This is a genomic window from Rhodococcus sp. MT28, assembly GCF_058792695.1.
On record NZ_JBXAFD010000001.1, the window covers coordinates 228,441 to 286,111 of the forward strand.

The following is a 57,671-nucleotide window of genomic DNA, read 5'->3' on the forward strand; positions in this document are numbered from 1 at the left end:
TCACCGGGTGGTCGGCGTCGGGGTATCCGAACGAGATCGCGCAGACAACCTTGCGAGTGTCGTCGATACCGAAATGCTCGTGAATGAACTTGGAGCTGCCCGCGAGCGCCGCCTGCGGAATGGTGGCGACCCCCAGACTCTGGGCCGCGAGCAGGAAGCTGTTCACGTACAACCCGCAGTCGACTGCGCCGTAGGTGCCCAATGCCTCGTCGGTGGTGATGATCGCGACGTGGGGAGCGCCGAAGAGCTCGAAATTCTTCATCGTCTGTGCCGCGGATCCGGCGCGGTCACCGTGCTCGATTCCGACGCTCGAATACAGCGCCATCGCGCAGTCGAACCGACGCGACTTGTAGATGCCCTGGTACGCGCGCGGGAACTCGAAGTCCGACTCCTGGGCGTTGGCCATCACGTACTCACCGAGACCGGCGCGGAATCGCTCGGTGCCCTCCCCTTCGGTGATCGCGACCTGCCACGGTTGCGTGTTGCACCACGACGGCGTCTTCTGCGCCAGCCGAAGGATCTCCTCGATCACCTCACGTGGCACCTGACGGTCCTCGTAGGCGCGGCAGCTGATCCGGGCGTCGAGCAACGCTTCCAGGCTCGTATCCACGACGATGCTCTCGGTCATGTGTTCTCTCCTCGATCAGGCTGCACTACAACACTTCGCACGATAGAACTACCGCCTCGACGCAATCGTCAGCGGGTCACCTTTGCGAAGGCCGCCACCAGCTCGCCGAACTCTGCCATCGCCGCATCCGGATCCGGATCTACTGCCGCCAGCGCAACCAGCACATCGGTGGCACCGGATTCGAGCAGCTGCTCGGCGCCGATCATCGTCGCCGGGAGGTCGATCGAACCGTCGGACCCGCGTACGACGGTCAGTCGCCCACGGACCTGCAATTCCGCTGGATCGCGTCCGAGATCCGCCATCGCTTTGCCGATGACGTCGATCCCTTCACGTAGGTCGTCGTCCGCGGCACCCATGATCGGAATCCACCCGTCACCCCAGGTTGCGACGCGTCGTACAACGGCCTTGGAGAGCGAACCGGACACCCAGATCGGGATTCCAGCGGCCGGACGGGGCGCGCAGTACACGTCGTCGAACTTCAGACGAGGGGTGTCGATGCTCGCCGGCGCCGAACTCCACAGGGCCCGGCACACTGCGAGAGCGTCGTCGAGCAGTGGTCCCCTTTTACCGAAGTCCATACCTGCCGCCTCGTATTCACGTTCCTGCCAACCTGTTCCGACGCCCAGGTCGAGTCGGCCCCCGGAGAGCAGATCGAGTGTCGCGGCCGTCTTGGCCAGTACCGCTCCCCCACGCAGCGCCGCGATGACGATTCCGGTCCCCAAGCGAATTGTCTTCGTCTGTCCGGCAACAAAAGCCAGGACGGTCAGCGGCTCGAGCCAGTTGGCGTCGGGCTCGGTGGGGAACGCCGACCACGTGTACGCCGAGTTGTCCGAGCCCATCACCACGTGATCGGTGACGAGGACCCGGTCGAAGCCGGCAGCTTCCGCGTTCTGACAGACCTGCACGAGTTTCGCGTAGGAGTCCTCCGCGAGAGTGGTGCCGAAGTTGGGAACATTCAGACTGAAAGTTGTCATGTGTCAAGCCTTTCGGGGCCGGTTGGTCCAGCCACCCTCTTCTGTGGGGAACCAGCCTCCGGCAGCGTGCGAGCCGCCGTCGACGTGGATCACGGTTCCGGTGATGTATCTCGCCAGGTCGGAAGCCAGGAACAGTGCGGGGCCGGCAATGTCGACCGGCTGGCCCGGTCCGCCCAACGGTGCCCACCCCGGCCACTTGTCCCAGTCGTCGGCGGGAACGATCGTGCGATACGGCACCTGTACCGACTCGATCAGATCCGGGGCAATGGCGTTGACGCGCACTCCGGTTCGACCGATCTCCACACCAAGGCTCCTGGTGAACTGTGTCAGCGCGGCCTTGTATGCCGAGTACATCGTGTGGCCCGGGATCGCTCGATGCGCCTCCACCGTCGTCAGGTTCACGATCGATCCACCCAAACCGCGGTCGATCAAGCCGGGAAGCAGGGCATGGGTCAGACGCACGACGTGATCGAAATTGATGCTGCCGGCCTCGGACCAGAAACCGGGATCCGTACCGGTGAACTCTGTCGGCGGGTTCAGGAAATGACCCACATTGTTCACCAGGACGTCCGGGGCGAACTCGGTCAACGCGACGGGGACTTCCCGCGTCCGCACGTCGTACTCGAGATAGTTGATCGAACCACCTGCAGCCGAGTCGAATTCGACGTCGCCAAGAGGAGCCACGTCGACAACCAGAACTGACGCGCCATGCGATGCAAATGCTCGAACAATCGCTGCGCCGATTCCCTGGGAACCGCCTGTGACCACTGCCTTCTTACCCACCAACATCGGCCCTGGGGAGTACGCCGATCCGACCACCACGAAGACACCCTTCTGCAGTTCGATGTGAAGCACTTCGGCGTACCGTCACACATCGAACGGCAAAACGGGCGCAAAGTTCTCACTCAGTGGTAGCCGCGACACCCCACCTGCTCGAACCGCCGAGTCGCCCATTCAAATAGTGCGGAATCTCGGCTGCCCGTATCGGCATTCCCTCGAGGTACCCCTGGATCACGTCACATCCGCACTCGGTCACTATCGCGCGCTGCCTCTCCGTCTCCACGCCCTCGGCGACGGTGTCCAGCCCCAGAGACTTGGCAATCGCGATGACGGCTCGCAAGACAGCGAACCTCGAATTCGAGGGATCCGCGTCCAGCGGTGCGACGAACGCCCGATCGATCTTCAACCGATCGAGCGGCAGCCGGGCCAAGCTGGCAACCGAGGAGAACCCTGTGCCGAAGTCGTCCATCGCAATGGCGATGCCGAGCGCCGAGAGCTGTACCAACACATCTCGGTCGGCGTCGTCGATGACCAACGATTCGGTCACCTCGATCTCGAGTCGGCTGGGGTGGAGGTTCACCTCGATCAGTGTCCGGCGTACCGAGTCGACGTATCGACTCGAACGCAGTTGCACCTGAGAAACGTTGACGGCAACCCGAATGTCCTCCGGCCACGTTGTCGCCGCCGTGCAGGCAGCCCTCAGAACACCTGCACCGATCGGCACGATCAAGCCGGTTTCCTCGGCGACCGAAATGAAGTCTCCCGGCGAGACGAGACCTGAAGTCGGATGGTTCCACCGCAGCAGAGCCTCGAACCCGACAACAACTCCCGTCGCGGCCGAGACCTGTGGCTGATAAACCAACTCGAACTCTTCGTCGATCAACGCACGACGAAGATCCAACAGTGCCCTGGCCCTACCCGTCGCACGATCCCGCAAAGTCGCATCGAAGGCGCGAATCTGGTTCCGACCGCTCTCCTTTGCGTGGTAAAGCGCGAGGTCCGCGACAATCACCAGGTCTTCGAGGCTGTCTGCGTCGTCGGGCATCGAGCCGTAACCCAGACTGGCACGAATGCGAATCTGGTTGCCGACCAGTGAAAATGGTCGTTCGAATGAGTCGAGAATCGTTTGGAATCTCTTCTCCACCTCATCTGCACTCCCGATGTCGTCGAAGGCTAGGTCGTCGAAGGCGATGGCGAACTCGTCACCCCCCAGTCGGCCACAGATCTCGTTCGATCGCAGAACGCTGTGCAGTCTGCCGGCAACATCGCGAAGCACGTCGTCTCCGATGTGGTGTCCCAACCGGTCGTTGATCGACTTGAAGTTGTCCAGATCCAGAATTGCCAGCCACACCCTGTGTCCGTCCCGAATCCGCGAAGACAGTTGAGCGTTGAAGCTGTACCGATTTCTGAGACCGGTCAACGAATCGATCTCTGCCAATCGCAAGATGTTCTGGCGCTGGTGATACGAGTGCGTGATATCGGATCCGACACCGCGCCACCCGTAGGTCGCCCCATCGCCACTGCCCGGGTGACCTGACATCGACCACCAGCGAGTATCGCCCCGAACGACGACCTGCATGGTGAGGTCCCGAAACGCCGTCCCGGCTTGAAAATTCGCGGCGAGGAGATCAAGGGACTTCCTGCCCACATCTGTTCGGGACGCGCCGATCCCGATCAGGATCTCGTGCATTGTGCGGCCCCGAATCTGTGCTGCCGGCAAACCGACCTGCTCGGCGAATCGATACGACACGGTACTGGCGATACCGCGCGAATCGGTCTCCCAGAGCCAATCCTGTGCTCCGTCTTCGAGATCGTTGAGCAACAACTCGACGAGATCTCGTTCGTCCTCGGCTATGAGTTCGGCGCGTAGCCGTCTCTCGAAAAGTTTGGCCAACAGCAAAGTTCCGCTGTAGAGCGAACCTACAAAGACGACCAGCACCCCGATCAGCACGAAACGCGATGTGCCCGGTTCCGTCCAGAACGCCCCGGCCAACCCGACTCCCACCAGGCTGATCCAGACCACAGTGATTCCGCGAAACATCATGGTGGGAAACACGCCGACCGCGATCCCACCGATCAAGGTCGAGCTCAGTACCAACTCGTCACGAGGATCGAGCATCGGGAAGAGAACGAGAGCCAAGCACGCCAGGAGCACTCCCCAGACAATGATTTCGACTGTGAGTACCACCAGTTCGGTGGTCTGGGACTCGGAGACGCCGAGACGCGAGCGCCGGAGCCAATACACACTGAATCCAGCGCTCGACAACAGCATGACGCTCGACCAGGCGAAGGTGAACCATCCGGCATCCACCGGCAGAAGCACCACGATCGCTGACAAGGCAACCGCCGCGGTCAGAAACGACCACGGCAGTACGCGCGCGGTGAACCGCAGTCGTCGATCGAGTAGGCGACGGCGATCGTAATCCGAGAGGTGTTGTTCCGTGCCGCTGCGACCGAGTTTGCGCACCGACGTCCCGACGCGATGCCTACGGAGTACTGCCGGGTCATCCACGTCGGCCTGCTACCGCCGCTGCGACCGCGTCGACCGACATGGCTCCGCCGGCGATGTATCCCTGAACAGTCCTCACCCTTGCAGCGGCCACGGACTTCAAGTCTTCCTCACCGTCGACTCCCGAGACGACGACCTCCATTCCCAACGCGTCGACCAGATCCACGACAGCTTCGAGGATCGACCGTCCACCAGGCACTGCACCCGAAATGGAGCGTTCTATCCGGACTCGGGTGAACGGAAGGCCGGACAGTGATGCGAGCGAGGAGAATCCGGCGCCGAACTCGTCCACGGTCAGCGCGATTCCCATGTCCGCGATGGCGTGCAACGCAAACTTGGACTCGTCGGTGATCGCCGATGATTCGTTGAGTTGGAGCTCGAGCTGATGTGCACTGACACCTGATCGTCGAAGCGAGTCCCCTATCGCGACGACAAAGGAATCCGATTCGAGCTGACGCGTCGATACCGCGACGGCTACCCGCAGGTGATCAGGAAGGCGGGACGCCGCCTCGCAGGCCAACTCGAAGACGGTAGTCCCCAGTGAGTACGCCAAACCGGTGTCGTCTGCGACGCTCATGAATTCGGCGGACGTAACGGCACCGAGGCGGGCGTTGTGCCAGATCACGCGGACTTCCACGGCCACGATCTCGCGGGAAACCACGTCGATCCTGGGCAACAGCTCGAGTTCGAGGTCCTTCTCCGCGACAGTGTTTCCCAGATCTTCGAGCAGGCGGGCCCGCCGATCGGCCACGGACTTCATCGAGTCTCGATATTCACGTACGGCCCCGCGCCCGGATTCCTTTGCCGCGAACAAAGCCAGGTCCGCAGCGCCCATCATCTCGTCGGCGGAGGACGGCAGCTCGTCGGGGAGGTAGTACCCGATGCTGCATCCGATCTCCAACCGCGTACCAGCCACTGTGATCGGCTCGCGCAGAGTTTCGATGTAGCGGCCGAGCAGAGTACGAACTTGTGAGCTGTCACCCACATCGGTGAAAAGAACCGCGAACTCGTCTCCCCCCAGACGTGCGAACAACTGTGACACCCCGCCGGCTTCGGACAGGCGATCCGCGACCTCTCGCAGAACCGCGTCGCCAACGGTGTGTCCCAGTGTGTCGTTGACCGACTTGAAGTTGTCGAGGTCGAGCATGGCCAACGCGAGACCACTTTCGCTTGTGTACGGCTCGCGCAGCAGTCGCTCGAGCTCGGTCCAGAAGCTGTGCCGGTTCGGCATACCGGTGAGTGCGTCCACACGACCCATCCGCACGATCTCGTCACTCTGCAGTTTTACTTCCGTGACGTCGGAACCGACTCCTCGCCAGACGAACTCGTCGGGTGTACGGCCGGGGCGCGGGCGTCCGGAGATCTGCCACCACCGAATTTCACCGTGAACTCGGACCGGAACGAGCACGTCGACGAATGCGGTCTTCGTGTGGCGGGCCTGCTGCAACTCCATGAGCGCATCGATCCCGCCGGGGATCCGTAGGGTGCCCAACTCCATGAACAGGTCCTGCCACGCCGTTCCCTGCAACTCGGTGGAGTCCAGCCCCGCTTCGACCGCGAGCCGCGTCGGGATTCGGTTGAACTTGCCTTTCTGGTCCGTCTCCCACACGAAGTCCCCGGCGTTGCCTTCGAAGTCTTCGAGAAGCATCTGCACGACCGATCGTTCCGACGCGGCGCTCAATTCAGCTCGATAGCGAGATTCCAGGTTGCCCGAGACCACTATCGTGCCGCCGATCAGAGCCGCGCCATAGGCGATCATTCCAATGAGAATTCGTTCGAACTCGGGTCCCAGCTGAAGCCAGAATGCCACCCCGAGGATTATCAGATTGGACAGGACCCAGGTGACCCCCACCACTCGCAACATCGCGGTGGCCACGGCTCCGGCACCGGTGATCGATGTGGTGACCGCTATCAGGATCAGATCGCCGGAATCGTCCAGGATCGGGTACAGGACCAGGGCGAGCGAGGAATACAGGATCCCGACTACAGCAAATTCGACGATGAGAAACGCGTAGGACATCCGGTACGTGGGTGTGATCAGGTTGAAATGAATGGCGAGACCCAAGCACATCCCCACCAACCCGATCACGCCGGACAGCAAGGGCCACACACGCGGCAGCGGTCCGCCGTCCGGGGGAATTACATACAACGTCAGCCCGAGTGTGACGACGAGGTGGACGGCAGCGGCCCATGGCAGCACGCCGAAGGTGACGGCTATCTGCTCACGAGTTACGTCATCACGTTGGGCGGGCGTCAGTCTTTCTCTCTGGCGGGGTTGCAGAAGCGACAGGACTGGCATCACTTACCTCCCGCTCCCACGACGCAATTGAATCGGACGTCCGACTCAGCAATTCTTCCGTAATTGGACGTTGCCGTGTCAACCAGTGCGTCCACCCTATTTCGGAGTCGCGTCTGCCCACAGACACAGTAATCAGCAAACTGCTGGTCTGCCGCAAGTTGGCGCCGCAAGTTTGATGCCCATGGGTTGAAATCAGACATGAGGGACAATGGCCGGAGATCGCCGATCACGTCGGTGGAGATTCCTCGACGGGTAACACGATCGGACTCATTCGAGTTCAGACAAGGACTATCACGATGGCAATCGACTACACCCGACGTTCCGGCGAGTCCACTCCGTCGCAAGCGCCGGTCAGCTTGAGCAAGATCACGCTCACAAAATCGGCGCCGACGGTCAACCTCGCGAAGGCGGGTGAACGACAAGGCAATATGCGCGTGAACCTCAACTGGTCACAGGGGGCACCACCGAAGAAGACCGGTTTTCTCGCCAAGCTCGCCGGCGCAGGCTCTGGTGCGGTCGACCTGGACCTCGGATGCCTCTACGAACTTGCCGACGGGTCCAAGGGAGTAGTTCAGGCCTTGGGTAACAGTTTCGGTTCACTGACTTCTCCGCCCTACATCTCCCTCGACGGCGACGACCGCAGTGGTGCGAACACCGGCGGCGAGAACATGCACGTCAATCTTGGTGACCCAAGCGCCTTCCGGCGAATCCTGATCTTCGCGATGATCTACGACGGCGCTCCCAACTGGGCGGCGGTGGACGGCGTCGTCACCTTGTATCCCACCAACGGACCGGAGGTGGAAGTGCGACTCGACTCCACCAGCAACCAGGAGCGACTGTGCGCGATCGCTCTCATCCAGAGTTCAGGTCAAGGCGTGACGGTGACGCGCGAAGTTCAGTACATCAACGGCAGTCAGTCAGATCTCGATCGGGCCTACAACTGGGGAATGAAATGGGCTGCCGGACGAAAGTAGGGGCTGCGGACGGGATCTCCCCCATCCGAATGACAATGTCCGAATCATCCACAATGTCGCAAGTTACTGGATAGTGTCGAGAAGTGGGGTCGGACATGAGGGGTCACGCTCGACACCGATAGTGGGTCGGTGACGCTATGTGCTTGGCGGCGCCGACGTTCGACCGGAAAGGCCCTCGATTTCCCCCGAGATCGAGGGCCTTTTCGTATCTTGCGTCACTGTTCGCACCCTTTCATTAGTTGATCGTTAAACTAGGCGTTCGTCCAACATGCACCGATGGAGAACGTGAATGTCCACGAATTCAGATCGACGCCCGCGCCTGCCCGTGAGAATCGCCTACCTCGCCGCAGGAGTTCTCTTTGTCGCCGCCATGCTCCTGTTGGCAAGCGTCGTCAACCCTGATCGGGACCGCGATTTCTCGATGAACCACGTCCCCGCGGGGACGTCGACGACCGCCTTCGCCGCAACGTCCGACCCCGGCTAACGAAGGTACCGGTACGTAAGTGGCGCACGTCACGAACTGTGGGTAGTTTCAACGCCGATGGTTCGCCGTAGGTCGGTATTGAGAGGGACGGCCAACCACTGCCCTGCCTGGTTGCCCCACCCAAGCAGGCAGGGCACCCCAGATCAGGCAGGCACCCCCGATAATTTAAGTCTCAAGTAACTGTTACTCGGGAAAGACTTGTATCAAACCGGGACGAATCGTACATTTCATCCGGCAGTCGGCCTTCGTCCGACGCCTTTGCCGTCAATGTCGACGGAACTTCTCTGAACACCACCACAAGTCGGCCACTTGTCGTGACCGCATTCGTCCTCGCGAAAGGCTCGCCCATGTTCGATTTCTTCGGCGCAATCTCCGGCTTCTTCGGTCTACTGTTCGGCACCGGCTCGTCGAGTGGGAGCTCGGGAGGAAGCAGCGACGCACCCGTCGCCCCGCCTACCTGATCCACAAGCCTCACCCGGCACCGATCCGCCGGGTGAGGCTCTCGCGAATCTCCTTGAAACACAACGTAACAGCACTTCAACTCCACCGACTTTTCTGCGGATCCACGCCGACGCACTCCGGCGTCCGGACAGTTTCACCACATCGCCTGCAGTAATGGGTCCTGTGTCCGCCATTCTCCGTCGAGGCACACCCGCAGACCTCCCAACCGACAAGGCATGTGTTCGCCGTGAGCCGGTGTCCGTTGGGGCAGCAGTCCGGGGATTGCTCGGTCAACCGCATCTCCACATTTTCGCACACATGTTCGACAACTTGGTACTGCACGCTGCACATTCGATTGCACCGGCCGCTTCCGGTCGGCCCGAGCGCAACTATCCCTTCCGTCACTTCGGTCTGCTTTAATACGAAGGCTTTGTCGGGGGTTTACCAATGTCCGAAGTTGTCGAGTTTCTGCGAGCACACGCAGGCGAACACGGGGTTGAACTATGGGTTTCTTCAAGAAGGCGGCTGTGACTGCTCTAGCGGTCGCTGCAGTCGGAGCATCAACAGGGATCGCATCAGCTGATCCGTCGACCGACGTGAATTACGAAGCGAAGGTCGTCGACAAGTCGATCGTCACCACCATCGACGCCGGGTTGTTCAAGGTGTCCGGCGACGGCAAGTCCGTCGTCTTGCAGGACAGCAAGGGAGCCGACCTTGTTTCCCTGCCTCTCGCATACAACCTCGGGGATCTACAGTTCCCCTTCGATCGCACGATCAGTGAAGACGGTAAGACCCTCACACTGACACCGATCACCGATTCTGCGAAGGCAACACCTCGACCCGAGAGTGCGCCTGCGGCAAAGGAATGGACGCCCGTCGCCTCGCCCGAGGAGAATGATCGGGCGATTGCGCACTTCCAGAGCCAACTCGGACTCGGCACTCAGGTCGGCAGCCTGCTCGGCACCATCGTCGGCGCCGGAATCGGTTGCGCTGTCGGCGCTCCGCTGGGCTTGACCATCGTCGGACTCCCCGTCGCCGCGGCACTGTGCCTGGGTGGCCTCGCAACAGGCGCCGGAATCGGCGGTGTCGCCGGAACGATCCTCGGCGGCGGCGGCGCGGCTGTCGTAGCCGGCATCGATCTCGTCAACACGCTGAATGCTCCTGCAGGGACGACCGTCTGGGCTCAGTAGCCACTTGGTGGTCAGTCGCTGCTCCACGGAAAGCCCCGCCCGAAGAGGACGAGCGGGGTTTTTCGATTCAATGTGCAGGAGGATCTACGTGGTGCCCCCAGTCGGACTCGAACCGACACTTGACGGATTTTAAGTCCGTTGCCTCTGCCAATTGGGCTATGGGGGCCTTGCCGCACCCGACGGGTCGGATGCGGCAGGGATCAGACTATCGGGTCGGTCTGAGCTACCGACATCGCGATGCCGTCGAGTATGTCGTGTTCGCTGACAACCAGTTCGGTGATCCCGGCTTTGGCTTCGAACGCTTGAGCCAGCACCGTGGTGATGATCGCTCCGCCGCCGATGACGTCCACCCGCCCCGGATGCATCGGGCCGAAGGCAGCACGATCAACCCGAGGCATAGCAATGAGACGCTCGCACACGTCGAACAGTTGATTGAACGGAATCCTCGACAGGTGCACCTTCTCGACGTCGTACTCCGGAAGTTCCTGAGCAATCGCGGCCAGCGTCGTCATGGTTCCAGCGACACCCACCCACGTGTGCGCCTTCTCGACAGGTACGGCCTCGAACGCCTCGGCAAGTTTCGCGGTCGCGAAAGCCGTCGCCTCGGAAACCTGCTCTGCTGTAGGCGGATCCGACGGTAAGCACCGCTCCGTGACGCGCACACAGCCGATGTCGGTGGAGTACGCAGCCTGGACGCCGGACGCGTCGCCGAGGACAACTTCGGTGGATCCGCCGCCAAGATCGACGACCACGAACGGGCCCTCGGACGGATCAAGTTCTCCCACAGCACCGCTGAACGAGAGGCGCGCCTCTTCGTCGCCGGTGATGACCTCTGCTCCGGATCCGGGAATCACCGCGCCGAGCACGTCCCGCGTCATCGTGAAGAAGTCTTCCCGATTCGCAGCGTCGCGAGTAGCCGAGGTGGCGACCATGCGAACGGCGGTTGCTCCGGCATCGGCGATCATCGACGCGTACTCGACCAGCGCGACCCGGGTGCGTTCGATGGCCTCGGGCGCGAATGTCCCTGTCGCATCAACACCTTGACCGAGTCGCACGACGCGCATCTCGCGCCGGACATCCACCAGACGACCGTCGGCGCCGACGTCGGCGATCAGCAGTCGAATGGAGTTGGTACCGCAATCGACTGCGGCGACACGGCGAGTCACCGGTCGGTGTTGTCGGCATCGTCGATGCCAGGCCAGTCCGCGGGAATTGCAGTGCCGCGCAGCTTTCCGTGACCGGCCAACGCGACGGACTCGTCACCGAGCGGATTGACGCCGGGTCCCTTGGCAAGCGAATGTGCCATCAGCACGTGCAGGCACTTGACACGATCCGGCATCCCACCGCCGGCAAAGTCGGTTCCCAGAGATTCGATCGCGTCCCGCTCGGCAAGGTACGACTCGTATGCCCGTCGGTAGGCCGCGGCAAGTTTCGGATCCTGGGTCAGGCGTTCGGTCATTTCACGCATGACGCCGGCGGATTCCTGACGGCTCGCTTCGGCAGTCAGTCGCGGGTCCGTGAGGTAGTACAACGTCGGGAACGGTGTTCCGTCCGGAAGTTTGGGGGCGGTCTTGACCACGCCCGGCTGACCGTCCGGGCTGCGGTACGCGATCTCGATCACTCCGCGTGGCTCACGGCCCAATTGAGCGGCAACGGCGTCGAGATCCGCTTGTGAAACCTGTGGGGAATTTTCGGACGTGTTGCTCACCCGGTGGGTACTCCTTGTTCTTCTGGCTCTATCGGCGCCAACGGCATCGGGGCCGGTGTCGTCGTCTCGGGAACCACTGGCGGTTCCGAAATCGTTTGCCACAGATCGCGATACCACGGACCTGTGAGCGGTGTTTCCTTTTCCTGCTTCTTCTCGGGTTCCTTGTAGTCACCGGGAAGCTGAACCTGGAACGGGGTCTCGCCCGGTTTGACGTACCGAAGGCGTTCTCGTGCAAGAGCTTCGATGTACGCAGGGTCGTCGAAGCGCGCGTTCTGCCCTTGCAGCTTTCGCAGTTCTTCCTCGAGTACCTGACGTTCCGCCGCCACCTGCGCGGCATCCGAACGCTGGCTGATGTAAGTACGGAGCGGCACTGCCAGTGTCAGCGCCAGCATGAGCACAACCATCGCGAGCACAACTGCCCGACTGGTGGACAAGCCGAAAATGGTGTTGTCCGACTTCGGAAGCCGAGACCAGAACTTGTTGGTTCCGCTCTTCCCCCGGGCCGACTTCGACCCTCGCGCCGACGCTTTCTCAGCGGAGACCCCCGGTTGCGCGGGGCCTGTCACAGCGGAATCGACTGCTTCCGGATCTACCGAAGGTTCCGACACGCGTGGGCGTCGGGCACTGTCCCGACGCGCACGCGACGGTGTGTCCCCACGACGGGAACCACGACCCCCCGGACTTCCGCCGGGGGATCGTGGCTTACCGCGCTGTGCAGACACTACTGAATCTTAGATTTCCGTCAGGCCTCGAAAGCGAAGCGCGGGAACGCAACCTCGCCGGCGTAACGTGCTGCGTCGCCGAGGTTTTCCTCGATGCGCAGCAGCTGGTTGTACTTGGCAACGCGCTCGCTGCGTGCCGGAGCACCGGTCTTGATCTGGCCGCTGCCGACGGCAACCGCGAGGTCGGCGATGGTGGTGTCCTCGGTCTCGCCGGAACGGTGGCTCATCATCGTCTTGTAGCCGTTGCGGTGAGCGAGATCGACGGCGTCGAGGGTCTCGGTCAGGGTGCCGATCTGGTTGACCTTCACCAGGAGTGCGTTGGCCGCACCCTTGACGATGCCTTCTTCGAGGCGCTCGGGGTTGGTGACGAAGAGGTCGTCGCCGACGAGCTGGATCTTGTTGCCGATCTGATCGGTGAGTGCGACCCAGCCGTCCCAGTCGTCTTCGTCGAGCGGATCCTCGATGGAAACGAGCGGGTAGGCGTCGATGAGCTCGGCGTAGAACGCCGCCATCTCGGCCGCGGTGCGGTTCTTGCCCTCGAACTTGTAGCCGGTGCCGTCGGTGTAGAACTCGGTGGCAGCGACGTCGAGAGCGAGCGCGACGTCGGTACCCAGCTTGAGGCCGGTCTTGTTCACGGCGATCGTGATGAGGTCGAGTGCTTCCTTGGTGCCTGCGACGTCGGGCGCGAATCCGCCTTCGTCGCCGAGACCGGTGGAGAGGCCCTTCTCCTTGAGAACCGACTTCAGAGAGTGGTAGACCTCGGCGCCCCAGCGCAGCGATTCCTTGAAGCTCGGTGCGCCGATGGGAGCAACCATGAACTCCTGGACGTCGACACCGGTGTCTGCGTGCGCGCCACCGTTGAGGATGTTCATCATCGGGACAGGGAGAACGTGAGCGTTGGGGCCACCGACGTAGCGGAACAGCTCGAGGCCCGAGGACTCGGCGGCGGCGCGAGCCACGGCAAGCGAGGCACCGAGCAGAGCGTTTGCGCCGAGACGCGACTTGTCCGGGGTGCCGTCCGCGTCGAGCAGCGCCTGGTCGACCGTGCGCTGCTCGGTTGCGTCGATGCCGATGATGGCAGGAGCGATCTCGCCGAGCACAGCCTCCACGGCCTTCTCGACGCCCTTTCCGCCGTAGCGTGCGCCACCGTCGCGCAGTTCGACGGCTTCGTGCTCACCCGTCGAAGCGCCGGACGGCACCGCAGCCCTGGCGAAACTTCCGTCTTCGAGCAGAACCTCGACCTCAACCGTGGGGTTACCACGGGAATCAAGGATCTCGCGAGCTCCGACCTGCTCAATACTGGCCACTGTGTGGTTCTCCTTCGAATGGGCTTCGCATTGGGGCACGCTCTGCGTGCTTGACACTTGGGCTCCGACCCCTCCGGTCGAAAGAGGACCACGATCGCGGCTGGGCCTCTGCAGTGCCAGCACCTCTGTAGTGCCAGCACACAGCCTAACCGCACGGGCCGAAGGCTTCTTTATCGACGCGCGGTCACGGGTCCGACCTGCGGATCGATCACCGTCAGTCCGGCCGTACCCCGACTGAATACGCCGACGCACGATCACGAACGAGCGCGAGATAGTCGCCCGAGAGGTTGTACGCCATCAGTGCCTGCTGCCATCCGGCAGCGGAAGTGAGGTCTCCCCCGCGTGCACACAGGTAGCGGGCGGCCGTGAGGGCAGCGTCGTCGATGTTGTCGGGGTCCACCCGGCCGTCGCCGTTGGCGTCGACTCCCCATTTGAGCCACGTCTCGGGGATGAACTGCATGGGCCCCATCGCACGGTCGTGCACTGGATCGCCGTCCATCGCCCCGCCGTCGGTGTCGGGGATCTCGGCAACTCCCGGGCCACCGTCGAGAGGGATTCCCCGAATGATCGGAGCAACCTGGCCGAACGCGTCGACCGACGAGCCGTCGTAGGTCCCGTGGCGGCTCTCGACGCTGCCGATACCGGCCAAAGTTGTCCACCCGATTCCGCAGCCGGGAAGCGTCTCGGCCATCACCGCGGCGGCGTACCCGTAGGCCTCGAGTGCCGTCGTCCCGATCCCGATGTCGTCCGACAATCCCGCTGCCCAGTCGGCGAGTTGATCAGCACTGCGGCCGGGAGCATTGATGTCGATCGGCGGCGTCGGAGAGCCGGTACCTGGGGGTATGCCCTCGGGAATAGCAACCTTCGGTTCGTTCGATCCGCAAGCCACGACGCCTGCGCCCAGCAAAGCTGTTCCGGCAGCTACTGCTGCTACGGCTCGCGAGAGACGCCGGGGACTTCTGCGGGCTGCGGGAGTTCGGTACACCCCTCCATCATCCACATGCGAGTGAACTACTCCCGGATCCATTGGTAAAGAACAGCAAAAGTACAGGTGAGAGCATGGTTCGCCGTCGATGATGGAGTATCTTCTTCTGAGTTAAGGCTGGCCTAGCCTCATGCGTTCGTCAGAAGCTGTTGCACTCACTCAGTCAGGAGTCGCCTGTGCCCGTGTCGGTACTCGCTGCCGCGAGCACACCATCAGTTGCCACCCAGCTATTCGGCAGTGGCCTGATCGGTCTGCGCGAAGGCCTCGAAGCGGGCATCGTGGTGATGATTCTCGCCGCCTACCTCGTAAAGGCGCAGCGCAAGGACGCACTGAAATGGGTGTGGCTCGGCGTCGCGATCGCCGTCGCGATGGTGGCGATCATCTTCTTCGCGATCCACTACGGAACGTCGACGGTCGACGGCCTGACCGCAGAGATCATCGCGGGCGTTGCCTCCCTGATCGCCGTCGTCATCGTCACGATCATGGTCCTGTGGATGCGCACGGCCGCCAAAAACATTTCCGGAGATCTGAAAGCGGGGATGGAGAAGGCGTTGATCGCCGGACCCGTCGCCATCTTGTCGCTGTCGTTCTTCGCGGTCGGTCGTGAAGGCGTCGAGACTGCATTGCTCATGGTCGGTTACGCCGAGAACACCGCAGGCAGCTCCTGGCCGTTGGTCGGACTGCTCCTCGGAATTCTCCTGGCCGCCGTCTTGACCGTCGCCATGTACTTCGGCGCCCTCCGTCTCAACCTGACGACGTTCTTCCGGTACACGGCGATCTTCCTCATCGTCGTAGCCGCCGGAATCCTCTCGTACGGTGTTCGCGCTCTGCAGACCGGAAACGTCCTGCCGGGCGGTTCGAATCTCGCGTTCAACCTGACACCCGGCTACGACCCGTCGACCTGGTACGGCACCGTCCTCGCCGGAATCTTCAACTTCCGCCCGGACCCGACCGTCCTGCAAGCCGTCGCATGGCTCGTCTACCTCGTAGTCGTCCTCGCGCTCTTCCTGCGTCCCCTTCCGTCGAGCCCATCGGAACCGACAACCCCGCCTGCGCACGACACACACGTTCCCGAAAAATCCTGAGAGGCATTGCCGACATGCGTAAATCCACCCTCGTACTGGCCACGGCCGCGGTACTTCCCTTCTCCCTCGCCGCATGCACCGAGAAGACGACCGCGAGCGACGGCGACATCGTCGTCACGGCCACCGACGATTCGTGTGACGTCAGTGCCACCACTGGAACCACTGGCAGTGCGACGTTCCAGGTGACGAACAACGGCTCGAAGGTCACCGAGTTCTACGTCTTCGCCGAGGGCGATCGAGCGATGGGCGAAGTCGAGAACATCGGCCCCGGCCTTACCCGGCAGCTGATCGTCTCCCTCCCCGAGGCTGCGACCTATCAACTCGCGTGCAAGCCGGGCATGGTCGGAACCGGCATCCGTCAGGACTTCGTCGTCACGGGCGATTCGCAGGCGGCCACCGACGAGAGCGGCCAACTCGCCGAAGCTGCCGACGGCTACCGGAGGTACATCCGCAGCCAGATCGTCGCGCTGCAGGACACCGCTGCTCAGTTCGTCGCCGCCGTCCAATCCGGCAACGTCGACCAGGCGAAGGCACTCTTCCCGATCGCACGTACCTACTACGAGCGCATCGAACCCGAAGCCGAGAGCTTCGGCGAACTCGATCCCAAGCTGGACCTGCGCGAAGCGGATCTGGAGCCCGGTCAGGTCTGGACGGGATTCCACCGCCTCGAGAAGGATTTGTGGGTGACCGGGCTTCAGCCGGATACCAACGCGGTCGCCGATCAACTGCTCGAAGACATTCAGTATCTTGCCGACCAGCTGAATGCCGAGGATTACACGATCGATCCAACCAAGATCGCCGGCGACGCCCAAGGACTGCTCGACGAGATCTCGACTTCCAAGATCACCGGCGAGGAAGACATCTTCTCGCACACCGACCTGTGGGATTTCCAGGCCAACGTCGACGGCTCGCAAGCGGCGATCGCGGCACTGAACCCGATTCTGCAGGAACGTAATCCCGAGCTCGCCCAGCGCATCGCTGACCGATTCGCCGACCTCGACGCTGCGCTGGCGCAGTTCCGGGTCGGCGACGGATTCGTGTACTACGACACCGTCACCGAGGCGCAGCGTCAGGAACTCTCGCGTAAAATCGATGCACTGTCCGCCGAGGTCAGCCAGGTCCAGGAAGTAGTCGCGGGACAGTAGATGACTGATTCACCAGAAGGCACACCCGCTGCGGAAAACGCAGCACCGCACGCAGTCTCACGACGCCGACTGTTCGGCGCGGTGGGGGCCGGCGCCGTCCTGGCCGGTGCCGGTGCCGTCATCGGGCGGGTGACCGCCGACGAGAGTTCCGGCGCCGATCACGCAGACGTGGTCGCCTTTCGCGGCGAGCATCAGGCAGGCATCACGACGCCGGCCCAGGATCGTATGCACTTCGTCGCTTTCGATGTGACGACGAAGTCGCGCGACGAACTGATCACGCTGCTGCAGACGTGGACGGCGATGGCCGAACGAATGACGGCGGGTCAGGAAGCAACCGAGGACGGAGCGACCGGCGACGGTCCGTATGCACCACCGAGCGACACGGGTGAGGCACTCGATCTCGCGCCGTCGCAACTCACCCTGACCATCGGATTCGGACCGTCACTTTTCGACGACCGGTTCGGTCTCGCAGACAAGAAACCTGCTGCCCTGCTCGATCTCCCCCACTTCCGTGCGGACAACCTCGATCCGAATCGCAGCGGGGGCGACATCGCCATCCAAGCGTGCGCCAACGACCCCCAGGTTGCCGTCCATGCGATCCGCAACCTCGCGCGAGTCGCGTTCGGGACCGCGTCGGTCAAATGGTCACAACTCGGGTTCGGACGAACATCCTCGACCTCGACGACGCAGGCGACACCACGAAATCTGTTCGGGTTCAAGGACGGAACAGCCAACATCAAGGCGGAAGATCCAAACGCACTCGCCCAGCACGTCTGGGTTGATCCCACTGACGATCAGGCCTGGATGGCAGGCGGATCATTCCTCGTCGCCAGACGAATCCGCATGCTGATCGAGCAGTGGGATCGCGCAGTACTCAAGGAACAGGAAGCTGTCATCGGCCGCTCCAAACGGAGCGGAGCGCCGCTCGGTGGCAAGGACGAGTTCGACGAGCTCGATCTCGATTCCAAAATGGGACACGACTTCGTCATCCCGGAGGATTCACACGTGCGCCTGGCCTCTGCCGAGGAACTCGGTGGGATTCAGATCTTGCGCCGCGGATACAACTTCACGGACGGCTCCGATGGCTTCGGCCACCTGGACGCGGGACTGTTTTTCGTTGCGTACTGCCGGAATCCGGTCGAGCAGTTTGTTCCGATGCAGCAAAACCTTTCACGACACGATGCGCTGAACGAATACATCCAGCACGTCGGTTCTGCGGTCTTCGCTTGCCCCGGCGGTCTCGCCGACGGGAGCTACTGGGGCGAAACACTGTTCAACCCCAAATAGTCGATCAATTGGTTGGATACCACACTTGCTAACAAACTTCGAGTAATTTTATATATCGAACTGATAACAATCTTGGGATCAATGGTCCCGAAGGTGATATCTCGCCCATACGATCTGCGCATGAGAATTTCAGCACTTCTTCGAATTGCCCTTCTTTCAACAACTCTGGCGACGGCAACGATTAGCTTGCCTCCTCTTATGTCGCCAGCACGCGCAGCAGATCGTTTTACGGTCTATGCATACGACGAGTTCAATGGCCCTGCAAATTCAGCCCCCAACCCAGCCATCTGGCGCTACGAAACCGGCGGAGGTTGGGGGAACAACGAAAAGCAGGTGTACACCGACTCGCGGTCCAACTCGAGACTGGATGGGCAAGGAAATCTCCTCATTCAGGCCCAAAAAGTAGGCAACACAATCACTTCCGCACGACTTGGAACTTTCGGCAAGGTCGACTTCACTTACGGACTAGTCGAGGCGCGAATAAAACTGCCAGCAGGAAAGGGCATGCATCCGGCATTCTGGACGCTCGGCACGAATCTATATACAGCCGGTTGGCCCGGCTGTGGCGAAATCGACGCGATCGAAACCATCAACGATGCGAAGACATACACGAGCGCCGTGCACGGCCCTACCAAATCAGGAACACGAGTGACCGGAGTTTGGGACCGCAGTGTCGGCGGCGCACGACCCGGCACCGACTTCACCGCATTCCACACCTACGGGATACTCAAGCGGCCCGGACGAATCGAGACCTACATCGACGGCGTTCGAATGCTGTACCTCGATCGGTCACAGGTATCCGGAGCGGAGGCATGGGTGTTCGACGCTCCCGCATACACCTTACTGAATATTGCCGTTGGTGGAACCTGGCCAGGTTTAACCGATTCCACCACACCTTGGCCATCCACGATGACTGTCGACTACGTACGTTGGTTCCACGAGAACTGATACGCGGAGTTACCGACATTCATCCAGCAGTGCGGTGGGATCGCAAGCGACCGCTCGAAGCACCCTCCTGATCATTTCGGTATCGAATACGTTGCTGTGGAAGGTAACTGAAAAGTGACGTAGCCCATCGATCTCTGCACCGAGGAACGCGATTCCTTCCGCTCCATATGGATCGGTGGCCGCCACACACAGCGGATCGCCTGTCCATCTGATTTCATCCGAATTGGGAAGACGACCTATGTCCGAGTATGAAACCAAGGCGTGAGGCTTGATGCTCACGCTCGCCTCGGCGACCGTGGCGTGGGACCTCCCGAGGACCGAAGCCACAGTCGCCTTCGCACTGATCGCTGAAAGGGTCAGCAACGGGTGACCCGAAACGAGTGCCCCCGCGATACCCCGACTGACCTCCGACAAAGTCACGGATTCACCCACCGGAACATATTGCCCCACAGCAAAATTACCATTGACCACGGTCGACGGATGCGCATATCTGCGCGCGTCCATCAACACGAGCGCATTGGACGCGGTTTCCACTCCATGACCTCGCAAGGCAGCAAGAAAAACAAACAGTGTTATCGCGCGCAGAGACGCCGACGGTGCGTGCTCGTCGCGCCAGCACACTAGTCGACGTGCAACTTGCGGATCCATCGGGAGCGAAAGACTGACCGGGTTGGGCCGCCAGGGCGTTCGGCGAGTCGCCGAAACCGCCTCAATCCGTGTTCCACGCACGTGCGAATGCCATCGAACGGCCGCTCCGAGCCGCCGAGGATCAGCTGCAAAAGACCGAATAATTGTGCGCGACAAAGGAAGTCTCGACTCCGCTGTATGCAGAGATGAGGGTAGTTGCCCTGATTGAGCGGTGCTGACAAGGGCAGCCCACAATCGCGAACCACCGATCCCGTCGGAGATGCCGTGCGAACCCAAACATGCAACATATTCCCCCGACGCAACGATTCGGATCGACGAGTGCGTCAAATCCGAATTGAATACGGCGGTCGCAAATCTCGAAATGTCCGCCGCGTCGGTGGGCGGAACTTCTTCGACTGCCGCGCCAACAGCATCCGGATCGAACAGCCAACGACGGCGAGAGGAATCCGCGCGCAATCCGAACCTCGTCTGCGGACCGATCCGAGCAATCTCGATCAGCGCGCTCCGCAGATCACTCGACGAGATGACACCAACTGGTCCGCCGATGACGAGCGCACGATCACGAACCCGCATCTGATCAACTGCAGAAATTTTGTACCTAGACATTATTCACTTTCAAGGCGTGAATCGAATCCAGTCGACGGTCAAGGTCGACACCTCCGGGGTGGTTGCATCCGTCGGCCCGGGCCATTCTCCGCCCACCGCTATGTTCATTACGACATAGAACGGCTTGTCGAATACCCATTTGGAGCCGTCCGGCGACTCGCTGCGCAAATACTCGCCCACCATTACACCGTCGATGAAGATCGAGATGGAGTCAGATCTTCTCGTCACCTCGTAGACATGGAAGGTGTCCGAGGCATCACCGCCGAGATAACCATCCGACGACATCTTCCACTTGCCTTCTGTGTGTGCAGAAGGATCGGACCACGGACCGTGGATTGCGTTGTGATACTCAGTGGCATTGTGCACCAACTCCATTACATCGATCTCGCCGCTCTCCGGATAGCCCACCGTCGCCAAATTCTCGCCGAGTAACCAGAATGCCGGATGGATTCCCTGCGCCATCGGGAACTTTATGCGGGCAGAAATCGTGCCCTCGGTGAACGAAAACTTGTCCCTTGTCACGATCCTCGCCGAAGTGAATCCCCCCAGGACCCGACGAGCTTCGAGCACGAGATTACCGTTTCCATCCAAACGCGCGTTTTCGGCGTTGTCGGTATAGATCTGCTTCTCCTGATTTCCCCAACCTCCGCCCCCGACATCGAATCCCCACATCGCCGCGTCAGGAGAATCCCCTGCAGCACCATCGAATTCGTCTGTGCCGAAATCGCTCGAGACCATTCGCATCATTGGACTCGGGGGTTCACCGGTGGTGCACGAAGTAGCCAATAGTAGTGAGGCCACCGAGAGAATCATCCCAGCCCGCACCACGACACGCGTACTCCCACTCATTTCGCAACCCTTCGATAGACGTCAATCAGTCGATCAGCTCGCGCTGAGACCGCGTGGTCCTCCAATACCGACCTGCGTGCACCGGTCACCAACCGAGCGCGAAGCTGCCTGTCATCCAGAAGGGACAGAATTCTCCCGGCCACGTCTGCGGAATCACCCGGTACGGACAGCAGTCCGTTTTCACCATCGACGACGTAATCGAGGAAACCGTCGGTCCGACTGGCCACCACCGGAGTACCAACTGACATCGCTTCGATCGCTATGAGCCCGAAGGGTTCTCGCACGGAGGGAACACACAGGATGTCAACCGACCGCAAAATGGCCGCAACATCGTTCCGTTGTCCGACAAATCTGACAGCACCAGGAGCCAATTCCGCAGCTTTTCGGCGAAGATTCTCGCCATAGCGCTCGTTCCCCGGGCTCGACCTGCCAACGATGACCAGATGTAAGTCCTTGCCGCGGGAACGGATCTGGGATACTGCCTCGATCAAGGTGTCGATTCCTTTGACAGGGTCGACCCGTCCAATGACTGCGACCAATGCAGAATCGGGGGCATCGGTGAGCTCAGCTCGCACCGTAGCTGGTCCTGGCGCAAAGACCGCCGAGTCGACGCCCTGAGGAACTACTGTCGTCTTTCTCTGAGCCGACTTCGAAAGCTGCTGCCGTGCAGCATTACTCACTGCGATCGCGGCTGAGGCCCCACGAACGGCCGAACTCAGCAGACTCCGACCTCGCCCCGGGTCGAGTATGTCGTGAATCTCGAGCACAACAGGTGTTCGCGCCAACCTGCCAGCCGCAACGCAATCCAGATGTGACAAGAGCGAATTCGAGTGGACGACATCAGCACGCCGAGCATGTACCAAAAGCTTTGAAACCCACGTCGCAGACCGCGGGATCTGCGACAACAACGTCGCCGGAGTCTGAGAAGCGCCAGAGGAATCATGCAGACCGACACGCGCCCCGTCTGGCATCGGTATGAATTCGAGTCCCATCTCGTTCCACGTCTGTTCGAGCTCACCACCAGAGGGCGCGGCCATGACAACGTTCACACCTTGCTCACCGAGACGTGGGAGCAACCGAATAACACTGTGCTCGATACCCGTGACATCGCGAGTCAGCGTCGACGCAAGAATTCGCAGCCTGCGATCAGCCATCGTTACCACTTTCATCCTTAACGGCCACTCGCTCGAAGACTACGAATCCACTACCTTCGAGGAAGACTTTCCACATCGGGTCCAACCGCATTCGTGCCTCCAGATTCGGCAATGCGTCCCGTGGGGAGAGCCCGAAGTACCAATTGTAGAAAACCATTTGATCGGAAATCGCGAAGTACGTTGTCCGGTGGTCAGCGACGAAGTATTCATTGAACTTCGCGTACTCTTCGTCAGTCGCAAAGTCTGCACCGTAGAAAAGAGTCGCGGCCTCCGGTTGCACATCGAACTTCGGATCGAGGCCGGCCAACCGCAGATAAGCCTGAGTTGGCCGATCAGGCCAGGCCGGGGACGGAACCCTCAGTACACCATAGGGATCCGCCGACTCCAACACCTCGGAAGCGCCCTTGACTACTGCAGGTTTCGTCAAGTAGGCGAACCACGCACCAAAATACGCTTCTGATGAAGACAGCGTGACACCGATGAGCAGGATGCCCGCCGCTATTAGCTTCATCCTCGAGGCTCGGCACGCGCGGAGCATCGCAGTGACCGGAAATGCAAGCAGCAGGGAACAACCCACCAAACAGTAAAGATAGACACGAAAGATCGCTTCACCACCATAGCCTTGCCCGGCCAGAATGGCGAGCGGAGAAAACGCGACAATCGCGAGAGCAAGTACCGGCATCTTCTTGCGCCACATGATAATTGCCGTGACCGCGGAGGAAACCAACAGTCCGACAGTCAAGAAACGCATCGTCTTACTTGCAAATGCCTGTCCTGCAGTCGGCGTGAGATTCGCTCCGGCGAGGTTGGACTTCGCGTTCGACGTCACGTCGAAAGAGAATTTCGCAAAGTCACCTGCACTGTCCCAGTTGTAGATGAGGAAACCAATGGCTATTGCAGCGAACACGAATGTCAACCACCACGGCCGAAGCATTCGAAAGATCATGAGCGCCAACATGATCAATCCCATCCAATACGGAGTGAGTTGGTGAGTGACTACTATCGCGCAGAAGACCACGATCATGACGACGACAAGGTTAGGTCGGTCTCGCGAGGATCCAACCAGGGTTAAGAATGCAAGAACTAGGATCAGAGCCAGCGATTGAGGGGCGAAGTAATCCTGCGCCACCCAATTGAGCACCTCGAAGAGAAACGTGGCGGAAATAGCGGTCGGGACATCCAGCCTCCACGCCCTCGCCATGCAGTAGAACAGAATCACCATGAGGAGATGCGCAGCGATCGCGAACCAGTTCGCAACGGTTATGTCCGGCACGCCGGTAACGCGAGAGAACCAAGCCGTTGCCGTGAAGAGGCCAGGCCACCCGTTGTACACATCGACACCTCGTGCCAGGAAATGGCTTCGCTGGATCAGATCCGTGACCCCGAGATGCTTGTACGTCCAGGTATACAGCGGCACATCGGACGCCATGAGTGTCGCAGTCCTCTGCACGAGCGCAACAATCACCACCGCGCCGAACGCTGCACGGTCGTTCCTTCGTGACATTGCGACTGCGAAGCCGATCACCGACAAAGTGATTGCACCGGCGAAGAACGGCGACGCCGCGAACAGCAGGCCGAAATCCGACGCCTGTGCAGTCGACAGCGAAGGGGCAGCGATCCACCAACTCACCAGTGCTGCAACGAGAATCCCCCACGAAATCCAATCGCGCCTCTTTCTGTCGGATACGACAGCAATCGTCAGCCGGTCAGTCGGAGCATCATATGACTTCGTCGACGACAGCTCGTTACGCTCCTTCAATCTCGTCATGACCGCCGGAACCCCGACAGGACAGCCCCGATACGTCGCTTGAGGTTTTCGCGACCGGAAACTTCCGGGCGATTATCGAGGGTGAGAAGTCGAACTAGAGATGCTCCGATGGTAGCGAGACTGGGAATCACGAGCTGCGAAAAGGGATAGTACTCCTCGATTGTGGTCATCAGGAATGTCATCAGCACGACGATCGAGATCCCCAGGGCCGGAACAGCTGCGACCCGTACGTAGCCAGGTTGATCAGGCATGTACGACATAATTGCCGCACCCGGGCCGACCGCGACAAAAACGATCACGGCTACACCGGTGAGAGCGCCGATCGCGCCCAGGCCGGCGCCGACCAGACCACAAACTCCACCGACCAATCCCAGAATTGCCAGTCTGTGCTCGTCGGTCGGCCACCGCGCGTCAACCATCGCAGTCGCCCGACGAATCGACCTAGCGCCGGGAAATTCGACGGCTATCGAACTGCGCACCGGGCGCGTTCCCTTCGGGAGAAGTGGTCGCCCCCGCAATCCCCCCAAACGCGAGCGCACCAACGCTGCGGGGCCTCGCAACAATGCGCGCCGCTCGATCCAAGGCAATTTGTCAAGATCGGGTGTAAGTCGAATCTGACCTTCTTCAGGTTGGGAGACGCTCCCGAAGTGCGAAAGTCCCTTGACCATACGCGTCGCCAACATCATCGCTATTCGCGGATCCATAGCGAGTTTCGTCAACCAGGCTCCCAGGCCGAGGCCGTAGTCGGCCATCTGTTTACTCAATCCCGCTGAATCGATGCGATGGCGGTGCCAGACTCGCGCAGCAGGCGCGTAGACCAGCGCACCCCCGTCGAGAATGACCCTGACGAACATGTCGATATCTTCACCGCCGCCTGACGGCGATCCCACCCCTAGCCCCTCGTCGAATCCGCCGAGTTCGAGCATCACGGATCGTCTTACCGCGAAATTGGCACCCGTCCCGAAATCGCCCACACGGAAAGGGAACAGAGCGTCGTTCTCAGGCGGAGCTGACAAGCGGTACGTCGTTCGCACAAGATTCTTCGACCAACTCACGCGACGATCGAAAAAGGCTTGAGCAGGAGTCGATACCTCACCTGTCGGCACGAGACCTGTGACGATGTGGACGTCCTCCGCGACTGCGAATCCGCCGACCAACTCACGGAGCCAGTCCTTGTCAATCACGACATCGTCATCCGTAAATGCCACGAACTCTTCAGCGGCCGCAACTAGGCCTATGTTTCGTGCCTTGGACAGGCCACGTTCCGGCGCATCAACGATCCGAACTCCGGCGAAAGCGTCCACTATCGGCGGTGTCAACCCGGACGAAGGATCGTTGTCCACGACAAGCACGTCGTAGTTTCGGTAGTCGAGATCGGCGAGTGAAGTCAAAACTTCACGGAGCATGTCCGGTCGATTCATCGTGCAAATGATCAATGTGACAGGCACTTCGGGAACCTGTGAAGTGGTTACAGGCTCGGAATCCGGCAAGTAGGCCAGTACTTCCTTCGATCTGATCATTCCGTTCGCGACTTGAACCTCGACAAAGGCAAATGATCCGTTGAGTCGGGCGACCAGCAGGCGAGCACGTCCGTACGCTGTTCCCCCGGTCAATTCGATGACACTCGATGCAAGTAGCTCCCACTCGTCCACCTGACCTATCCAAATGGCCCCTGCCCACAATTCGATTCCGGCCGTCGGCGTCATCACCGGATCGAGATTCGTGAGTCCATCACGCCGAAGGCCCTGTGCGGCTGGCTCACCGGCGTCCTGATTTCTGACATTTTCTTCAAACCTCATACTGAAACACCCGCCTTCTTATTGCATCTCGACGCCGAGCTATCCCGAAGACTGCGGCGATGCTGGCCGCCGTCTGGGCCACACCGACCGCAACCGCAGCACCCACAGCTCCCCAGAGAAAGCACGCGAAAGGCAAGACCACCATGAGAAGTCCGGCGAACAGACCGTTGATGACCACCAATGGTCCGATCTCGCGCCTCGCTCGCTGCAACGCAGACCACACCACGAACATCGTTCTCATCAACGACCCGATCGCAAGGATGATCACGACAAGTTCGGCATCCAAATCCAGATACTCGGGATCGAGTATTCCGAAGATAATCGGTGCACCCAGCGAGACCAATACCCCGCCCACAGCGACCAGAACAGAAACCCTCACAAACAAAACCAACGCCATCTTGGAACCATCTTTCGGGTTCTTCGAGGCGTGAACCACGAGGGAAGTCCCCATGGCAGAGCCGACGAATTCGAGAGTCTGTGCGATGCTCATCGAAAGAGAGAAAACTGCGCCCTGAACTGGACCGGAATAGGCGGTGACGAGAAATGGCATCAGAAGGATCACCCCGACACCCATGGCTTGGGTCGGGACAGCTTGCCCGCACATTCTCACGACCTCAGCCGACGCGTTGCCTTCAGTCCACAGGCCAGGGGGCGAGGTAGCCGATCGCCGTTCGACGATGCGGCCGATCATCAACCGCATGAACACAACCGACGCTCCGCCTACCACGACCGTCGACATGACCACCGGTTGCCAATTCGCTAACCACACCAACGCGAGAAGAACACCAATGCGACCAGCGCTGACGATCCCGTTGATCAAGGGCAACTTCCGGGACTCGTCCAAACTGGTCAAAGTGCTGTTCTGCAGAATGAACATGCCCCAGACGACAACACCCACAAACACTAGGCAGGCAACCGGAATCGAGCCCCTCACTTCCGGAATGAACCAAACCGCCGCGACCGCTGCAATGACGCCCACAGGAACCGACAACATGTAGAACACCTGCAGACCTCGCCGGTGCACGGCGCCGAGGCTTGCACCTGCTGCGGGCATCATCGAATTGAAGACATCGCCGACTCCGGTACCGATTACCATTGCCGGAGCGGTAACGAGCGCAAGCAGCGCTGTCATGACGCCCAGCTGTGCCGGCGGTAAAACTACAGCCGCGACTGCCCAAAATCCCATGCCTAGTGCGGCATTGATGACCTGGGACGACGCCATCGACGCTGCATCCGCGTAGATTCGCGGTCCCTTGTTCGTCATCACGGGCCTACAAAGTGCCGACGCCTGCACACGATAGCGGACAGGGCGCCCATACCCGCCGAAACGATTCCGGCAACTACGGCCCCTGCCCTCGACAGGGACACCCGACCCCCCAAGACGTATCGCCGAAGCCCGCTGGTGAGAACACTGCGCACGTAGTCACGCTCATCGTCGAGTTCCTCCGAGCCGTTCCGGTCGTCTCGCAGTTCGATCTTTCCCTTCCCCTCGGAATAGCAGCGGGCCAGGAAGAAGCGAAACGTGCTGCGTTCCAAAGGAATATCGTGATCGATCACCGATGTCGGCACGTACATCCAATGAAAGTCGTTGCCAAGTTCCGCCATTCGGATACACAGGTCGGTATCCTCGGGTTGCGATCGCTCGCCGCTCTTGCCGAACCCGACTCGAAATCCTCCGACCGCGCGGAAAGCCGCTGTACGAACGGCCATGCTGCCACTCCAGACGTTGCGAACACGGGAGGTCTCGATCGGCATTCCGTGAAACGATTCTCCGACGACCCACCCGAATTCGTCCGGAAACCAATTAGGCTTGGGTGATCGCCATACTGCCCTGTACCGTCCGCCCGTCCCGACGACCCGCTCGTCCGCGAACGGTTTGATCAGCTCCGACAACCAGCTGCTGTCAGCGATCTCGTCGTCATCGATGAAGGCAGTGTAGGGCGTCGACACGACAGCAACTCCAGCGTTGCGAGCGCCAGACGCACCTCGAGGCCCGTCCTCGTAGGAGATCACACAGATGCCCGGCATTTCGCGGCGCAAGGTGTGCGCGAGCGAGCGATTGTGGTCGACCGCAACGATGATCTCGGCAGGCTGCAAGGTCTGCGCTGCAATCGAATGAACAGCAGCAACTATCCCCCGCAACCGCTCCATCGAATAACAAGCCATGACGACGCTTACCGCACCGCTATTCGAATTGAGGCCATGTCGTGTGACCATGGTCACGTCTCCAATCATCGTGCCGGCCGATTTCCCGTCCCGCTCGCGTCCGGACCACCGCCTGGACACACAGACCAAAACATCTCAGTCGCCACAAAAGCCCAGATTGACAGACTATCGGTCTGTTCTTTGGCTATTTACTTGACGGTTCCCCCGCCGACTGTCGTGGACCAATGTACCCCAGTAACGTCCCAGCGATCATTTCACCGATGCGGTACAACCGAGGTTGTGACGTTTCTGAAATGGGCATGCTGGACCACCCTCGTCGTGGGCGCAGGACTGCTCGTCCTTCGATACTTGCCGCTACGCAACCCCGCACTGCTTTCACTGGTGATCGCAGTGCCATACCTACCGCTCGCAATGGTGCCTGCAACGCTGACATTGCTCGCCACTCGCGAGTGGGTCGGCTCGATCATCGGGCTGGCGATGATCATGTTTGCAATCGGCACACAGGTCGCGGTGCCCGTCACCCCGCCTCGGACAGGCGAGGCCATGCGAATCATGTCGATCAATGTCGCAAAGGGTGCGGCCGACGTGGACGCAGTCGTCGATGCAGCGAGACTTCACAACGTCGACGCTGTCGCGGTACAGGAATTGACCCCGGCCTTTGCGGCCGCACTGGAAGTTGCAGGAATGCCCGGGATCTTCCCGTTCAGCGTCATCCGGCCAGACAATGACGCACGAGGAACCGGACTGTGGAGCCGATTCCCGATCAGCGAACCCCGTCAAATGGAAGGGTTCGGGTTTGCCTGCGTCGCAGGAACAATCGAATTCAAAGGCGGAAAATACGACCTGGTGGCGACACACATCACAGCCCCGATACAAGATCAGGATTCCACGAACTGGATCAATGAACTCGCACAAATCCGCGCACTATTGGACACGAATCTCAACCCACTCGTTATCGCCGGCGACTTCAACGCAACCGTCGATCACAGACAGTTTCGAGGTTTACTGCATGGTGGAACGCAGGATGCCGCGAGGCAGGCTGGTCGGTTCTACGTGAACACCTTTCCCGCGAACTGGTCGTGGCCGCCATTCGCCGCTCTCGACCATATTCTCGTCCCGCCCGAACTGACGGCGACAACGTTCGATACCGTCGAGATCGCCGGCTCCGACCACCTCGCAATCGTGAGCACACTCGTTCAGCGCTGACGAAAGTCAACTTTCCGCAACTGTCTGGCAATTTCCAAAACAAACCTGTAGATTGTTTTGGGGCAGATCAGCTGTCGATGAGTACGTTCTCGACTGAGGACATCCTCTCAGTCCAATCGGATGTCGAAGGATTCAGATGCGGTTAGCGCGCGGTCACGTCGAACCGGCAAGCTCGACATGTCATTTCGGAGCGTCACCGAGCACTGCTGGGAACACCATCGAGATAAACAAGAGCGCATCCTCAACGCATGTGGCCACCGATGGCGGAAAGTTCACGACTTGGTTCGGCAACGAGGCTTCGCCACTGTTCGGCACACTGCACGTTCCGGCTGGGGGCACAGCACGCGGAGGGGTCGTGCTGTGCCCTCCGATCGGAAAGGAGCATGTCGATTCTTATCGCGGCCTGATGCTCCTGGCTCAAAAACTTTGCGCGCAGGGCATGTTAGTCCTTCGGTTCGACTATCTAGGCACAGGGGACTCGTCCGGTGAACAGACCCGAGAAGACGCTGTCCAGATATGGGAGTCGAGCGTCGTGGAGGCTGCTGAGTTTCTCCAGTCCTGCGGAGTTCGCGAGATCACACTGGTCGGGCTGCGAGTAGGCGCGTTGGTCGCAACTTCCGCGGCGTCGAGGATACGAGATATGACGACGCTGGTACTTTGGGACCCCGTCATCCGTGGGCGCACGTTCGTTCAGCAGCAGAAGGCATTGAATCGGCTCACAGCGGCCCCCGATGCCGACGATCCACTCATCCCGCTCGTCGGGATGTCGGTGCACCCACTTGCTGCACAACGTCTTTCGGGTATGAATCTCACTGCGCTCCCCATCGACCCTTCAATTAAGGTCCTAGTTGCGTCGCGGCCAGAGCACGCCGACACTGCACGAGTAAGACAACTCGTAGAATCACTGTCAGCTGACCACATGAACATCGACGGCCAGGCCCCCTTCATCGAGCCAGCCGACTTCGCGGTCCAAATACCCTGGCATACAGTGTCTTCTCTGGCGCAATGGATTGGCGATTCGACGCGCTCGCCACGCACAAGTGTCACCGCACATCTTCGTCATTCCACGACCTTGTTGAACTCTCAGTTCGAAATCCCGATCACCGAATACATCTCCTACGCCGGCACGAACCGTATGCTGACTATCCGCACAGCGCCGGCCTCGAGCATCCCCGGCGGCCCGACTCTAGTTCTATATGGCACCGCGTCCGAACACCGGATCGGTCCCAGTCGCCTTTGGGTTGAGTTGGCAAGAGAGTTGGCAGGCTACGGAATCACGACTATCCGCTTCGACCGCACTTCAACCGGCGAAACGACCGCTGCGCAGGATCGAGAAATCAGCACCATCTACACACCCGAGCAACGCGCTGATGGCGTAGAGGCGGCCAGAAACGCTGGCGTGTGCCCAGAAAACCTGGTAGTTGCCGGCTTGTGCTCCGGATCGTGGAGTGCCGCAATCGCTGCCGCAGAACTCGGAGCAAATCGCGCAATACTAGTCAACCCCCTTCGGTGGACTACGCGACAATTAGAGTTCACGCGAAGCCAGTCTCTCGCGCCTGCAGAATGCTCGCGAGGAACCTTCGCCCTTCGAGCACACAACTGGGCCGTCAGGTTCAAGGACAAGCTTCGTGACCGATTGCCGTATCGCGTCTGGCTCGCATTGGGTCGGATTGGTCTCGTGCAGGTCCCAGAGGTGCTTCTCGCGCCGTTGGTCCAAGCAGGCGTCGCAACGACAGTGCTTGTATCACCAACCGATGAGGAATGGTTTAACGAGAATCGCGGTCGCAGCGGAGTCCAACGCCTACGGAAAGCGTTCGGCACCATCGAGATTCGACAGCTTTCGCAGGGTGATCACGCGTTGATCGGACCAAGGATTCGCGCCTCGGTTCACAAGGAAATGAAGAATTCAATCTTGACGACGTTTGGAATCCCGAGTTCACGACTACTCTCAGTGCCGCCGGAGGCTTTGAGTGATTCGGCTCAGGAGACCACTGCTGCGGCGAAATCGAGTGCATTCACATAAGCCACAATCACTCCCCGACCGCAAGTGCCGGTGGGCGTCATTTGCATGTCCGCAGCGACACTGCAGATTCGAACCGGTGAGGCGAAATGTCGACATCCAACAATGTTGGCACATCGAGATCGTCTCGTGCGGGGATTGAACGTAGGAAGGCCCTCCCGCCGGACAGGTGGGAGGGCCTTCGCCAGTCACCGACTACTTTGCGCGAGCCGCTTCCCGTAGCGGAACCCGACGCTCACTCCGGATGGTTCGCAGTACTCGAAATCCGTCACGTACTGCGTTGAGATTGCTCTCGCCATAGATACGGTCGCGCTCGTAGCTCGGCACTTCGGATATCTTCAGTCCTGCATTGGCTACCCGAACATTGATCAAGGTTTCGATCTCGAAACCGTCGCCCCATTGCGCCTCCGCGGTACCAGTCTCCGGCAGGTTCATGACAGGTATGTGGCGACGCCAGAACGCGTTGTAGCCGTAGCATAGGTCGCTGAAAGACGCACGGAACTTGATGTTTACGATTCCATTCAGTGCTTTGTTTCCAAGTTTACGAGAAAAAGTGATGTCATCGCTCCCCCCTCCTTGCGCAAACCGTGTCCCCTTGGCAAAGTCGGCCCCCTGCACAAGCGCATCGACGAACAAAGGAATCTCCGCAGGGTCCGTCGAACCGTCAGCGTCGATCATGACGACAATGTCACTCGTTGCCGCCCGAAATCCACATGCGAGTGCGTTGCCTTTCCCTCGTCTCGTCTGCGTTACGATCGTCGCCTTCGGCCACAACCGCTTGGCAACATCCACCGAATCATCGACCGAATGGCCATCGACGAAAACGATCTCATCGATTCCGTCAGGCATCCGTTCTGCAACGTAAGGCAGATTTTTCGCCTCATTCATCGCCGGCACCACCACCGTCACAGAGGGACGCTGTGAAGCCGGTGCATGCTCCTGCTCGGATATCTGGATGCGGTCAGTTGTGTCCACGCTCATTGGTCCTCTGTCTCCCCGGTTGCGTCCCCCGCCAGATATCAAAAACGGTGAACCTTTGGCTTCAAGCAAATAGTTGGCCAACCGCCGAACGCCCCACCGTCCGACGAAGACTGGCTCGCCTCTCGCTTGACCTGTACCGAACCAACGGTTGGTACCCCCAACCCTGCACGTAGAGCGGCACGGTTTGCTTGTCTGGAGATAAACATACCTTGAGTTTGTTTATTTCGCAGCCTCGAACTCAGGTGACCTTCCACTCAGCTACAGAACGGCAATCAAATCACGGGAGCCGCCGAATTCGCCAAGCATCAGCCCACCGTGCGGTCGAACGAGCAGAAGGCTCCTCGCCCTGCACATTCACCGAATTTCTCGCCGACGACTGAATCATCGACTCCGCATCACGAAAGTGTTCAGCAAAGCGCTGAGCCTCGAGGCGAAGAGCCTCGTCGGCGTCAAGGGACCGCGCAACCGCGTCCCGCAACTCAACCGGTACCAGGTCCTCGGGGAACCCTCCACGGACAGCCCTCTTCACATACTGCTCAGCCAGCATCGCTGCGGGTTGGCTTTGTGCAATGCCGTCGAGCTCTGAGGCACGCGACTTCTCCTCCGCCTTTCGCTGATCCCATGCTCGCTCCTGCGCCGCAATGTCGACCGACTCCGACGGTTCGCCGGCCAGGTGTGGGCTCCGGTGGCAGAGTTTCGCCACCAATGCGCCGGCAATCGTGTCTATGTCGACTGGCGGTGCAGTTGGCTCGCACTCCGCTATCCGTGCATGAAACAACACCTGCAACAAAAGGTCACCGAGTTCCTCGTTCAGCGCCTCGCGGTCGCCGGCCAGAATCGCATCGAGCACCTCATACGTCTCTTCCAGGAGGTAGTTCGACAAGCTCTCGTGAGTCTGAGCAACCTCCCAGCCGCCAAAACTCCACATCCGGTCCATCAACGCACTCGCTGCGACGAGTCCGTCGCCCTTCACGCTTTCAGCGGCAATCAAACGTGCACCATCCTCGAGCCTGCTGCGCGCCGCCTCACACTCGCGGTCGGTCGTCACCAATACCCGGGCGCCGGGTACAGACTCGGCAAATCGGTCCCGAACCTGCGATGGCACATCTTCGGCAATCTCGACAGGACCGGCGAGGGCAGTCAAGGCATCAATTGGAACGGACATGGGGCGAAACGGGTCGAGCACGACCACAGTCGGCTGGTGGTCGCCATCTGATATCTCGTTCACCGTGTGCTCACGCCTCGACCAGGACGGCACCGGCGGCGCGCCCGTCAATCGCCAGGATGAAGTCCGCGATGTACTGGAGCAATTCGACGTCCCGCAGGCGATCCGAGCCGACTCCGCCGGTGCGAGGCAGCGGGAGTTGCACGAGCCCGGTCGTTGCCCGGTACTGCGCGCTCGGATAGATCCTCTTGAGCCTGATCTGTTTGGAATCGGGCAGTGACATAGGCGAGATCTTGAGCTGAGTTCCGGTGACGGCGACTTCCTCCAGTTGATACTCGCGGCAGAGCAGTCGAAGCTTGGCCACCGAGATCAGCCGTCGAACCTCTTCGGGCAGTGGGCCGTAGCGATCGACCAGTTCTTCGACTACGGCAGCGATGCCGTCGGAATCAGTTGCCGCAGCGAGCTTGCGGTACCCCTCCAACCTGAGCCTGTCACTGGTGACGTAGTCGGGCGGGATGTGCGCGTCCACCGGTAGGTCGATCCGGACTTCCTTCGTGCCCTCGTCCATTGTGATCGGTTTGCCGTCGGCTGCAGCCCGGAAGGCTTCGACCGCCTCACCGACCAGCCTGACGTACAGATCGAACCCGACCCCCGCGACGTGGCCGGACTGCTCTGCGCCCAGAACGTTTCCGGCTCCACGGATTTCGAGGTCCTTCATCGCGACGGCCATACCCGCGCCGAGGTCCGAATTCTGCGAAATCGTTGCCAGTCGGTCGTATGCCGTTTCCGTCAAAGGCTTTTCGGCCGGGTACAGGAAATAGGCGTATCCACGTTCACGACTACGCCCGACGCGTCCGCGAAGCTGATGCAACTGCGAGAGGCCCAGCGAATCCGCGCGTTCGACGATCAGTGTGTTCGCGTTCGAGATGTCCAGACCGGTTTCGATGATCGTGGTACAGACCAACACGTCGAAGTCGCGTTCCCAGAATCCTTGCACGGTCTTTTCGAGAGTGTCCTCGTTCATCTGACCGTGCGCGACGACGACGCGAGCCTCCGGGACGAGTTCGCGGATCTTCTTGGCTGCCTTGTCGATCGAGCTGACACGGTTGTGAACGTAGAAGACCTGACCGTCGCGCAGAAGTTCACGCCGGATGGCCGCGGCAACCTGCTTGTCCGCATACGCGCCGACGTACGTGAGGATAGGATGACGTTCTTCCGGCGGTGTGAGGATCGTGGACATTTCACGGATCCCGGCCATGCTCATCTCGAGAGTACGAGGAATCGGGGTAGCCGACATCGTCAGGACGTCGACGTGGGTGCGTAGCGCCTTGATGTGTTCCTTGTGCTCGACTCCGAATCGCTGTTCCTCGTCGACGATCACAAGCCCGAGGTCCTTCCAGCGAATACCGGTCTGCAGCAACCGGTGAGTACCGACGACGATGTCGATCTCACCTTCCGCCATGCCGGCGATGATTTCCTTCGAGTCCTTGGCGTCGGTGAACCGGGACAGCCCTCGCACCTTCACCGGGAACGACGACATTCGTTCGGTGAAGGTCTGAAGATGTTGCTGTGCAAGCAGAGTCGTCGGCACCAGCACCGCCACCTGCTTGCCGTCCTGCACTGCCTTGAACGCGGCGCGGACGGCGATCTCCGTCTTGCCGTACCCGACGTCACCGATGACCACCCGGTCCATCGGAACCGGCTTCTCCATGTCGGCCTTGACCTCACTGATAACGGTCAACTGGTCGATCGTCTCGGTGAACGCGAATGCGTCTTCGAGTTCCTTCTGCCACGGTGTGTCCGGGCCGAACGCATGCCCGGGAGCAGCCTGACGCGCTGCGTAGAGCTGAACCAGCTCGCCCGCGATCTCACGAACTGCCTTGCGGGCCTTACGCTTTGTGTTTGCCCAGTCGGATCCACCGAGCTTGCTCAGCGCCGGCAACTCTCCACCGACGTATCGGGAGAGTTGATCGAGCGATTCCATCGGGACGAACAGACGATCGCCCGGGTGACCGCGCTTGCTCGGCGCGTATTCGATGACCAGGTATTCACGACGCGCCCCACCGATGGTGCGTTCGACCATTTCGACGAACCGGCCGATACCGTGCTGATCATGCACGACCATGTCCCCTGCCGACAGCGCGAGGGGATCAACCTGATTGCGGCGCTTGGCCGGCAAGCGCTTTCCGTCGCCGACCGCGGCAACGCGGTTGCCGGTCAGATCGGACTCGGTGACGATCACCATCCCAGGCGTCGAGTCGTCGCCGGCGAGTACCAGTCCGTCATGCAGTGATCCGCGGAGCACCGCGACCTGTCCACGGGCGGGGGTAACGCCGGCATCGAGCATCTTGGCGGGCACTTCGGCTTCACCGAGTCGCTCCACGACGCGGCTTGCGGTTCCGGCACCTGCCACCACGATCGCCGCGCGACCGCCCGTGCTCACGTGCGCCCGAAGGCTGACGAACAGCTCGGCCAACAGGTCGTCGGAACCGCGCACCTGCGGTGCCGCATGCACCGGGAGTTCGAGTTCTTCACCGTTTCCCGACGCCAGCGGGCTGACTGTCCACCAGGGTCTGCCGGCAGCTTCGGCAGATTCGCGAACATGACGAAGCGACCGGTACGCGGAGGCACCGAGATCGACTCCTCCGCCGTTGAGGATCGACGTGTCGAGCGGTGCAGCGCCGCCGATCGACGCCGCCGTCCACGATGCTTCCAAGAATTCCTGGCCGGTGCGCACCAGGTCGGTGGCGCGGGTGCGCACCTTTTCCGGATCACACAGAAGAATGTGCGCCCCTTCAGGAAGTACATCGGAAAGTAGCTGCAGTTCACCGGGTTTGAGAACCGGGAGCAGAGCTTCCATCCCCTCGACGGGGATACCTGCCGAGATCTTGTCCAGCATCTCGACCAACGACGCGTCAGCCTGGTTCTCAGCAGCGAGTGCGGCAGCTCGATCACGAACATCAGCTGTCAAAATCAGTTCACGACACGGCGGCGCGATCACGGAATCGACGTCGACGTCCGCTAGCGAACGCTGATCGGCAACTGAGAAGTAGCGAAGCTCCGATACCTCGTCACCCCAGAATTCGATACGGACCGGATGATCCGCCGTCGGCGAGAACAGGTCGAGAATGCCACCACGGACCGCGAACTCACCACGCTTTCCCACCATGTCGACGCGGCTGTACGCCATCTCCACCAGACGAACCAGAACGGAATCGAAATCGATCTCGGTGCCGACGCGCAACGTGATCGGTTCTATCTCGCCCAGGCCTGGTGCCATCGGCTGAACGAGAGAGCGCACCGTGGTGACGATCACCCGAAGAGGCGATCCGTACGAGGCGTCGTCTGGTCTGGCGAGTCTGCGCAGTACCTCCACCCGTCGCCCAACGGTATCCGCGCTCGGCGACAGTCGCTCGTGCGGCAATGTTTCCCACGACGGAAACTGCGCCACGCCTCCACCGAGCATCTCGGTGAGTTCCGAAGTCAGATCGTCGGCTTCACGACCGGTGGCCGTCACCAGCAGCACCGGCGTGCGAGCGGCGAGTGCAGCGGCGATGAACGGCCGAGCCGGCTTCGGAGCCACGATGTCCAAGGCGGCCGAGCCGATGGATTCGATCACCGGAGTGAACGCGGCATCTGCGAGGGCGACCTCGGCGAGTCCAGCGAGCGCAGTCTGGGCAGAGGACAAGGAAGTCAACGAACGCGCTCCTGAACAGTAATGACGGGTTGCGGACGCACAGCCCGAGCGCAATATCCCCACCGAGGCAGAGTTGTGCGCCGGTTCGATTCTATCGGTGTGCGATCTCGCAGCGCAGTCCGATCCGTTCAGTTTCCCGTAGCACTCGTCTTCTTCGACGTCCGCTTGGACGGCGAGGATTGTGTGACCGGAGTGATCGGCGGCGCCACGGCCACACTCACGTGCGAGTTGAGCGCCCGAACGCGACCGATCACTTTCGTCGCCTGACCGGTTCTCCGTAGGCGTACAGTCCTGCGACCGTTCGGCGCGAGGTGGAACCAGGAGTCTTCGGGCTCGAAGCCCTGCAGTTCGAGGGCAACGTATTGGGCTGAAGCATCCGTCGAGACGTCGACTACCCACTCCGAGTCACCGACGTTGCGCGCTGTGGCAACAAGTCCGACCGATCGCTCGCGAGGCCGCGCCGAGCCACCCAGGAGGTGGACCACTTCGTCCACCATCTCGCCGTCTTCGTCCTCGAGTGTGACGGTGACGGCGTCGTATGTCCGCGCCCCGAACCGAAAGACGTGAGTGAGGTCGGTGAAACGGCCGACAAGGCTGTCCACGGACCAGGTCAGACTTGAATGCGCTTCCACCTTGACCGGTAGCGCGACGTCGACCGGGACGACACCTGACCGACTGTGCGCTCGAAACCTGATCTCGCCGACGACAGGTTCGGCGGTCTCGTTGATCGCGTCGAGCCTCAATCCGTCCATACCGTCGTCCGTGACGAGGAGCGCAATCGGTTTGGCGCTCCTACGGAGCACGAACCACGGAGCTTTGGGGCTGCCGCTCCAATCGAGGACCCCCCATCCCGGTCCGGGCTCCAGGTCTCGCAGTGCGAGTGTCAAGGCGCCGTCGCACCGAGAGTCCGGGCGACGCCAGTATCCGAGCGTCGATGCGAACGCCTCACATACAGCTGCTCGCCCCAGGTCGAGATAGCGTTCCGGGTCGGACCACCGGACTTCACGAGCGTCTTCACCGAAAAGCGCGTAGACGTAGTGGTCCCGAACATCTTCGAAATCCCACGACGATCCGTTGTCCCTAGGCACCGCGGCTTTCCATGCCGGGTGGTGCCCCGCGACGGCGAGTGAACCGAATTCGTTCTCGATCACGGCATTCGACGGTGGAATCGAAAATGCCAATGATTCGGTCGCAAAACGTACTCGCGCGCTGAGCACGTCGGCCAGTGGACGACGATAGGCACCCACCCCGAAGTAGTGAGCGACCCCGCTTCCGACATGCGTTGCCAATTGCTCGCCCCCGCGAGGCGCCGAGGGGGACGACGTCACGTACTCGAGTTCGGGTGCCACCGTCGAGATCAACTCCGGCAGTCTCGAATGAATGAGCGGGATGTGTTGATCGACCAAGCCCAGCATGGTCGGCTGCTGTTCGGTCTCGCTGCCGCCGCAGAAGACTGCCAAAGCGGGATTTCCGCGCACTCTGTACAAGAACTCGGTGACCTCGGAGGCAACGAGTTCGAAGAATTCGTCGGTGTCGGGCGGATCGAGCGTCGCCAACATCATGTCCTGCCACACGAGAATGCCCAGTCGCGCGCATTCCTCCCAGAAGTGGTCGCTCTCGTAGACCATCGTCCCCGGGATTCGAATCATGTTCAGGCCGGCCTCTGCCAGGCGTTCCAAGACGCGAGTGGTGCCGGCGTCGCCTTGAAGCGAGATCGGGTCGGTCGGCACCCACACCGAACCACGGCAGTACACCCGGATGCCGTTGACATACAAACGGAATCCACCATCGGATCTGTCGACCTCCACCGTCCGGAAGCCAACTGAACCGAGATGCTCGGAGACTCCGACCGCTTCCATCGTCACCGGATAAGTGCGCGGGGTGCCATGAGTGTGCGGCCACCACAACTTCGCTTCCGGCACTTCGACGACGCCGGACACCTCGAGAAATCCATCCGGTCCGGCGGATACAGCCAATTGCCGCGAGTGTTCGCCGACACGCACGGTCACGTACTCCAGCGAGGCCGGCAATCCGGTGAGCCGAGCACTGACGGCAACGCGACCGGTTGTGCCGTCAACACTCGCATGCTTGACAGCAGAGACTACGGCGACAATCCCCTTGTCCAACAAGCGGATACCCCGCCACGGACCCACCGGTACCGGCACACCACTGAACACGGGAGCCATACCGAGCATCGTGGTTCGGATCCACCGAAGGCCCTGCTCACGGACCATCGACGAGCGCCAACGTCCTCGAGGACGCCTCGATCTCAAAATCGCGGAGAGAGAATGAAAATGAACAGCCACCTGGACACGTTTACCAGCGCCGACTCCGGCCGGAATGCTCACTTCCCCAGGTGCGAACATGGATTCAGTGGACGCGACACGGACACCGCCGATCCAGACATCCGCAAACGCCGTCATACCGTCGAACTGGAGCAGCCACGACCCCTCACCAGTCGTGGCCACGGTAGTCACGAACCACCAGTCCGACGATGAAACGGATGATTCTGAAACAGACGACGAAACGGACTTTGTGCGTCCGGCGTCCGTTTGCGCCGCACGTAACGCACCGACGACTGTTCCAGGCACGGACGCTGCGACCCACTCGGTCACGGCTTCGAGGGCATCCGGGTCAGATATGGATCCGGGTTCGGTTGCAGCGCATCGCCATATCGCGCCGGCCAGCAGGTCTGCTGACGAACGTGGCACTGTCAGACCAACCTCAGGTGTCGATGCGAGTCGACGCCGACTGTGTCGGCAACGATTTCCATCGCCCTCTTCCACGACACGGCCATCTCGTCGAGTTGCTCACGCGGGTCCACCGCGCGGCCCCTGGAGGCACGCGCCATCTGAAACTGCACGCTCTTGGCACCGGATGCCACTTTGCGGAAATCTGGCGCAGCTTCGCCTGTCCCGGAGAAACCTGCAGTGTCCAAGAACTCGCTGGCGTCGGCGGCCAGCTCCGCGCTGGCCCCGCACTGACGAAGTAGCCCGAAGGACCAGAGGTGAAAGGCATCCATACCCGCCCCCTGCACCCATTCGAGGTCGTCGATCACCTTGCGTCCCAGCTCTCGCACGGGATTACCCACCGCTCGAACCGCTACATTCCGCCGAGCCACTTCGGCGATGTTTCCGGCGTTGGTCGCGTGAACCGGATTCAACCTGATCTGTTCGACGTAGGGCACGAACGAAGGAAGTGAGGAACGATCGAGATCGAAGACGCCGGAGAAATCGTCGCCTCGCAGCAAGTAGTACCCGCTGTTGTGAAAGTACTCGAGCTCGCCGGCAACGCGATCGATCCGATTGGGCACGATCGTGGTCTTGGTGTGCCCCTCGTGATAACTCGTTCCAAGAGTGTCGGGAAGCCAGTATCCGTCCACTTCAACCGTCGACAGCATCCCAACCGCGAGGTTGTCCTCGACGTGGATCAGCGGTGCCCGCCAGACGTTCATCTCGGCGACTTCGATTCCGTACAGCGCGTAGATGTCCTCGGCCTTGAGCTTGAGGAACGTCCACTGAGTCCCGTCGAACCGCGATGAGAAGGCACATGCCAATGCCGGGACGGGGTCCAATCCCAGCGAATGCAACACTTCGATCCACAGATCCGTGTAGCAGTTGGTCTGCGCCCACACGCGGTCGTCCTGGTGCAACGAATGGGGCCGGTAGCGATCAGGTGAAATGTCGATCAGCCGTGACATCAGATGCCCATTCGTTCACGAACGGAGGTTGGCCATGCAGCCACGTCAAGACCATGAGTCCGCAACAAGGACAACGCGATTCGCTCCATCCCGAAGCCGACGCACGAGCTGTGTGCCACCTCCCCCTCCGCCGTTCGGATGTCGAAGTTGACACCGAAATGGTCGAGATGGTTGTTCGAGGACACGATCGCCGTGCCCTCGTCGAGATCTCCGTAGAGCCGAACTGTCAGTTCCGTCTTGAGATTCTCTTCACGCTGGTTGGCTGCAAGCATCTTTCCGGCGCGCCCGAAGAAAGGATCATTGGCGATCACCGGGGTAGCGTCGAGTTCGAGCCGGCCGAGCACCTCGAGCCCCCGCTCGATCCAATGCTCGCGATGCGCTCGCGCTGCCGCGGCGTCACCGATCGTCACGAACTCGTGCATCCGAAACGCTTGCATGCGAGCCGGATCGATCGCCGGTTCGTGCCGGAAGCAAAAACCGTAGATGTCCAGCAGCACTCCGCCTTCGGGGAGAACTCCGGTATACCGCGCATAGGCAGGATGGCACGCTGCGGACACGAGCATGGTCTCGGTCGGCTCGAGGTGGCGGTCCCACGATTGTCCGTCGGCGCGATCGGCCAGCAGTCGCGCGTGATCGCGATTGGAACCAGCGAAGGTGTTGATGGCGCCGGTGAGGTTGGGAAACGAAGCGATGTAGTCGGTGCGCTCGAAACTGCTCCGCGGGAACACCGGCGGGAACCGCAGCCGAGTCGCGGCGTCGCCTGGCCCCGCTGCAATCACCACTCGGTCGATACCGTCGACGATGTCCTCGAACACGCCGGAACGCCCGTAGAGTCCCGGCACCTCCGTCTCGACGAGAAGTCCTTCGACGAGCAGTTCACGTTGAAATGCAGCCCGGGCCCGATCCAGATCGGTCTCGCCTGTCACAGTCTCGGTCGTCACAGTCTCGTTCGTCATAGCGTTCCCCGGTATCCGATGGCCATGTGCGCTGAACCTGCCATGATTCGATCGTTGTTCACCATCACCGCTGCGCCGTGCGCGTCACGAAGGTGCCGACCGAGCGAAAATTCGGTGTCCTCGCGATATCCCGAGATTCCACAGATCAACATTGTCTGCCCCACGATTTCCACCACCGCTGTCGACGCTGTGACTTTCAGGTTGTTCATCGCGAGCGAAAATCCCACCGCTCCCGTCGCCTCGAAATCGGCAACGCCTTCCTCCGCATGGACTGCGCGGTCGTACCTGCGCGCAGAGGCGCCGACGAGATCGGCGAATTGTTGTGCCGAAGCGGCAACTTCGGCGAGCCGCAGCGCTCCGGGGGAAGTGACCCCGGGCTGCTTGCGGGCGGCGGCACGCACGTACTTGCGCGCCTTCTCGACTGCAGCGTCGGCAATTCCCAACCACACCGAACTCCAGACGACGTGCGAGACCGGAAGCATGGTGTGGGTGGAGATATCGGAATACGGTACGCCGGCGACCATCTCCGGCGTCGAGGTGGCCCGAAGGATGTAACCGAGACTGCAAGTACCCCTCAGCCCCAGCGTGTTCCACTCGGTGGTGCGTTCGAGCGTCAGGTCTGGGGTACGACACACCACGAGAACCTGATCGTTCGGCTGACTCTCCGGTGTTCGCCGAGCCGTCACGACTATCGCGTCGGAGTGTTCACCGTACGAAATGACAGGCGCGTTCTTGATCAACAGCAGGTGACCGCCCAAGTCTTCCACCGCGCAGTAACTCCGGCTGACGTCACCACCGATTCCCAGCTCAGTGGTTGCCGATGCCAACAGCAATTGCTTGTCGACCGTTTCTTCGACAAACTCGCGTAGTGCTTCGGTGTTGCCGTGCTTGACCAACGAGTATATCTGCGTCTGATGCATCGCGAAAATCATTCCGCTTGCTGCACAGCGCGTTCCGATCACACGGGCGATCTGCGACACTTCCTGCAGCGAGAGCCCTTCGCCGCCTAGTTCCCTCGGCACAGCTACGGACAGCAGCCGTTCGCTTCGCATGGCGTCGACAGCTTCACGCGGAAACCTTGCTTCTGCATCGACTTCGTCGGCCCACACCGCTGCAACTTCGTCGGCCAACCGTGCGGCCCGCTCGAGGGCCGTTCCGGTGGAGCACTGCGATTGCGGAGCGTTCATGCAGCACCCAACTCCGTCAACGCACCCTCGATCGCCTTGACGCTTGCGAAAGTACTCTTCCGCAACAACTCGTCAGGGAACTCGATGTCGAACGAATCCTCCAGCGCCAACATGACATTCACGCTCGCGTGCGACGTCAAACCCAACTCGTAAAGATCGGCCTCTCCGTCGATCGTGCTCACGTCGACTGCCAGCCGACCGTGCTCGACGAGCACTTTCCGAATTGCCTGATCAATCATCAGCGATGTCGTCCTTCTTTTCGATGCGAGCGCCCGAGCGTGTTGCGATCACCATTGCGATGGCCACGTCCGCTTCGTGCGAGATAGATACTTGAAAATCGTGCAGATCCTGGGCCCGCGCGAGTTCCGCGGCATTACCGGACAGTGTCACCCCACAGCCACCCCACTCGGCCCGAGTGATTTCGATGGAACTCCACGGAACGGGAACGTCACCAGGCCGCAGTACCTTCACCACAGCCTCTTTGGCGGCGAAACGTGCAGCCAATCGTTGATCCCGCGCCGGCCCGGCGCACGTCTGCAATTCGTGCGGGGTGAAGGTCCGATCGAGATACCTCCGCCCGAAGAGTTCGATACTTCGAGTGACATCCACGACGTTCACTACGTCACAGCCGATCCGCGGGCCGATGTCGAGCATCGGCGTCGGCGCAGTGTCACCCATCTGTCGACTCCCCATCTGGGGTCGTACACGCCGGGCAGCCCCCTATGCTGCCCGGTGCGCCGACGCCGTCACCCTGCCCTGACAAACCTTCATTCTCAGCAATTCTTCAGCTACCGATAGAACATACCGCAATCCGAAGATTGACGGCAAGATCGGACTTCCAGATTCCCATCAACACTATAAACATACTCTCAGTTTGTTTCGAATGCAGAACAAAGAGAACAATGTCCCTACCAGGACATTTGCAGCAAATTGACCAAAGGAGCAGTGCGGAGAGCCAGTGATTTCAGTGATCACTGGCAAGGCGACGGGCCGCGAATTGCCTGAAGTACTCCACTTTCGATTCCGGGACCACGATCGGAAGTATCAGATTCCACGATGCCTTCATGGAGTCCGAAAGCTCACGAACGGTCCCGGTCGCGGCTGCCATCAGCCGAACTCCCGACGCAACTTCCAACAGGAAACGAGCAATGTCAGCAGAATCCGCGTCCGAACGCAGATCACCCTCGTCGGCGGCACGGCTGGCAAGTTCACGGTAAATGTCGAGCCACACGTCCAGAGTCGCCGGCCCGGAGCCCCGGTAGTCCCCGATCTCGACCAACAAGCGGAACGTCGCTCTAACCATGGCGTCATGCGCACCGATGTCGACGATGACCGACGAAATACCGATCAGTGACTCGAGTGCGGGAGTTCGACGGTCCAACCAGAGCTCACATTTTGCGTCGAAACGTGCCGAACCCTCGTCTATCACCGCCCGCGCGAGTTCTTCCTTGGACCCGAAATGGAAGTACAGGGCGCCTTTCGTCACCTGCGACTCGGCGATGATCTCGCTCAAGCTGGCATTGGCATAGCCCAGGCGCAAGAACACACCCGCTGCTCCGCGCAGCACCGAATCACGGGTGGCTTCTGCCCGCTCTTGCCTCACCATCGATCCGGCCTCCAATCACCACACATCGAACGAATTCTTGGTCTTACCCGTTCACAGCGTCAAAATGGATGGCACGGTTCGGCATTCAACCCACCCTGCAAACAAATGAGACATTTGCCCATCAAACGATCGTGATACAGCGAACACAGCTTAGACCGCGATCCATCTCTGCGCGGCAGGCGCGCCTGGTTAACCCTCCAATTGTGGATCGGCTTCCAGATTCGTCAGCCCATTCCAACACAAATTCACGAGGTGAGCGGCGACAACTTCCTTCGACGGAGTCCGTTCGTCGAGCCACCAAGTAGCCGTAGTGGACACCATGCCGACAAGCGCCTGTGCGTACATCGTTGCTAGTCCGGGGTCGAAACCGCGTCTGGAGAAGTCCCCCGCCAACAGGTAGCCCACCTGACTGATCGCGTCGTTGAGGAGGCTCGAATATGTCCCACTGGGCGCGACAACGGACGAATCGCGCACGAGTATCCGAAATCCGTCGGTGTGCTCTTCCACGTAGGTGAGCAAAGCCAACGCAACCCGCTCGACTCGAACTCTCGAGCGATTTTGTGAGAGCGAAGACGTGATCATCTCGAGGAGTCGCGACATCTCCCGGTCCACTACGACGGCGTACAGCCCCTCCTTGCCGCCGAAGTGCTCGTACACGACAGGCTTGGACACGTTCGCGCGCTGGGCGATCTCCTCGATCGAGGTCGCTTCGTATCCCCGTTCGGCGAACAATGCCCGCCCGATCTCGATCAGCTGTTGCCGACGTTGGGTACCGGTCATCCGGATCCGTGTCACTCGTTCGGGAACTGGATCCCCGCCACCCGAACCGGACACCGTCGCCATTGTCTTCCTCTCGCCGACACACAAATTACTGCTGTGGACGCTCAGCCTATCGGGACTTCAGGGGCCCGATCGGAGGAGCGGTTCGACCTACGGCGGGTCGGCATGCGATTATTCTTTCGCGCGTTCGGCCGCAAGGCTCGGCAATGCGTGGCAATCCGCCGTGGTGTAATGGCAGCACCTCTGATTTTGGTTCAGATAGTTCAGGTTCGAGTCCTGGCGGCGGAGCTGGTGAACAACATGCTTTCCCGAGCGGAATGTATGTCTTGATCGACAGTTTGATCGACAGAGGGAGCTCAAACCAGTGCAGACCGCCGTGATCGTTCTCGCAGCGGGTGCCGGTACACGAATGAAGTCGAAGACTCCCAAGGTCCTCCACACTCTCGCCGGACGCAGCATGCTGGCACATTCGCTTCACGCGGCAACCTCACTGAATCCCACGCACCTGGTGACCGTCGTCGGTCACGATCGTGAGCGTGTCACCGAAGCCGTGAACGCAGTCGCCGGGGAACTGGACCGTTCCGTCACCGTCGCTGTTCAGGACGAGCAGAAGGGCACCGGGCACGCTGTCAGTTGTGGGCTCGAGGGGTTGCCGGCCGACTTCTCCGGGACCGTACTCGTCACAGCCGCCGACGTGCCTCTGCTCGACGGAAAGACCATCGCAGACCTCCTCGCCCAGCACACGGCTGCTCCCGCGGCCGCGGTGACGGTGTTGACGTCGACGGCCGTCGACCCCACCGGCTACGGGCGAATCCTTCGTACGACGGACGGCGAGGTGAACGCCATAGTCGAGGAGAAGGAAGCCACCGATTCGCAGCGCTCGATCACCGAGGTCAATTCAGGGGTCTACGCCTTCGACTTCGAAACTCTGCGCGACGCGCTGGCGTCCCTCGACTCCAACAACGCACAACACGAGTTCTATCTCACCGATGTGATCATGATCGCCCGTCGCGCGGGCAAGCGTGTTCGTGCTCAGCACATCGCGGATTCGGTTCTCGTCGCGGGCGCCAACGATCGCGTGCAGCTCTCGACGCTCGCCCGCGAGATGAACCGTCGGATCCTCGAGAAGTGGATGCGTGCCGGCGTCACCGTCGTCGATCCTGCGAGCACATGGATAGATTGCGACGTGCACGTCGCACAGGACGTGACGCTCCTGCCCGGAGTTCAGTTGACCGGCACGACCTCGGTGGGCGAAGACGCCGTGATCGGCCCGGATACCACCTTGGACAACGTGACCGTCGGTGAGCGCGCAGTAGTCGTCCGCTCGCACGGGACCGACTCCGTTGTCGGCGCGGACGCGACTGTGGGCCCCTTCGCCTATCTCCGGCCTGGTACCCGCCTCGGGGCACACGGCAAGATCGGCGCTTACGTGGAAACCAAGAACGCGGATATCGGCGAGCATTCGAAGATTCCGCATCTTACCTACGTCGGCGACGCCACCATCGGCCATCACAGCAATATCGGAGCTTCGAGCGTCTTCGTCAATTACGACGGGGTGAACAAGAGCCGTACTGTGGTGGGGTCGCATGTCCGAACAGGCTCCGACACCATGTTCGTCGCCCCTCTCGTCGTGGGAGACGGCGCATACACGGGTGCGGGCACGGTCTTGAAGAACGACGTACCGCCTGGGGCGCTCGCCGTCTCGGGTGGGGTGCAGCGCAACATCGAGGGCTGGGTCCAGAAGAATCGTCCCGGCACACCCGCGGCCGATGCCGCTGCAGCAGCTGCACAACCTGACGGCCCTGCAACAACCTGACAGCCCTGCACAACAGACAGCACAGATCACCACCAGATCGACCGGCAAGTACAAAAGGACGGCATGAACCAGTGACTGCGAATTGGATCGACAACCAGAAGAACCTGATGTTGTTCTCGGGTCGCGCACATCCCGAGTTGGCGGAGCAGGTGGCGAAGGAACTCGACATCCGCGTCACCCCGCAGACCGCGCGCGACTTCGCGAACGGTGAGATCTTCGTTCGATTCGAAGAGTCGGTTCGCGGCTCCGATGCGTTCGTCCTGCAGAGTCATCCGGCACCGCTGAACACGTGGGTGATGGAGCAGCTCATCATGATCGACGCTCTCAAGCGTGGATCGGCAAAGCGCATCACCGCCGTTCTTCCGTTCTACCCGTACGCCCGCCAGGACAAGAAGCATCGCGGACGCGAGCCGATCTCCGCTCGCCTGATTGCCGACCTGCTCAAGACCGCCGGCGCCGATCGCATCATCACGGTCGACCTGCATACCGATCAGATCCAGGGCTTTTTCGACGGCCCCGTCGATCACATGCACGCACACAGCCAGTTGGCCAACCACATTCGCGCGGGCTACAACCTCGAGAACATCACGGTGGTGTCCCCCGACTCGGGCCGCGTTCGTGTCGCCGAGAAGTGGGCCGACTCGCTCGGCGGTGCACCGCTGGCATTCATTCACAAGACGCGCGACCCGTTGGTACCCAACCAGGTCAAGTCCAACCGCGTCGTCGGTGAGGTCGAAGGTCGCACCTGCATCCTGATCGACGACATGATCGACACCGGCGGAACCATCGCCGGCGCGGTCAAGGTGCTCAAGGAGGCCGGTGCAGGTGACGTCGTCATCGCTGCAACCCACGGCGTCCTCTCCGACCCTGCGGCCGAGCGTCTGTCGACGTGTGGCGCGAAGGAAGTTGTTGTCACCAACACACTTCCGATCGACGAGTCGAAGAAGTTCCCGACGCTGACGGTGCTGTCCATCGCACCGCTGCTCGCTCGCACCATCAAGGAAGTTTTCGAGAACGGTTCTGTGACTTCGCTGTTCAACGGCAGCGCCTAGTCTCGCGCCGCACTACGGGCGCGTACCTGTGACTTCACGGTCACCGGTACGCGCCCGTCGTCGTCTTCGTGAAGGTCTCAGAAACAGACCACCCGGTCATCATGAAACCACCTGTGGGACACACGAATACCGCCGAATGCGACGATTGACATGATCTTGATCACGCTACCGTCGAGAAACCCAGGTCGATGTTGGGGCGGTGTTCACCGCGCCGCAATCTTCGCCTAGTGTGGCTCGTCGTGATCGACGCGCAAACCCTGGAATCCCGGCCCGAATCTCATTCCCTGAATTCATCAGTTCCGACGATCCGGCGGTGGCGCCCAGGATCTTGTGTCTGGTGCGGAGACGACAACTCCGTGGACATGTTCCGCAACGAACCCCGCTGCGGAAAATGCCGTGAAAACGAAGGCATCATCGACGACGCCAAGCGCTTCCTCGGCATGTACGGTCTGCGCCCGCTCGGCGGCACGCTGCAGTCCGACGACGACGAAGAGCGCGAGTACCGCGTCAACGCACGCGAGGCACGCCGAGTCCTGAACGAGATCCGCATGGACGTCCTTCCCGATGCGGCCGCTGTTCGCAAGGCAATTCGGCCCCGCGCCGCAACGGTTGTCGCCGACACGTCACCCGCACGCGCTTCCCGCCCCGCCAGCACGGGCACAGCGACGCGCGTTGCCGCTCCGGTCAAGACCGACACCGTGGACATCGACACGCTCCAGACGCGCGTCCTAGGGCTTCTCGATCAGCTCGGTTCGATCGACGAGCAGATCAAGGTCGCCGAACTCGCACAAGGGTTGCCGGCTCGCGCACGACTGAGCGATCTGAACAAGCAGAAGGCCACGGTTCTTCGCACGCTGGCCGCTCTCGAGAAGGCCCGCATCGCCGCCTCCAACTAATTCTCCTCGCGTCCGTCCCACGGCCCCGTCTCACTTGCGAGACGGGGCCGTTCTGTATGAGCAGGTACCTTTACGAATCGTGAATGACATCACCACCACTTTCGTCGTGCTTGCACTGGTCGTGGCGCTGTTCGTGATCGGCCGAATCCCGGTCGGCATCATCGCGATCGGCACTGCCCTGGCGCTGTACGCCACCGGTGTGATCACGATGGAGCAGGCGCTCGCCGGATTCGGCGATCCCACGGTGGTGTTCATCGCCGCGCTTTTTGTCGTCAGCGAAGCCCTCGACGCCACCGGTGTCACCACATGGGCGGGCGAGAAACTGCTGGCGAAAGTCGGCGAATCCCGAGTCCGCCTCGTGAGTGCGATCATGTTGCTGGTTGCCGCGTTGACCGCATTGATCAGCGTCAACGGGGCCGTAGCCGCGTTGGTACCGATGGTGGTCGTCTTGGCGGTACGTCTCGGTAAATCGACGTCACAACTGCTTCTGCCGTTGGCATTTGCCGCCCATGCCGGATCGATGCTCACCTTGACCGGAACACCGGTCAACATCATCGTTTCCGAAGCCGCCGAGGAATCCGGGGCCGGTGCTTTCGGGTTCTTCAGTTTCACCTTGGTCGGTGCGCCGCTCGTATTGGGAACGATTGCGATCGCCGTACTTCTCGGTCCTCACGTCCTCCCCCATCGTGCTGGGACGTCGATGTCGCCTGACCTGAGCCGGCATGCCAAGACCCTCGCGAAGCAGTATCAGCTCATGGGAAAGGATGCGCCGTCCGCAGAGCCCTTGATCACCAAGCACGACGGCGTGGTCGAAGTGATCATCCCGCCGCGCTCGGAAATGATCGGCGACAGGGCTTTTCCGGGCATGGTGACCGACAGTGGAGATCTGGTGATACTCGCAGTCCAGCGCGCCGGTGAGGACTGCGGCCCCAAGGGCGTCAAGTTGGCGGCCGGTGACACGCTTCTCCTGCAAGGAAGCTGGGACGATCTCGACACCCACACCGCCGTCGATCCGAACGTCCTCGTGGTCGACGCACCTGCCCAGATCCGTAAGCAGGCAGCCCCGTTGGGAACCCGCGCGGTCATCGCTCTCGTCGTCGTTGCGGCGATGGTAGTGATGCTGACGTTCGGATTGGTGCCATCCGCGATAGCCGGACTCCTCGCGGCATGTGCGATGGTGCTGCTACGAGTCATCAGCGTCGAGCAGGCGCATCGGTCCATCTCGTGGACCACGTTGATTCTCGTCGGCGGAATGATCCCGCTGTCGACCGCAATCCAGCAGACCGGCGCGGCCGAAAAGCTCGCGCATGCGTTTGTCGACGTCGTCGGTGGGGCAAGCCCGTATGTCGTCGTCGCTGGACTCTTCGTCGTGACGGCGACTCTGGGCCAGCTGATCAGCAACACTGCAACCGCGTTGATCATCACGCCGATCGCGATCTCGGTCGCCATCGAACTCGACATCTCGGTGCTGCCCCTTCTGATGACGGTCACCGTCGCTGCCGCGGCCTCCTTCCTGACGCCTGTAGCCACTCCCGCGAACATGATGGTGATGGGCCCTGGTGGTTACAAGTTCGGCGACTACTGGAAGCTCGGACTCCCGATGTTGTTGTGGTTCCTGATAGTTGCAACGGTGTTGATCCCAGTGATCTGGAGTTTCTGATGTGCTCACCGAAGGTCTTGTCGGAGGTCTACGAATCAATCGGACGCGAGGGCAGGAAGATCAGCCGTCGATCGATGTTCGCGGCGCTGGGCACCGGTGCCCTCGGCGCGACCGTCATGGCCGGCGCTGTACAGCCCACTGCGTCGGCAGCACCAACAGGTCAGACCATCGTCGATCTGACCCACGTACTGACGCCGGAGTTCCCGGTGTGGCCGGGCGCGCGCTCGTTCGAGATGAGAAACCTGGCGAAGATCGCCGACGCCGCCGGATCTCTGGGCTCGCTCGGCTCCGCCGGGTCAGGTGGAAACTTCTACCTCAACGAACTCCGCCTCGAAGAACACACTGGTACTCACATCGACGCTCCCGCACACGCCAGTGCGGACGGAATCACCGTCGAGAAGATTCCCGTCGCCGACCTCGTCGTGCCGATTGCGGTCGTCGACATCAGTGCCCGAGCCTCCGTCGACCCCGACACACTGCTCACCCGCCAGGACATCCTCGATTGGGAGTCCCTCCACGGGACCATCGCTCCCCGCAGCCTGGTTGCGATGAACTCGGGTTGGGATACCCGGGCCGGTGCCGGTGGCGCCTTCACGAATCGAGATGCACTCGGCGTGCAACACACACCGGGATTCAACCCCGAGGCGATCGACTTTCTCGTCCGCGAGCGCAACATCGTCGCCGTGGGCTCGGACACCCTCAGCATCGACGCGGGCCGAAGCACCACCCACGGGGCTCACCGAAGCGCTTTGGGCTCAGGAAAGTACGCAGTCGAAGCCCTCGCAAATCTGTCCGCACTTCCGGCCGTCGGCGCCACGGTGATGGTGGGAGCGCCGACGCATGCGGGTGGTTCGGGTGGTCCGTGCCGGGTCATCGCCTGGTACTGAAGATCAGGGCGTGGGCGTCACCCGCAGCACCTTGTCGCCGGCGCCGTTGTCGGTGGTCACCAGGAGCGAGCCGTCGGGCGTCGGGGTCACCGACCGCAAGCGACCGAACTGGTTCTCCAACCCGAAGGTCTGCGCGTCGACCGAGCGTCCGTCGGCATTCAGGCGGAGGAAGATCAGTTCCTTGCTCTTGAGGCCACCCATTACGAGCGCACCGTCCCAGGCACCCCATGCAGCTCCACCGGTGAAGGCAGCGCTGGCGGTAGCCAACGTCGAGCTACCCGAACGCCACACCGCCGCAATTGCTCCCGGCACTCGCACCGGGTCGGTCATCGGCACGGATTCGTCGTACGTTCCGGGAAGCCGATCCGGGCGGTAGCCGTAATTTCCGCCGGGGGTAAGCAGGTTGACTTCGTCGTCGACGCTTGTGCCCTGTTCAACCGAGTACACCCGGCCGGTTCCGGGTTGCACGGCCAAGCCTTGGACGTTGCGGTGCCCGAGCGTGTAGACCGGGCTGGAAGCATTCGGATTCCCCGCCGCCGGAGTTCCGTCGGCGTTGATGTGCAAGACCTTGCCGCCCAGCGAATTCGGATCCTGGGGGACGCTCGGCGTCGCGGTGTCACCCGTCCCGACGAACAGCGTTCCGTCCTGCGCCGCAAGAATTCGGCAACCCCCGTGACGCCCGGACGAGACCGGGATTCCTGGCAATACAGTTCCGGTTCGCGTGAGTGCGGTCCATCCGGCGTCGACGGTCCACGCGATCACTCGAACGTCCGTGACTCCCCCAGCGCTGAATCCTTGGCAGGTGTACAGGGTGCGCGACTGAGCGAAGTCGCGAGCAAGCGCGATGCCCATGAGCCCGGTTTCGGACTGCGCGTAGAGATCCGAAAGGTCAGCAGCGACTGGACCTGTCGTGTTGTCGCCTCGGCGAACGAAGAATCCGCCGGATCGTTGTCCGGTCAGGATTGCACCGTCCGGGGCCGCCACCACGTCCCAGGGGTGGTCGAGTCCGTCGACCAGTGTGGTGACCGACAACTGCGGGAGGGTGTCCTCGATGGGTATGTCCGGGTCGTCGCTCCCCAACGATCCGGTGCTTCCGTTGCCGAAACTGCCGGGGTCGAAGGGGAATGGTTGAGCCACGCTCTGCGTTACCGGCATCACCAGTACTGCAGTCAGGGCCACGGTCAATGCGGCGAGCTTCGGATGACGCACGCGTTCTCCTCGGGTCGGAAACCGTTCTGCGCCTCACTATAAACAGACAAACACCATTTTTCGGGCCCTCTCGCTATACCCGCAGGCCACAGGAGAAACGAAACCCCTTCAGAAGTCGGCAAACTCCGGCAAAGCGTTCGCCAGTGGGTATGCGTTACGTCTTGATGCAGATCGTGCCTTCCGCCAGCCGGGCACACTCCAGTCCAGGAGGTATTCGAGATCCGCTTCCACTCCCCTGTCCCGAAGTCCGAAACGTCGTTCCAGCGCATCGTCGTCCGTCAAATGCAGTCTCGCCGCGTCGGGCACTCTCAGTTCGGGGTCACAGAATGGGCCTACGGGCGCGGTAACCGTTCGTCGTCCTGACGGATCTTTCCACTCCAGAAGACCACCTCCGATTTGCTTCACTGTCCACCTGCCAAACGTCTTCAGTCGGTGATGTTTTCGACACAGACAGGCCAAGTTCCGTTCTGCAGTAGGCCCTCCCTGAGCGGGGTTGCCGTGATCGAACGGCACCGTGTGATCGATATCGCAACTATCAGAACGCACAACACAATTCGGAAAGCGGCACGTACCGTCTCGCGTCCTTACAATCGTCACCAACGCCGCGGACGGCTGGTACGTGGATTCACCGCGCCGCGAACCACTGTTCCTTCTCGAGCGATTATCCCTTGCCGCAGCGGGCAATATCTCCGGTGAGCGCATCGACCGACCCACGCCGAGCACCGGTCCGACTGCCCCCGCAGTCGAACAATGTTGCACCTCGGACGGTGCAAGGGTGAGGACTCTCTGCCACGTGGCGTCCGCGGCGATCGCGCGCGCATGGTCGGCATCGATGTGGCCGTACCCCTGCAAATAGCCTGGCAGGTCGTCGAATCCGAGCAGGGTGGAGGCGTTGACACCCACAAGAATTGTCGCAATCGGGAGCGCGGAGGTCTTCGTATCATCCCTACGGGTGCAATCGCCGTCGCACTGACAATCCAACGACGTCTTTCCTTCCGCCAATGCGATCAGTGCATCGGCACGCCGTTGCCCGAAAGTTCTCGGATCGGAACCACAGACCTGCATCGACATCGCACGGAGCCTCGTGGCCAAAGTCTGAGCGCCGACCGCTGGAAGCATTCCGTCCAGAGTCGACATACCGTCGTGCGACGCGCACGTCCGAACGTCCCGATCCGCCTCCGCACGAACTCGCCTGGCACGCACCCCATCAGGGTCGTGCCGAGCAATGAGACCTCGTGCGCGCGCCTTCAACTTGTTACCGGTTACACGGCAGGCACCGTCCACGAGGAGTCGCTCGATGTCATCGAGCGCGTGCTCGGAAACGTTGGCGAGAGCTTCGGACAGTGCCATCGCTTTGGCCAGATCGATGTCACCGCAAGCAAAAGCGGCCGCCACCCGCGGAAGTCGCCAGCGCAGGTCACATCCCAGTGCAATCATTTTCTGCGCGGCGTACTCCGTAATGCTCAGTATCGACGCGATCTCCACGTGCGCGAATTGACCCCGAAAAGCCTCATTGACTCCAACCGCGGCATCCTCCTCACAACGGTCCAAGTACAGCGCAGTGACCGCGTCGATCTCGAGGAAGTGGGCGCGCGCGATTTCCGCATGCTGCCGAAACAGCGCGTCCGCGGAAGTCTTCGATTCGAACATATGAGCGATTCTACGGGCGCCCACCGACAAGTTTTTGCGAAATCCCGGGGTATTCACCGATACCTTTTGCGCTCCGATGTCACTACGTTCAATCGCATGACTCAGCATCCGACACGAGATCAACCGTACTTCGGCATAGCGATATTCGAGTTGGGGAAGAATGACGGGGTCGGGTGCTTCTACCGAGAGGACTGTTATCTCATCTGGGCTGGCGACCCCGCTGAGGCGCAGTCAAAATTCGAGCGCAAGGCCGGCGAGCAGGAGTATCCGCTCGGCGCGAGCGATGACCAGTCCTATGTAAAACTCGCGCATCTCGTGGATCTTGCGCCGGTGTCGGACGCTGTCCATACCGGCACCGCAGATCTCTACTCTCGACACTTCTCAAATATTGCCGCCTACAGAACTTTTGAGACACTTCTAGGGGGGAGACAGCATCCTCTGACAAGCGCCCACTTCACGCCCGCTGCGCGCACAACAGCGCAAAGCGCTGATCCTGATCCGTCCACACCTTCCGCACCCCGAAGCCCGCGGACGCGAGTTCCGCGGCAATCCCCTCCTCGGTGAACTTCGCCGAGATCTCGGTGCGCAGCTGCTCGCCCGCTGCGAAGGTGATCTCCAGATCCAGGTCGTCGATATGCACCGAGACTTCACGAAGTGCTTCCAGGCGCATCTCGATCCACTCGTTCTCGGCATCCCAGAGCGCGACGTGACGGAAGTCCTCCAAGGGAAAGTTCGCTCCCAGTTGCTTGTTCAGGACCGAGAGAACATTGAGATTGAACTGCGCAGTCACACCGGCAGCGTCGTCGTAGGCGGGAACGAGGACTGCGGGATCGATCACCAACCCCACGCCCAGGATCAGGTTCTCACCGGGATCGAGCACCGCTGCAATGCCCGAGAGGAACTCGGCGCGTTCTGCCGGAACGAGATTGCCGAGAGTTCCACCGAGAAAAGCGACCGCGCGCCGTCCACCCCCGGGTAGATGATGCAGCGAACCGGTGAAGTCACTGACCACCCCTACCACGTCGATTCCGGGAAACTCGGCACCGACTTGCTGCGCCGCACCTTCGAGGGCCGTCACCGAAACATCCTGTGGTACATACGTTCGCAGAGTTCCGCGAGCCGTCATCGCGTCGAGGAGTAACCGCGTCTTCTCAGAGGAACCTGAACCCAGTTCGATCAGGATCTCGGGTTCGGTCAACGCCGCGATCTCGTCGGCGTACCGAGCGAGCAGGCCGCGTTCGGTACGGGTGGGGTAATACTCGGGTAAGGCCGTGATCTCCTCGAAGAGTTCACTTCCACGCGCGTCGTAGAACCATTTGGGCGAGAGCCACTTCGGCGTAGCGGTCAAGCCCTCCCTGGCCTCGGCTCGCAATGCGTCGACCGATTCGGCCGGTGTCAGATAAACCTCGAGCGTAGGGGTTTTCATTGTTCTCCCATCGGTATCGGCGTGATGATCAAATGGCCGGGACGCGCGCAGACGATGTGCCGGTCCGGCACCTGCTCCCAGTCCGGCGAACGATCGGACGGTTCGGAAACGATCAGTGCCCGCGACTCGTCGACCCGCGTGTACAACGTGTGGCCCCACGCCGTGGCCCACAGTTCCTGCCCGTCGCCGAACAGGAGGTTCAATCGTGAATCCGGTGCCGCCGCAGCCACATCGTGAACGAGGCTCGTCACGGCGGCTTCCGCGGGCTTCGACTTCAACCGATGCCGAAGCACTGTCCACAACAAGGCAGCATCCGTCGGCGCGGGCATCTTCAGCAATTCGACGGCCGGAACTTCTGCTGCCAAGTCGGCGAGTGAGCCAGGCCAACCGGATACCGCTCCGTTGTGGCTGAAAGCGTAGGTTCCGTCGACGAACGGTGCGCAGGCACCGATCTCGACGGCCATCCCCTCCGTCGCGGAACGTACGGCGGCGAGAACGGATCCGGAAACGATGTGGGACAACGTCTCGTCGACTGTCGGGTCCGACCAGATCGGCGAGATACTGCGGTACCGTCCCTGCCTTCCACCGTTCCACCACACCGCGCCGAATCCGTCGGCATTGATGGTCCCGCCGCCACGCATCTCGCGAGGTGCCCACGACTGTCGCATCAGTGAGTTCTCGCCGTCGTGGAGGAGTTCACGAACCGAACGCGGCGGCCCGAGATACCCGAGGTGCCGACACATGTCAGGATCTACCCGAAATCGTTCTGGCGCAGCGAAAACCCGAGAAGATCTGGCGCCTGATCGGGTGGTCCCAGTTGCGGAACGTCCCCCGGCAGGCAACGCTGTCGGTCCCGAACGATCCCCCTCGCAACACTTTGTAGTCGCCGCCGAAGAACACCTCCGAGTACTCCCGGTAGGGGAAGGCCCGGAAACCCGGATACGGATGGAAACCCGAAGACGTCCACTCCCACACGTCACCGATCAACTGCTCGACACCTGCTGCCGATGCACCCGCCGGGTACGAGCCGACGCCGGCGGGACCGAGATGGCGCTGACCGAGATTGGCAAGTTTCTCGTCTGCGGACACGTCCCCCCACGGGAATCGTCGCGATCTTCCGGATTCCGGATCCCACCGCGCGGCCTTTTCCCATTCCGCCTCGGTGGGAAGCCGTTTGCCTGCCCAGCACGCGTAGGCCTCGGCTTCGTAGAAGCTCACATGCACGACGGGCTTGTCCGGTGGGACCGGAGCCTCGACGCCGAAAGTCTCGTGCCACCAACCCGAACTGTCGCGTTCCCAGAACAGTGGTGCACGGAGCTTC

At 61.1% G+C, this 57,671-nt stretch carries 47 protein-coding genes and 2 tRNA genes (2 of these 49 cut by a window edge); 14 read left to right on the forward strand and 35 right to left on the reverse strand.

What is annotated here, in order from left to right; all coding sequences use genetic code 11:
• The 5 genes from AC1Q6C_RS01060 to AC1Q6C_RS01080 form a co-directional block, all read right to left on the reverse strand.
• Positions 1–628, reverse strand: partial view of a nitroreductase gene (locus tag AC1Q6C_RS01060; protein WP_042920892.1) — the 5' portion only. It extends 59 nt beyond the left edge of the window; 628 of the gene's 687 nt are visible here — the first part of the coding sequence; its start codon is at positions 626–628; the stop codon falls past the left edge of the window.
• Between the two features lie 68 nt (positions 629–696).
• On the reverse strand, positions 697–1,602 hold the full coding sequence (locus tag AC1Q6C_RS01065) for a TIGR03619 family F420-dependent LLM class oxidoreductase (protein ID WP_003943284.1): 906 nt from the start codon (positions 1,600–1,602) through the stop codon (positions 697–699).
• 3 nt (positions 1,603–1,605) lie between these two features.
• The gene (locus AC1Q6C_RS01070) at positions 1,606–2,457 is read right to left on the reverse strand and encodes an SDR family NAD(P)-dependent oxidoreductase (RefSeq protein ID WP_007728815.1); all 852 of its coding nucleotides are present in this window, start codon (positions 2,455–2,457) and stop codon (positions 1,606–1,608) included.
• Positions 2,458–2,503: 46 nt separating this feature from the next.
• Positions 2,504–4,894 (reverse strand): putative bifunctional diguanylate cyclase/phosphodiesterase, encoded by a 2,391-nt coding sequence (locus tag AC1Q6C_RS01075; RefSeq protein WP_397524165.1) that lies wholly within the window; start codon positions 4,892–4,894, stop codon positions 2,504–2,506.
• Entirely contained in the window at positions 4,887–7,190 is a 2,304-nt protein-coding gene (locus AC1Q6C_RS01080) for a putative bifunctional diguanylate cyclase/phosphodiesterase (RefSeq protein WP_492666334.1), read from the reverse strand. The genes AC1Q6C_RS01075 and AC1Q6C_RS01080 overlap by 8 nt, the downstream gene beginning before the upstream one ends.
• A 296-nt stretch (positions 7,191–7,486) precedes the next feature.
• Here AC1Q6C_RS01080 and AC1Q6C_RS01085 point away from each other — a divergent pair, with 296 nt between their 5' ends.
• From AC1Q6C_RS01085 to AC1Q6C_RS01095, 3 genes are all read left to right on the forward strand, one after another.
• Positions 7,487–8,164, forward strand: a complete 678-nt coding sequence (locus tag AC1Q6C_RS01085; protein ID WP_193595093.1) for a TerD family protein — start codon at positions 7,487–7,489, stop codon at positions 8,162–8,164.
• A 289-nt stretch (positions 8,165–8,453) separates the two neighbouring features.
• Positions 8,454–8,648 (forward strand): hypothetical protein, encoded by a 195-nt coding sequence (locus tag AC1Q6C_RS01090; RefSeq protein ID WP_192712316.1) that lies wholly within the window; start codon positions 8,454–8,456, stop codon positions 8,646–8,648.
• 944 nt (positions 8,649–9,592) lie between these two features.
• Entirely contained in the window at positions 9,593–10,279 is a 687-nt protein-coding gene (locus tag AC1Q6C_RS01095; protein WP_007728826.1) for a DUF8020 domain-containing protein, read from the forward strand.
• Between the two features lie 89 nt (positions 10,280–10,368).
• Here AC1Q6C_RS01095 and AC1Q6C_RS01100 read toward each other — a convergent pair.
• The 6 genes from AC1Q6C_RS01100 to AC1Q6C_RS01125 form a co-directional block, all read right to left on the reverse strand.
• Positions 10,369–10,445 (reverse strand) — tRNA-Leu (locus AC1Q6C_RS01100).
• 34 nt (positions 10,446–10,479) lie between these two features.
• Positions 10,480–11,445, reverse strand: coding sequence for a Ppx/GppA phosphatase family protein (locus AC1Q6C_RS01105; protein WP_192712315.1), 966 nt, complete (start codon positions 11,443–11,445; stop codon positions 10,480–10,482).
• On the reverse strand, positions 11,442–11,987 hold the full coding sequence (locus tag AC1Q6C_RS01110; protein WP_054827653.1) for a DUF501 domain-containing protein: 546 nt from the start codon (positions 11,985–11,987) through the stop codon (positions 11,442–11,444). Before AC1Q6C_RS01110 ends, AC1Q6C_RS01105 begins: the two co-directional genes overlap by 4 nt.
• Complete coding sequence (locus tag AC1Q6C_RS01115) at positions 11,984–12,553, reverse strand: FtsB family cell division protein (RefSeq protein ID WP_231915783.1); 570 nt, start codon at positions 12,551–12,553, stop codon at positions 11,984–11,986. Before AC1Q6C_RS01115 ends, AC1Q6C_RS01110 begins: the two co-directional genes overlap by 4 nt.
• A gap of 176 nt (positions 12,554–12,729) precedes the next feature.
• A complete protein-coding gene (eno, locus tag AC1Q6C_RS01120; RefSeq protein ID WP_003946309.1) occupies positions 12,730–14,016 on the reverse strand; it encodes a phosphopyruvate hydratase in 1,287 nt (428 codons plus the stop codon).
• 214 nt (positions 14,017–14,230) lie between these two features.
• Positions 14,231–15,043 (reverse strand): lytic transglycosylase domain-containing protein, encoded by an 813-nt coding sequence (locus AC1Q6C_RS01125; RefSeq protein WP_492666335.1) that lies wholly within the window; start codon positions 15,041–15,043, stop codon positions 14,231–14,233.
• Between the two features lie 140 nt (positions 15,044–15,183).
• Here AC1Q6C_RS01125 and efeU point away from each other — a divergent pair, with 140 nt between their 5' ends.
• The 4 genes from efeU to AC1Q6C_RS01145 all read left to right on the forward strand — a co-directional run bounded on the left by efeU (position 15,184) and on the right by AC1Q6C_RS01145 (position 19,466).
• Positions 15,184–16,086 carry an iron uptake transporter permease EfeU gene (gene efeU, locus AC1Q6C_RS01130; protein ID WP_116058292.1) on the forward strand — a complete coding sequence of 301 codons (903 nt, stop codon included), beginning with the start codon at positions 15,184–15,186 and terminating at the stop codon, positions 16,084–16,086.
• Between the two features lie 14 nt (positions 16,087–16,100).
• A complete protein-coding gene (gene efeO, locus AC1Q6C_RS01135; RefSeq protein ID WP_054827655.1) occupies positions 16,101–17,231 on the forward strand; it encodes an iron uptake system protein EfeO in 1,131 nt (376 codons plus the stop codon).
• A complete protein-coding gene (gene efeB, locus AC1Q6C_RS01140) occupies positions 17,232–18,518 on the forward strand; it encodes an iron uptake transporter deferrochelatase/peroxidase subunit (protein ID WP_003946328.1) in 1,287 nt (428 codons plus the stop codon).
• Positions 18,519–18,638: 120 nt separating this feature from the next.
• A complete protein-coding gene (locus tag AC1Q6C_RS01145; RefSeq protein WP_052416980.1) occupies positions 18,639–19,466 on the forward strand; it encodes a glycoside hydrolase family 16 protein in 828 nt (275 codons plus the stop codon).
• A gap of 9 nt (positions 19,467–19,475) precedes the next feature.
• On the opposite strand, the gene AC1Q6C_RS01150 is transcribed toward AC1Q6C_RS01145, so the two are convergent.
• From AC1Q6C_RS01150 to AC1Q6C_RS01180, 7 genes are all read right to left on the reverse strand, one after another.
• Entirely contained in the window at positions 19,476–20,000 is a 525-nt protein-coding gene (locus AC1Q6C_RS01150) for a hypothetical protein (protein ID WP_147308029.1), read from the reverse strand.
• Between the two features lie 729 nt (positions 20,001–20,729).
• Positions 20,730–21,458 carry a glycoside hydrolase family 16 protein gene (locus tag AC1Q6C_RS01155; protein WP_157770437.1) on the reverse strand — a complete coding sequence of 243 codons (729 nt, stop codon included), beginning with the start codon at positions 21,456–21,458 and terminating at the stop codon, positions 20,730–20,732.
• Positions 21,459–21,565: 107 nt separating this feature from the next.
• A complete protein-coding gene (locus AC1Q6C_RS01160) occupies positions 21,566–22,723 on the reverse strand; it encodes a glycosyltransferase family 4 protein (protein WP_208690397.1) in 1,158 nt (385 codons plus the stop codon).
• Entirely contained in the window at positions 22,716–24,248 is a 1,533-nt protein-coding gene (locus tag AC1Q6C_RS01165) for a hypothetical protein (protein WP_147308028.1), read from the reverse strand. Before AC1Q6C_RS01165 ends, AC1Q6C_RS01160 begins: the two co-directional genes overlap by 8 nt.
• A gap of 239 nt (positions 24,249–24,487) precedes the next feature.
• On the reverse strand, positions 24,488–26,290 hold the full coding sequence (locus tag AC1Q6C_RS01170; protein WP_492666336.1) for a glycosyltransferase family 2 protein: 1,803 nt from the start codon (positions 26,288–26,290) through the stop codon (positions 24,488–24,490).
• On the reverse strand, positions 26,280–27,554 hold the full coding sequence (locus tag AC1Q6C_RS01175; protein ID WP_116058046.1) for a polysaccharide biosynthesis protein: 1,275 nt from the start codon (positions 27,552–27,554) through the stop codon (positions 26,280–26,282). The genes AC1Q6C_RS01170 and AC1Q6C_RS01175 overlap by 11 nt, the downstream gene beginning before the upstream one ends.
• Positions 27,554–28,507, reverse strand: a complete 954-nt coding sequence (locus tag AC1Q6C_RS01180) for a glycosyltransferase family 2 protein (RefSeq protein WP_193604713.1) — start codon at positions 28,505–28,507, stop codon at positions 27,554–27,556. The genes AC1Q6C_RS01175 and AC1Q6C_RS01180 overlap by 1 nt, the downstream gene beginning before the upstream one ends.
• 228 nt (positions 28,508–28,735) lie before the next feature.
• On the opposite strand from AC1Q6C_RS01180, the gene AC1Q6C_RS01185 reads away from it, so the two are divergent.
• Positions 28,736–29,662 (forward strand): endonuclease/exonuclease/phosphatase family protein, encoded by a 927-nt coding sequence (locus tag AC1Q6C_RS01185; RefSeq protein ID WP_052416977.1) that lies wholly within the window; start codon positions 28,736–28,738, stop codon positions 29,660–29,662.
• Positions 29,663–31,877: 2,215 nt separating this feature from the next.
• On the opposite strand, the gene AC1Q6C_RS01190 is transcribed toward AC1Q6C_RS01185, so the two are convergent.
• From AC1Q6C_RS01190 to AC1Q6C_RS01240, 11 genes are all read right to left on the reverse strand, one after another.
• Positions 31,878–32,663 (reverse strand): glycosyltransferase family 2 protein, encoded by a 786-nt coding sequence (locus AC1Q6C_RS01190; RefSeq protein WP_064443929.1) that lies wholly within the window; start codon positions 32,661–32,663, stop codon positions 31,878–31,880.
• A gap of 277 nt (positions 32,664–32,940) precedes the next feature.
• A complete protein-coding gene (locus tag AC1Q6C_RS01195) occupies positions 32,941–33,921 on the reverse strand; it encodes a nucleoside triphosphate pyrophosphohydrolase (protein ID WP_116058045.1) in 981 nt (326 codons plus the stop codon).
• Positions 33,899–37,525 carry a transcription-repair coupling factor gene (mfd, locus tag AC1Q6C_RS01200; protein ID WP_064444237.1) on the reverse strand — a complete coding sequence of 1,209 codons (3,627 nt, stop codon included), beginning with the start codon at positions 37,523–37,525 and terminating at the stop codon, positions 33,899–33,901. Before mfd ends, AC1Q6C_RS01195 begins: the two co-directional genes overlap by 23 nt.
• Positions 37,526–37,653: 128 nt before the next feature.
• Positions 37,654–40,236, reverse strand: a complete 2,583-nt coding sequence (locus tag AC1Q6C_RS01205; RefSeq protein ID WP_492666337.1) for a glycosyl hydrolase 2 galactose-binding domain-containing protein — start codon at positions 40,234–40,236, stop codon at positions 37,654–37,656.
• Positions 40,237–40,238: 2 nt separating this feature from the next.
• A complete protein-coding gene (locus AC1Q6C_RS01210; protein ID WP_003946304.1) occupies positions 40,239–41,225 on the reverse strand; it encodes a DUF1839 family protein in 987 nt (328 codons plus the stop codon).
• The gene (locus AC1Q6C_RS01215) at positions 41,225–42,181 is read right to left on the reverse strand and encodes an amino acid--[acyl-carrier-protein] ligase (RefSeq protein WP_054781160.1); all 957 of its coding nucleotides are present in this window, start codon (positions 42,179–42,181) and stop codon (positions 41,225–41,227) included. The genes AC1Q6C_RS01210 and AC1Q6C_RS01215 overlap by 1 nt, the downstream gene beginning before the upstream one ends.
• Positions 42,178–43,368 carry an acyl-CoA dehydrogenase family protein gene (locus AC1Q6C_RS01220; protein ID WP_003946288.1) on the reverse strand — a complete coding sequence of 397 codons (1,191 nt, stop codon included), beginning with the start codon at positions 43,366–43,368 and terminating at the stop codon, positions 42,178–42,180. The genes AC1Q6C_RS01215 and AC1Q6C_RS01220 overlap by 4 nt, the downstream gene beginning before the upstream one ends.
• A complete protein-coding gene (locus AC1Q6C_RS01225; RefSeq protein ID WP_003946296.1) occupies positions 43,365–43,607 on the reverse strand; it encodes an acyl carrier protein in 243 nt (80 codons plus the stop codon). The genes AC1Q6C_RS01220 and AC1Q6C_RS01225 overlap by 4 nt, the downstream gene beginning before the upstream one ends.
• Positions 43,600–44,046: a holo-ACP synthase gene (locus tag AC1Q6C_RS01230; protein WP_003946314.1), complete on the reverse strand. Its 447-nt coding sequence runs from the start codon at positions 44,044–44,046 to the stop codon at positions 43,600–43,602. Before AC1Q6C_RS01230 ends, AC1Q6C_RS01225 begins: the two co-directional genes overlap by 8 nt.
• Positions 44,047–44,332: 286 nt before the next feature.
• A complete protein-coding gene (locus AC1Q6C_RS01235) occupies positions 44,333–44,974 on the reverse strand; it encodes a ScbR family autoregulator-binding transcription factor (protein ID WP_003946317.1) in 642 nt (213 codons plus the stop codon).
• A gap of 189 nt (positions 44,975–45,163) precedes the next feature.
• Positions 45,164–45,817, reverse strand: coding sequence for a TetR/AcrR family transcriptional regulator (locus tag AC1Q6C_RS01240; protein WP_003946303.1), 654 nt, complete (start codon positions 45,815–45,817; stop codon positions 45,164–45,166).
• 154 nt (positions 45,818–45,971) lie between these two features.
• Between AC1Q6C_RS01240 and AC1Q6C_RS01245 the strand changes: the two genes are divergently transcribed.
• The 6 genes from AC1Q6C_RS01245 to AC1Q6C_RS01270 all read left to right on the forward strand — a co-directional run bounded on the left by AC1Q6C_RS01245 (position 45,972) and on the right by AC1Q6C_RS01270 (position 52,065).
• Positions 45,972–46,042, forward strand: a tRNA-Gln gene (locus AC1Q6C_RS01245).
• A gap of 76 nt (positions 46,043–46,118) precedes the next feature.
• Entirely contained in the window at positions 46,119–47,570 is a 1,452-nt protein-coding gene (gene glmU / locus AC1Q6C_RS01250) for a bifunctional UDP-N-acetylglucosamine diphosphorylase/glucosamine-1-phosphate N-acetyltransferase GlmU (protein WP_082900777.1), read from the forward strand.
• 71 nt (positions 47,571–47,641) lie between these two features.
• Positions 47,642–48,622, forward strand: a complete 981-nt coding sequence (locus AC1Q6C_RS01255; protein WP_003946284.1) for a ribose-phosphate diphosphokinase — start codon at positions 47,642–47,644, stop codon at positions 48,620–48,622.
• A gap of 239 nt (positions 48,623–48,861) precedes the next feature.
• A complete protein-coding gene (locus AC1Q6C_RS01260) occupies positions 48,862–49,518 on the forward strand; it encodes a hypothetical protein (RefSeq protein WP_030536285.1) in 657 nt (218 codons plus the stop codon).
• A gap of 79 nt (positions 49,519–49,597) precedes the next feature.
• Positions 49,598–51,178 carry an SLC13 family permease gene (locus AC1Q6C_RS01265; protein ID WP_050654528.1) on the forward strand — a complete coding sequence of 527 codons (1,581 nt, stop codon included), beginning with the start codon at positions 49,598–49,600 and terminating at the stop codon, positions 51,176–51,178.
• The gene (locus AC1Q6C_RS01270; protein WP_030536286.1) at positions 51,178–52,065 is read left to right on the forward strand and encodes a cyclase family protein; all 888 of its coding nucleotides are present in this window, start codon (positions 51,178–51,180) and stop codon (positions 52,063–52,065) included. The genes AC1Q6C_RS01265 and AC1Q6C_RS01270 overlap by 1 nt, the downstream gene beginning before the upstream one ends.
• 3 nt (positions 52,066–52,068) lie before the next feature.
• Here the strand turns inward: AC1Q6C_RS01270 and AC1Q6C_RS01275 are convergent, their stop codons facing one another.
• The 6 genes from AC1Q6C_RS01275 to egtB form a co-directional block, all read right to left on the reverse strand.
• Positions 52,069–53,274 (reverse strand): PQQ-dependent sugar dehydrogenase, encoded by a 1,206-nt coding sequence (locus AC1Q6C_RS01275; protein WP_054188780.1) that lies wholly within the window; start codon positions 53,272–53,274, stop codon positions 52,069–52,071.
• Positions 53,275–53,382: 108 nt separating this feature from the next.
• A complete protein-coding gene (locus AC1Q6C_RS01280; RefSeq protein WP_051720841.1) occupies positions 53,383–54,924 on the reverse strand; it encodes an HNH endonuclease signature motif containing protein in 1,542 nt (513 codons plus the stop codon).
• Positions 54,925–55,155: 231 nt separating this feature from the next.
• Entirely contained in the window at positions 55,156–55,302 is a 147-nt protein-coding gene (locus tag AC1Q6C_RS01285; protein ID WP_155277926.1) for a hypothetical protein, read from the reverse strand.
• Positions 55,303–55,378: 76 nt separating this feature from the next.
• Positions 55,379–56,350 (reverse strand): L-histidine N(alpha)-methyltransferase, encoded by a 972-nt coding sequence (gene egtD / locus AC1Q6C_RS01290; protein WP_030536289.1) that lies wholly within the window; start codon positions 56,348–56,350, stop codon positions 55,379–55,381.
• A complete protein-coding gene (egtC, locus tag AC1Q6C_RS01295) occupies positions 56,347–57,093 on the reverse strand; it encodes an ergothioneine biosynthesis protein EgtC (protein ID WP_007728904.1) in 747 nt (248 codons plus the stop codon). Before egtC ends, egtD begins: the two co-directional genes overlap by 4 nt.
• 1 nt (position 57,094) lies before the next feature.
• On the reverse strand, positions 57,095–57,671 hold the end of the coding sequence (gene egtB / locus AC1Q6C_RS01300) for an ergothioneine biosynthesis protein EgtB (RefSeq protein WP_042920949.1). The gene runs 731 nt beyond the window's last position; the window shows 577 of its 1,308 coding nt (coding positions 732–1,308); its start codon lies beyond the right edge, outside the window; its stop codon occupies positions 57,095–57,097.

Excerpts from the sequence above, each read along its gene's own strand:
- AC1Q6C_RS01190 (WP_064443929.1), bottom strand. The coding sequence starts at position 32,663 with ATGAGCGTGGACACAACTGACCGCATCCAGATATCCGAGCAGGAGCAT.
- egtC (WP_007728904.1), bottom strand. The coding sequence starts at position 57,093 with ATGTGTCGGCACCTCGGGTATCTCGGGCCGCCGCGTTCGGTTCGTGAA.
- AC1Q6C_RS01175 (WP_116058046.1), bottom strand. The coding sequence starts at position 27,554 with ATGACGAACAAGGGACCGCGAATCTACGCGGATGCAGCGTCGATGGCG.
- AC1Q6C_RS01160 (WP_208690397.1), bottom strand. The coding sequence starts at position 22,723 with ATGGCTGATCGCAGGCTGCGAATTCTTGCGTCGACGCTGACTCGCGAT.
- AC1Q6C_RS01235 (WP_003946317.1), bottom strand. The coding sequence starts at position 44,974 with ATGGTGAGGCAAGAGCGGGCAGAAGCCACCCGTGATTCGGTGCTGCGC.
- AC1Q6C_RS01085 (WP_193595093.1), top strand. The coding sequence starts at position 7,487 with ATGGCAATCGACTACACCCGACGTTCCGGCGAGTCCACTCCGTCGCAA.
- AC1Q6C_RS01155 (WP_157770437.1), bottom strand. The coding sequence starts at position 21,458 with ATGGTCTCGAGCGATTTCGGCACAGACGAATTCGATGGTGCTGCAGGG.
- AC1Q6C_RS01270 (WP_030536286.1), top strand. The coding sequence starts at position 51,178 with ATGTGCTCACCGAAGGTCTTGTCGGAGGTCTACGAATCAATCGGACGC.
- AC1Q6C_RS01065 (WP_003943284.1), bottom strand. The coding sequence starts at position 1,602 with ATGACAACTTTCAGTCTGAATGTTCCCAACTTCGGCACCACTCTCGCG.
- AC1Q6C_RS01220 (WP_003946288.1), bottom strand. The coding sequence starts at position 43,368 with ATGAACGCTCCGCAATCGCAGTGCTCCACCGGAACGGCCCTCGAGCGG.
- AC1Q6C_RS01180 (WP_193604713.1), bottom strand. The coding sequence starts at position 28,507 with ATGGTCACACGACATGGCCTCAATTCGAATAGCGGTGCGGTAAGCGTC.
- AC1Q6C_RS01280 (WP_051720841.1), bottom strand. The coding sequence starts at position 54,924 with ATGTTCGAATCGAAGACTTCCGCGGACGCGCTGTTTCGGCAGCATGCG.
- AC1Q6C_RS01230 (WP_003946314.1), bottom strand. The coding sequence starts at position 44,046 with ATGGGTGACACTGCGCCGACGCCGATGCTCGACATCGGCCCGCGGATC.
- efeB (WP_003946328.1), top strand. The coding sequence starts at position 17,232 with ATGACTGATTCACCAGAAGGCACACCCGCTGCGGAAAACGCAGCACCG.
- AC1Q6C_RS01215 (WP_054781160.1), bottom strand. The coding sequence starts at position 42,181 with ATGACGAACGAGACTGTGACGACCGAGACTGTGACAGGCGAGACCGAT.
- AC1Q6C_RS01080 (WP_492666334.1), bottom strand. The coding sequence starts at position 7,190 with ATGCCAGTCCTGTCGCTTCTGCAACCCCGCCAGAGAGAAAGACTGACG.
- AC1Q6C_RS01225 (WP_003946296.1), bottom strand. The coding sequence starts at position 43,607 with ATGATTGATCAGGCAATTCGGAAAGTGCTCGTCGAGCACGGTCGGCTG.
- AC1Q6C_RS01125 (WP_492666335.1), bottom strand. The coding sequence starts at position 15,043 with ATGGATCCGGGAGTAGTTCACTCGCATGTGGATGATGGAGGGGTGTAC.
- AC1Q6C_RS01090 (WP_192712316.1), top strand. The coding sequence starts at position 8,454 with ATGTCCACGAATTCAGATCGACGCCCGCGCCTGCCCGTGAGAATCGCC.
- AC1Q6C_RS01095 (WP_007728826.1), top strand. The coding sequence starts at position 9,593 with ATGGGTTTCTTCAAGAAGGCGGCTGTGACTGCTCTAGCGGTCGCTGCA.
- AC1Q6C_RS01145 (WP_052416980.1), top strand. The coding sequence starts at position 18,639 with ATGAGAATTTCAGCACTTCTTCGAATTGCCCTTCTTTCAACAACTCTG.
- AC1Q6C_RS01170 (WP_492666336.1), bottom strand. The coding sequence starts at position 26,290 with ATGAGGTTTGAAGAAAATGTCAGAAATCAGGACGCCGGTGAGCCAGCC.
- AC1Q6C_RS01240 (WP_003946303.1), bottom strand. The coding sequence starts at position 45,817 with ATGGCGACGGTGTCCGGTTCGGGTGGCGGGGATCCAGTTCCCGAACGA.
- efeO (WP_054827655.1), top strand. The coding sequence starts at position 16,101 with ATGCGTAAATCCACCCTCGTACTGGCCACGGCCGCGGTACTTCCCTTC.
- egtD (WP_030536289.1), bottom strand. The coding sequence starts at position 56,350 with ATGAAAACCCCTACGCTCGAGGTTTATCTGACACCGGCCGAATCGGTC.
- AC1Q6C_RS01210 (WP_003946304.1), bottom strand. The coding sequence starts at position 41,225 with ATGTCACGGCTGATCGACATTTCACCTGATCGCTACCGGCCCCATTCG.